Genomic DNA, 57,671 nt, shown 5'->3' on the forward strand with positions numbered 1-57,671 from the left:
GCCTGGCTGCTCATTGCCAACATGACCATGTGCCTCAACCGCTTAGCGCCTGCTTAATTCCCTAACACCCTCTTAGGGTCGTTTCTGTAAGGTGAGTCGGTTGTCGATAGAAAATTCAATAGCTAAACTTCGGCGTCATTATCTGTATTTGTAGTGCAAGTACTTGATTTATAGAGTCGTCGCACATCAGGGGTTTTCCTCCTATCGCCGACCGACGACTTGAGGTGTTTTTTAATATGCGTTTCTACTGCGCTAGGGCATATTTTTGGGCATAAATCGGCGGGCTTCAATTGGACCAGAAGGAATTGAAATAGGTCCTGAACGTGGTTTACGAACGGGGTGCCGGTGGCTTCAATTGGACCAGAAGGAATTGAAATTGGCTCAGGTTGGCCAGCCGGTCAAGGTAGGCCCAGTGCTTCAATTGGACCAGAAGGAATTGAAATAGCCCAAGCCCGTGACCATGCAGCAGCCGGAGTGGCGCTTCAATTGGACCAGAAGGAATTGAAATAGGATTTGCCAGTTCTTCCCCAATCGGTGGGGCGAGGCTTCAATTGGACCAGAAGGAATTGAAATGCCCTTCCCGACCTTTTTACGTGCAAGATTCTAACCGCTTCAATTGGACCAGAAGGAATTGAAATGCCCTTCCCGACCCTTTTACGTGCAAGATTCTAACCGCTTCAATTGGACCAGAAGGAATTGAAATACCGTACAGGATTGGACTATACTAAACCCGGTCCCGGCTTCAATTGGACCAGAAGGAATTGAAATGCTTCGACATGGCAGACGGCCGGAAGGACGTGCTACGCTTCAATTGGACCAGAAGGAATTGAAATGGACCCTTGGCCTACTGCCGGAGCTACTGAAAAACGGCTTCAATTGGACCAGAAGGAATTGAAATGGGTGAGCCTGTTCGACCTCGGCCGGCAGTGCACGGTGCTTCAATTGGACCAGAAGGAATTGAAATTAGTCGAGGCCTCCGATAACTTTCGCCGGGGTGGCTGCTTCAATTGGACCAGAAGGAATTGAAATGGCGGCAGCAACGGCAGCGCAGGCGACCCGGTTTACGCTTCAATTGGACCAGAAGGAATTGAAATAAATCAGACAGGACAGGTACGATACCGCCCTGCAGTGCTTCAATTGGACCAGAAGGAATTGAAATGGCAGGGGCAAATCTACGGTAGGGGAGGGGCTTTGAGCTTCAATTGGACCAGAAGGAATTGAAATGATTTTTCGCCGTGGCTGATTGAGGTCGGGGAGGCCAGCTTCAATTGGACCAGAAGGAATTGAAATAGCTGAGCATCGTAGCCGCGGCCACCACCGCGGGGGGCTTCAATTGGACCAGAAGGAATTGAAATGATTATTCCGCGGAGCAGCTGCTGCAGGAACTGGCAGCTTCAATTGGACCAGAAGGAATTGAAATAAGAAAGTAAGTATTGCTACGCTACTCACAGCGGATGCTTCAATTGGACCAGAAGGAATTGAAATTGAGCTGTTCGACCTCATGGCATCTAAGTTTTTGGGGCTTCAATTGGACCAGAAGGAATTGAAATGTTCACGCCTGGCCCGCGCCCGCACCACCACCGGCAGCTTCAATTGGACCAGAAGGAATTGAAATAAAATATAAGTGAATTAACAGGACAATTAAGCGCACAGCTTCAATTGGACCAGAAGGAATTGAAATAGCTGCTTTTCGGCCTGGCCCAGCTCCGCGGAAGAGGGCTTCAATTGGACCAGAAGGAATTGAAATTTAGAAAAAGCTCATCTTGCGAGCCACTGGCAGCGAGCTTCAATTGGACCAGAAGGAATTGAAATATCGATGGTGGCAGAGCCAGCGGCCAGCCCGTTGAGGCTTCAATTGGACCAGAAGGAATTGAAATACTGACGTGGCGAGGGTAGCAGGTTGGACTTCAACGGCTTCAATTGGACCAGAAGGAATTGAAATTGCAAATGGGGGCCTGCGTGAGCCCGCCGCCCCTACCGCTTCAATTGGACCAGAAGGAATTGAAATTAAATAAATGATTGGTGGTGAAGCGGGGAGGAGGGAGCTTCAATTGGACCAGAAGGAATTGAAATTGCTGAGTGATGAGGATATGCCAGCCGATAAAGTCCGGCTTCAATTGGACCAGAAGGAATTGAAATAAGGTGCCGCGCTGCTGGTACAGGGGCAGGCCGTAGGGCTTCAATTGGACCAGAAGGAATTGAAATTCGACGGGCAGGCGCACACGCTCGAAGTGGTGCTGCGCTTCAATTGGACCAGAAGGAATTGAAATAGCGGCGGGGCGCGGGGTGGCGCTATTCCAGCGAAGCTTCAATTGGACCAGAAGGAATTGAAATGGTATAGCCAGCATGATGACCATTATTTTGCGTGGGCTTCAATTGGACCAGAAGGAATTGAAATTGCAAATGGGGGCCTGCGTGAGCCCGCCGCCCCTAGCTTCAATTGGACCAGAAGGAATTGAAATGTCTTGGTAATCTGCTCAAGGCCAATTCTTACTGCGGCTTCAATTGGACCAGAAGGAATTGAAATCGCACAGTACAAACGAGGGCACGCAGTAAGCCGCCAGGCTTCAATTGGACCAGAAGGAATTGAAATTTTGCAGCTGGCTTACTGAGCAACTATGCTTCGCTCGCTTCAATTGGACCAGAAGGAATTGAAATAGCGAGTTAGCGGCATTGGCCGAGCGGTCGATGGCGGCTTCAATTGGACCAGAAGGAATTGAAATGGCAGTAGGCTGCTAGTCAGCAGCTTACTGCCGGGCAGCTTCAATTGGACCAGAAGGAATTGAAATGCCGATAAGCAAGATACCCTGGGCGTGGCCGGTGCCGCTTCAATTGGACCAGAAGGAATTGAAATTGCCAAAGAGGTTGCTATCAAAAAGCTGCAAGACGCGCTTCAATTGGACCAGAAGGAATTGAAATTGCACTACCTGAGCCCGGCCGATAAGGACCGCGGCCGGCTTCAATTGGACCAGAAGGAATTGAAATTGAAACAGCACGGCCATGGCGCCAAACTTGCCGTCGGCTTCAATTGGACCAGAAGGAATTGAAATGTGTACGAAGCGACCGACTGGGAACCTACCGAAATAGCTTCAATTGGACCAGAAGGAATTGAAATCGGTTCGTGGCTTGCGGGTGTAGCTGGTAGACAGCCGCTTCAATTGGACCAGAAGGAATTGAAATGTCAAAGTCGCACCGGGGGCTTTCAGCCCACAAACGGCTTCAATTGGACCAGAAGGAATTGAAATAGCACCAGGGCAGTAGCGCCGGCAGTCAACACCACGGGCTTCAATTGGACCAGAAGGAATTGAAATAGCACGGCGTTAGCATCGTCGCCAGTGATAGTTTCCGCTTCAATTGGACCAGAAGGAATTGAAATAGCGTACGCTAATGGCTGCCTATGACTTGGCACCGCGCTTCAATTGGACCAGAAGGAATTGAAATAATTCACAGGGCAGTTAGGAGCATCAAGCAGAGCGACGCTTCAATTGGACCAGAAGGAATTGAAATAGGCTGCGGCCCAGGGACTCGGCCTCGTCGTCGTCGCTTCAATTGGACCAGAAGGAATTGAAATTGCCAAAGAGGTTGCTATCAAAAAGCTGCAAGACGCGCTTCAATTGGACCAGAAGGAATTGAAATCGGAAAATTCCATATCTATACCAATGAAGTACGGTAGCTTCAATTGGACCAGAAGGAATTGAAATTATGCTTCGGAACATGAATTGCTTGGCGTACTGAGGCTTCAATTGGACCAGAAGGAATTGAAATGGCACAATAGGAGCACCAACGCCGGTGCCTAATGGGGCTTCAATTGGACCAGAAGGAATTGAAATGAAGGTACGTAACGGCGTTTTAGCGGGGTGGTAACGGCTTCAATTGGACCAGAAGGAATTGAAATTACGTCGAAACGGTCACCTACTGGGATACGGTAGCCGCTTCAATTGGACCAGAAGGAATTGAAATAGTATTTCGGCGTGTAGCTCCGTGCGCTGCTGCGCCAGCTTCAATTGGACCAGAAGGAATTGAAATTGCGTGCCCACGGCACTGTTCGACGGGATAGCTTGCGCTTCAATTGGACCAGAAGGAATTGAAATAGAGGGCGATAGGGGCGATATCAACAGCATTGGAGGGCTTCAATTGGACCAGAAGGAATTGAAATAGGTAGGCTACAAGCTCAGCAGCCAGGCGCACTCCCGCTTCAATTGGACCAGAAGGAATTGAAATAGTCGGGTAACCAGTTTGGCCTGGGCGACCCCAACGGCTTCAATTGGACCAGAAGGAATTGAAATCGTGCACCGAGCAGCGGGGTTCGTTTGGGGTCCAAAGCTTCAATTGGACCAGAAGGAATTGAAATAGAACACAACAAGCACCACCGCGAGAATGCAAAGCGGCTTCAATTGGACGAGGAGGAATTGAAATGTCGATGACCCATATTCCTACTGCACAATTCAATCAGCTTTAATCGAATCAGGGAAATCGAAATATCAGGTTCGGCTAGTAGGGCCGCGTGTTGACGTGGTTTCAATCTGACTGTAACGGCGTTGCCCATGATAAGAGTAGGTGGCACGCCGCGTATTGACGTGGTTTTAATTGGATCAGGAGGAATCGAAATTTCGTCCCAGGCTAAAGTCCCAGATGCTGGGCGGCGTTGAAGGTTTCAACATCATTGGCCTTGGTTAAAAGTTTGGTCCAAAAATCGCATTCGGATTTGTGGTTAATTGCTGCTAGTAAAGACTTCTAGCGGGGCCTCCGCCAGGCTTGCAACGGCCCCGCGTACGGTAGCAACTTCGGGTTTGAACTTCAACCCGCCTGGGCCTGAGCGTTGTCATAGAGACTGCCTGGCTTATCTAGGCGGTCAGGTGCCAGCCCACTAGGAGTAACACTTGGTCAGGTTGCTTTAGGCAATAGGCGCTGGACCCCCATTGGGTAAAAAGCCTTCCCATACCTGGTCCGGTAGCCCGGCTGATTGAGCTGGTCGGCAATCGCCCGCAACGTGGCCCTTGTGGCCCCCCACAGGGTGGCCAGCTGCGCCGCCTGCCGGTTATTAACATTCTCTTGGGCATTCTGGGTCATCGCGGCCCAAGATTTCTCGCGGGCGGCCTGGGTCAAATTAGCTGGGGTACCTAATTGCGCCCCACGTGCCTTCTTGGCGGCGAGGGCATCGCGAGTGCGGGTGGAAATGGCCGCGGCTTCCTTCAGCGCACCGCTAACGCGGCCGGTTACTACACCCACACCCTCGACGCCGTGGAAATGGCCGAGGCTTCCTTCTGCGCGCCGGCTGCCAGGAGGTGGAGGGTAAACTCACCGGCCGCCGGCAGGTCAACCGCCTGGAAGCGCACCCGACTTTCCAGGAGGGTCGCTAAGAAGGCGACATTGCGCGCTAGTCGGTCCAACTTGGCCACGGGCAGCACGGCTTCTTCCTTTCTGGCCTTGGCAATGGCCGCCTGCAATTGCGGCCGCTCGTTTTTCTTGCCACTCTCGATTTCGAGGAAGGTGGCCACGAACTGCGCCTCACCGCGCAGAAAATTCTGTACGGCCGCTTGCTGGGCTTCGAGGCCGAGTCCGGGCTGGCCCTGGCGGATGGTATTCACCCGAAAACAGGCGATATATTTCGTTATCGGGGTAAAAATACCCTTGAAAAGGATATTGTCATAAAAGTTAAACGGGCGTTCAGCACAGGTCAAATTGTTGGTTGTCAATATTTTGAGCTCCGTCGCATAAAGTAATTTTAGCGCAATTAGCGCTGCCGGTTAGCGGCCTACAGCCAATATCTGCACCCAGTACCGTAAATCAGTAGTTAACCCTATCTTATAAGTATTTAAGGGTGAGCTAGTTGCTCATTACACTTCCTGCTACTTGTGGATGGTAGGCTTGTCGACTAGCTCTTTGATGCCTGATTTTAAGGATGGCTGTATTACCTCACCTGCTGCTGCAACCCCGTTCGCGGCGTTTCCAGCGTCGTCGGCGTCGGCGTTTCCTGCTGGCGGTGCTATTCGGGGCAGCCCTGGCTGGCGGCGCCTATCTGGTCCATTAGGAAATATTAGCTGAGTCGAAGAAGTAAATACCAAACGCTTCTTCCAACTCGGTACCGATAAGTAAGACCCTTCTTATCGGTACCAAGTTTTCAGGTGAAATAGGTGACCGGAGAGCGTGAACGGCCAAAGCCAACTGCTACTCCTAATTAGATAGGTGTCTGGCGGGCCTTGGCTGTTGTCACAACATAGCATAGGCTACTGCACTCCTGATTAGATAGGTGTCTGGCGGGCCTCAAGGCTGATTTCTTAGCGAGAGCTAAAAAATAGTATTTTACAGAGTAGTTGTAGTACTCTGCCGATATTATTGTACGAAAGCAATTTCAATTGTTTTTTCTACTGATTACCCTCGATAAGCCTTACTTATCGAGGGTAATTTGAACGTACTTTTGCGCGTTATCACTGGCGACCAGTTGGGGGTGACTTGCCCAGTAATGTCAGCCACTCTATGGAAACACTTCCCATTCTTGCCGCAACTCAGGCCATCGGCCCGGCTCGTCACATTGATGAGTATGCCGAAGCAGGCGCGCGCTACGTCAACACCGGGCAGCAAGGAGCCGCCAATACCCAGCGCGCGTACGCTGGCGACTGGCGCCGCTTCACCACCTGGTGCCGCGAGCACGGACGTGATGCGTTGCCCGCCGATGTGCTGACGATGGCGGCCTTTGTCACGGCGCTCGCCGAGGCCGGCAAAAAGGTAGCCACCATTCAGCGCCACTGCGCCTCCGTGAGCAAGGCCCACCAACTTGCCAAATTCCCGACGCCCACGGATGACCGGCAGTTTAAGACCCTACTTGAAGGTATCAGCCGCGAGAAAGGCGTGAAGCAAAAGCAGGCGCCTGCTTTCACGCTCGCCTATTTCAAACGCGTGGTGCAGGGCATCGATACCGAGCGGCCAGATGGCGTACGCGACCGGGCCTTACTACTGCTCGGGCTGGCGGGCGCGTTTCGGCGCGACGAGCTGGCTAGCCTGGACTTGGCCCATTTGCGTTTTGACGCCGACGGGCTGGTGGTCGAGTTGCCCAGGAGCAAAACCAATCAGAAAGGGGAAGCCGAAGAGAAGGCCATCTTCTTTGCGCCCGACCGGCGCAGCTGCCCGGTGCGCGCCGTTAAAGATTGGTTGAACCTGCTGCACCAGCACGGGCGCAGCAGCGGCCCACTGTTTCTTTCCTTTCACAAGGGTCAGCGCCTAAGCCGCCGCCGGCTGAGCACGTTTAGCCTGAACGAGATTGTGCAGTTGCGCCTCGGGGCGACTTATACGGCGCACTCGTTGCGGGCCTCCTTTGTCACGATTGCCAAACTCAACGGCGCCGACGATGCCGAGGTCATGAACCAGACCAAGCACAAGACCACCGACATGATTCGCCGCTACACTCGTCTCGACAACATCCGACAGCACAATGCAGCCCAAAAACTCGGTCTATAAAGTCCGGAAATTTGGCACCATATAATTAAGGAGTATCGCGACTGCTAAGAACTAAGCGCCGGGACGTAAACCTGAGCAGTCTTTATTCTGCGGAGTGGCTGGCGGAGTACCCGCGCGCGTCGTCCCGCGGGCGTCGGCTACCTCCCCCGCTGGCCCGGCCCCAGCGTTACCGGTGGCCGGGCCACAGCTGCTAGTTTTTTCCCTTAGGAAATGCCGGGGGTGCGGACCAACCAGGCGCGGAATACCGTGCTCGACACGTCGCTGCTAACCACGCCGGACTTGCAGTTTTCTCATAATATACTACTAGAGCGGTTTCGTGGTCAGTGTGTACAGCGAGTATTTTCTTTGCCGCATGAAACCATACTCGGAAGATTTGCGCGAACGGGTAGCCGCTGCCTATGCGGCGGGAGACAGTTCGCTTGGCCAGGTAGCGGTCCGCTTCAGCGTGTCGCTTTCCTTTGGCAACAAGCTGCTCAAGCGCCAGCGCACCAGTGGCACGGTGGCGGCGTTGCCCCACCGCGGCGGCCCGGCTCCCTTACTTGATGCGGCCACCCGCGCCCAGCTGGCCGCCTGCGTGGCCCGGCAACCCGACGCCACCCTTGACGAACTGCGCGTCCACTTAGCGGCCAGCGGCGGCCCGGCCGTGGGGCGCACCACCGTCTGGCAGGCCTTGCAGGCGCTGGATTTGCGGCGCAAAAAAAGCGTATCTACGCCGCTGAACGCGGCACCGAACGGGTAAAGCAGCTGCGCCGGGCCTGCCTCGAAGCGTTGCCGGGCCCCGAAGCGGCCCGCTTCAAGTTCGTGGCCGAAACAGGCGTCAACCTGACTTACAGGCGGCGCTACGGCCGGGCCGTGGGCGGCCAGCGGGTAAACCAAGCCATGCCCTTGCACAACGGCCCGAACGTGACCGTGCTTGCCGCCCTGATGACGCAGGGCCTGGAGGCGGTCATGGAACTGGACGGGGCGGTCAACGCGGCCAGCTTTGCCGGCTAGCTCGACCAGGTGCTCGGCCCCACGCTGGTGCCCGGCGATGTCGTCGTGCTCGACAACCTGCGCGTCCATAAGGCCGCCGGCCTGGCCGAGTTGGTGGAAAAACGCGGGGCCCGATTCTTGTTTTTGCCGCCGTACTCGCCGGACTTCACCCCGGTGGAACTGGCCTTCAGCAAGCTCAAAACCAGTCTGCGCACCGCCTAGGCCCGCACCCGCGAGGCCCTGACGGGCGCCTTGCGGGCCGCTCTAGATTGGATTAGCAAGGAAGACGCCATAAACTGGTTTCACCACTGCGGCTATCAGGTACATTGACTACGAATCTGCTCTAGCTTGCAACTTAAGCAAACTGGCCCTGACCGGCGTGACCGTTAGTCACACCCGACTCTACCAGGTTACGCTGGCCAACTATGCCCCCACCAGCTTTACTGGGGTAACGGCCCACTACGGACTGAACACGGCGTACCAAACCCTTAGTAACCAGTGCTTCGTGCACGGCGACTGGCTCAAGGACACCGCCAGCGACCTCCAGACGGCCCTGACGGCCTTCAAAGGGAAGTACCTGGACCAGACAGCCACGATATACAAATCGGGTGAAACGCCCGTAGCAGCGTCGCTATATATTGCCACTCCCTGGCCGCAGGACTTCACGGCCCATGCTGCTATTGAACTGCGGGGCGTGGATTTAGCCGCCAACTTCGCCTTTACCAGTCAGAACCTCAACATGGTGGGAACGCCACGCTGGGCTTCACGCGCATCGCCTACGTAAATAAGTATAACGCGCCGGGCTACACCATGACCTTCAAGGGGTTGAACTTCGCGGGGGGGTGGGGGGGCTCCATTGCGGCGGCGGCTCCGTACGTGACCTGTAGCTGGCGCAGGTTTCCAGCTGCTGGCTACCATTCCGTATCCCTTCTTCGACGATGCGAGCAGCAGTGCCCGTGCGGCGGGCGTTTCCATCCAGTACTACCTCCAGGCCGCTCACGCCACGGGGCCGGCCAGTACTACTATCACGGTTAACGCCGGAGGCTGGGTGTAGCGCCTGGCCAACGGGCCTGGGACGAGCGTACGTACCGGCACAGCTGGTAACCAGGTTTTACAAAAGCGCCGGCCGGTTGGCCGGCGCTTTTTTTAGGGGACATTCGGGCAGGAGTAGTTGGCAACTTGGCCTCCTGCGGGGTGCTGGGGCCGGCGTGAAAATCTCCGGCCCCAGCACCCCGCGGCTGCCGGCTGGGGCCGCCCGCGCAAGCCCCGCGTCATCGGTTACCCTGTGCCACTGCTCGCAGTCCGAATTAGCGCGGCCCTGCGGAGCTTAGTACTCACTAGCAGCTGGTACTTGGCCCCCCGCTTTATAAAGCCTGGGGGCGCAGACCGGGAAGCGTACAAGCCTAAGCCGGCGCGAATCCGAATTTTAATTGACGCAGTTAACAGCGTAGCAGCCATCCAATCAACTGGTTAAAATTCCTAGCTCGCGCATTAAATCGGTACGAATCGGTGCCCACTGCGCGTCGGTCATGTTGCCGATATATAACCCCCAGGCGAAATGCCAACCGCGCAAAACGTGGCCGGCCGACTGGTTAAATGCCGTGCCCCCCAGTGCTTTTGCCGCGCGATATGGTACCCCACTTACTACTAGTTGGCCATTTACTTCTATGCTCGCGCCATCTTGCTCGTTTAGTCGGTGCCGCACTACAACCGTTTGGCCCACATTGCGGAAAACCGGCCCCTTGGGCGAGGTCTGGTACAACGCCTGGATTTCCTCGCAGTTCAGGCCGAGATAGGTATAGCCATAGGTGAAGTCCTGGCTGGTATCGGCCAGCAGCGTCAGGTAGGTTTCGCTAGCAGACTCTACCCGGAATGCCGAAATGATATCATAATTACCAGGCGTGGGCGAGAGGTCGGGCAACGACCAATTGCAGTCCTCGTTTAAAGAGGTAGCGTAGTAGGCTTGCCGGCCCGTAATGCTATCAGTCACGTACGGAAACCGTGCGCCCGTGCGGCCGCCCAGGTTTTGGTTGTGGCCCGAAACGTCCATAAATACCTCCCTATCCGCACCTGGCGCGTAACTTTTACAAAAGCAGGCAAAGCCAGAATAATCGGCCGGTAGCGGGGGCTGGGCGGGCGCGGCCGCATCGCCGAGCCGCTGCCAAAGGGCAGCCAGGCTGCTCGCCACGGCGGCATCCACGTAGGCCTTGGTGGCCGCGTCGGCGGGGGCTGTTGGTTCCGGCACGGTAACGTGCGCCCCGCTTAGCTGCAGGGTAACTTCCACCGTGGCAGGGTTTTCTCCATCGTGGTAAACTGTCTTGGTCAACGCATTAAGGCTGGCCGAACCTAGCGAGTGCGTGAGGTCATCAACGGCGACCGCCTGAAAAAGCAGCCCGTTGGCGAAGTAGCTGGCCAGGGGCTGGGATGTTCCATAATCACCGTAGCGGTCGCAGATGAGCTGCGGTTGGGCCAGCAGATTGGCCTCGTTCAGCTTGGCGTAGTTGCTGTCGTCTAATGATGCCCCAGCCGCCGCGGGCAAGGCCGGCAAAATGGGGTAAGCCGAGTGGTTATCCAGTTCCGCGCCATCCTCGTTCTGCACGCTCACTACTACTAGTTGGTGGGTGGTGCTGTTGTACCCAATCTGGGCCTGGTGCCGGTGCCCCGCCGCCTCATCCGTCCAGATGGAAACGGTGTTGAAGTTCGGGTTGTCGTTGTCGGGCGCACTATTGAGTAGCCCCCGCAACTGGCCCACCGTCAGCTTGGCCAGGTGCAGGTGCGTAGGGGCCACGCTGCCGCCGACCTGAAAGCAGCACACGGCATCGTCCGCCTCGGAGTAGCTACCGCCCGTAATGGGGTAAGCGGAGTGGTTTTCCTGCTCCTCCCCGTCTTCGTTTTGCACCCCCAGTACTACTACTTGGTGCAACAGCACATCGTAGCCAATTTGTACCTGGTGCCGGTGCCCGGCCGCTTCGTCGGTCCAGATAGAGACCGCATACTCCGCCGGGTACCCATCGGTCGGCGCGTTATACAGTAAGTCCCGTAGCTGACTTACCGTGAGCTCGGCCAGGTGCAAATGGGCGGGGTTGTAGCTGGAGCCCACCTGAAAACAAAACACCGCATCGGCACTAAACTCAGCCGTCAGGTTTTTCAGGAGGACATTGAACGCAGGGGCCGTAATTAATGGCCCCTGCCCCTGGGGGTATACCGTAGCGTCAATGAGTTGGTTAAGGTCTTGAAGAGTCATGATTTTGAACTAGTATGGAAATGAAAGTAATGAAAGCTGAAGTTTTGACCGCGTGCAGCCTCAAAGGCCCGGTCGAGCCGCCTTAGGCGAAGCAAGTGGGGTATCACGAAAAAGAATCCGCCCCTGAGGCGGAAGCCGGCCAATTTCAAAAATTGAGTTAATATTTTGATAATCAGTTTATTACTTGGCTCGCAATGTTCTGGGGCACGGCACCGGCTAGCCCGCGGCAGGGAAATGCGCGCGCAGGGCTAGCCGCTGCGCCAACTCAAGGCAATGACCTGGCGCAGCGAACGCGCGGGTAGCTGCAAAGGCACCCACCCTATCAGGCAGGCGAAGACAAGCAGGGTTAGCAAATGGTGAGTCAGCGCATTGGCCCCGTAGGGCAACGGGCAAGGCTGCTTGGGGGTGACCGGGAGCCAGCCCGTACCAGGGCCCCGGCAACTGACCTGGCGGCAGTTACGCGGCCTTCGCGGCGGCCCCCAAAGTGGCTGGGTTCGTAAGGTGGCCACCGAGGCCAGGAGCCGCTGGCTACCGTCCGGCAGCCTAGTCATGAAGGCTGCGGCCGGTACGCAGCTTATTGTAGAGCAGGGTGCCGCTGCCAATTGCGGCGAAAATACTGGTTGGCCAGGCCATGCCCGAGCCGGCCCCGTCGATAAGCCAAAGAATGGCGCATAGGATGGTAGCGGCGGCAAAAAAGAGGGTAAAAAATCTCATGGCGTATCCTGAATTAAATTAAAAACAGAAGCATAGAAAGTGACTGCCACTTCGCCACGTAGCCGCCCGATGCCCCAAGCAGGAGACGAGGGGCCAGTGTAGCCCGTCACTCCCACGCGCGTTTTGCGCGGACTCCGCACCGGGCTGCTGCGCGGGAGGGGAGGTAACCGCGGCCCGGCCGCAGTACAAGCAGCAGGTAGCCTGCCGCGGAGCAGTGTGCCATAGCCGGCAAAAACGCGCGCGGCGCTGAACAAATATTACCCGTGCCCGCCGTCTTTTAGTGCCTCCTTAGCCTGCTAAGGGGTGGTAGCTTACTGGTTTAGCGGTGAGTAGCGGCAAAAAATGGCGTTAGTATTAGCCCGGCGCCCACCCGGAGCGTGGGCTGGTATGGGCGCCCTACGCACCGTTTTTTAGCTGAGGCCCGGCAGCCAGCGGAGTGCTGGGGGAACCACGCGCGCGTACTGCACGGAGATGGGCGCAAAAAGGCATTTAGCCGGGTGGGGTTGGGGCGGTGCAAGTGCCTGGTTGGGACGGGGGATACTCGTCGACGCGCCAGGTAACGCCCTGCTCCTGGGGCTTACCGCCGGTCAACGGGCGAATTGCGGTTGGGTAAGTGAGCCATTGCCGGTAGGGGCCGCAACAGGCCGGGTAGGGGCTCTGGTAAAAGCGCTGCTACAGAGGCGGTAGCCACGGCCATCACCGCCTGGGAGGGCCAGGAGCTTATCCTGCCCAAATGGAGCCGCCAGACTATGCGCCTAATTGGCCGCAAGCTGCTCGGCGTCCGCAATAAAGGGTAGCAGCTTTTCAGCTCGTGGTACGGCACCAGTTGCCGCTGAGTGGCGGATGGAGGAATTACCAAAAAAGCCGTAAGTAGCGGCATGATTCAACGGGGCTTGCCAGGCGTTAGTAGCTGGCTACTACTGCTCAGTCTAGCCGTAAGCTGTCAGTGGGCTGACAGGTCTGTGCAAACTGACCTACCCGGGCCAACCCTGGCTGGGGTCCGCTGGGCCTATGCCGCCGCCCACCCTCCGCTACCTAGCCCTTGTGGTGACGAAGGAAGCCAGTTATACTCCCTTGATAGCCCCCAAAACGTGCTCGCCTGCGTAGTGGGCGATGACGAGCTGACCTTGCGCGGCGGCCGCACTACGACTACCCTGCGCCTGGAGCAGTATTCCATCGACTACTATCACTTCAAAGTCTATGCTGGCGCGCGGCAGGTCGGAATCGTGCTGCGGGGTCCCGAAGAAAATGATTGGGTGACGCCGTTTGACCTGCCACTCACCGATAGTCACTTAGCCGCTAGGCTAGGCGGACTCACCGAAGGGCATTTTACTGCCTTGAACGCTAGCACTTTCCGACCCGCCGTGCGCCAGGTGCTGGCCCATGGCCCGCTGCGGCAAGGCCCGGCCTACTTTGCGCCGGCGGCGCTGAACGACAAGGGCCACTTTCTCCAGCAACAGGGGTACTTAGTTGAGGCGCAGCTGTTTCTTAGTACGGTAGTGCGACGCTATCCCACTCGGGCTGTTGCCTACCTCAACCGGGGTGATACCTACTGGCAACTCGGTCAGCTGGTTGCTGCTCAAGCCGACTATCGCCGCTACCATGCCTTACGCCGCACGCAGCCCCAGGATACGACCCGTGTGCCACCCTGCGTGCCCCTGGCCCTGCGCTGGGCGCCGAGCTAAGTCGGGCCCGCGCCGCCCCCCAGCCTACCCGGCCACCTCGGCGGTACGTGGCCGCATCACCTCCGCCATCCAGCGCTGGGTGCCATCCTCGTTGTAATTGCAGTAGGTCGTTCCGGTGATATCCGACCGGCCCAGTCGCTGGCGGGCCAGGGCGGGGTACAGCGCGAGAGTGGGCACGTTTTCCATATCCCGCAGCAGCCACACGTCCAGCGGGTCGGCCGGCCAGCGCTGCAAGCCGTCTAGTATCGCCCAAAGGGCCCGGGCGGCGCCCACGCGCGTGTAAACGCAGGCGTGGGTATCCAGCGCGCGCGTTGCGCAGAATACGCCGGGGGAAAGCGCCAGCGGGGGCTCCACGTGCAGGGCCCCCAGGCGTAGCTGCTGCCACCAGGTGCCCAGGTCCAGCCCGTCAAACCGGTGCCGGAAATCAGCCGCGAATACGCAGTCGTCTTCCAGCAGCAGCAGGTACTCGGCCGGCGCGGCCAGGAAGTTGGTGAGGGCCGCGGCGTGCGACTGTGCGCACGCCCGCCGGGGATTGTCCGGGCCGGGCAGCGCGTCGTGAAAGCGAAAAGGTAGCCCCTGGGCGAGCAGCTCGGCGCGCATTTGCGCGCGGCGGTCGGCCCGGCTAGCCAGGGAGATAACCACGACGTTGGCCAGGTAGCGGTCAGCATTAGGTTGCAGAGAGTAGTAAGTAGGACTCATATAATTGATTAATAAGTCATTAACCCTGCTTAGCAGTAAGCCGAGGCCCCGGTGCGGCCGCTGGCCGGCGCGCGGTTACAGTACCAGGCATTGGGCCCGCGCGTAGCTCTCGGGATGCAGCTCGCGCACCCGCTTGCGCAGGTTCGCGTCAGTTTCGGGGTGGCGCTTGCTTTCCGCCAGCAGGTGGGTAAAGTAGGGCCGCGCCCCATCGAGCACGTACGCTATCGGGATGCCGTGCTGATGGCAGTAGACGCTGGCCAGGTACTGTTCCAGCAGAATGTTGCAATTGGCCAGGGTCAGCTGGTCGTAAACAGCCAGCCAGTCGAAGATGGCTTGGTTGGCTGGGTGGGTGATAATGGCCAGGGCCGACCGGGCAAAAGCGCGGATGGCGGCCGTGTTGCACCCCCCGAAGGCCCCGGCGTTTACCGCAAGCACCTTGTAGCCCCGCGTGGCCACAAAGTCCCGCAGGTAGGCGGGCAGGTACCCCCCGTGACTGAGCAGCTGGTGGAGGGGCTCGACGTAGCACCGGTAATCTTCTTCGCTGCTCTGCGCCAGCACCTGGGCCTGGCGGGCGTAGGCCGGCAGCGGTGCCCAGAGGTAGGAGTCCAGGTCCAGGTGCACAAAAGGCGTCACCTGCGCGCCGTAAACGGCCAGCTTGGAGGCCATCCAGAGTTCCGGCCGGTAAGAAAAGTCGGCAAAAAAATCGTGGACGACATCGAAATGGAGACCGAGCGCGGCCATAATAGCCTGCCCCCGCTCGTCGGCGTACAGCTCCACTTGGTCGAAGTAGCGGTGCGCATTGTGCACCGCCAGCGCCGCCGAGCACCCAAACGCTTCCGCGTCCAAAAAGCCGAAGTAGCCATTGCTGCCGGGGCGGGTTCTGAGCGAAAACACGGCCCGCATCAGGTATTATCATTCGGGTTAGGCTGATTACCCGGGTCGGCTACGTGCTGGTGCAGCTGCACCCAGCCGCCCGTGGCACTGGGGGCCGCCGAGCGGCAGATGGTGTACCGCTCCGTGAAGCCCGTTACGTTGGTGTAGTTGGCCGAGCCTACCTGGTGGTTGGTACTCCACTCGTAGGCAGTGCCAATCGCCAGCCGATACACGCCGTCCAGGCTGGCCGGAATGGCGTAGTAGAAATAAGCCCCGGCCCGCACCGGGAGGTTGAAGCTGGGGCCATACGTGACCTCATTGGGCTGCACCGGGGTGGCGGACAGCGCCTGCTGGTGCGCCAGCCAGTACGCGGCGTCATTCGCTACCGAGGCGGTACTGGTGAACTGGGCAAGCGATACCGGACTCGGGGCTGCACTACTGCAAAAAAGCAGGTAGTTGCCGAAAAAGCCCTGCACCACGGCCGTTGCGCAGTTGTTGTCCGCATCGTAGGCCGTGAGGCGGTAGCTAAAGTCCGTGGTGATAGTCCGGCCGTGGGGGCCAACCAGGTCGCCGGCGGGCGTATACGTGCGAGCGTCAGCCGGCAGCGGGTAAGCCAGGCCGTCATAAGGCGCGCCCAGCTGGGGGTTTTCGTAGCTTAGCACCTGTCGCTGAACGGCCCGGTTATAAAGCCAGCTTAGGGTAGGCGGGTCAAGGGCCGTGCCGCGCAGCGCCTTGATGGGCACGTCGCGCGTGGTGGGCCCGTAGCGGCTAATGACAAGGGCCGGCAGGGCCAACGCCCCGGCATTGACGCCCGTGAAGCCGCCGTACCCATAGCCGTAGCCGGGGCCGGAGTCAGCCGGGCCGGAATCAGCCGGGCCGGAGTCAGCTGGTCCGGAGTCAGCCGGGCCGGAGTCAGCTGGGCCGGACGTAGCCCCGGCGGGTGAGCGCAGGAGGCCATTGCTGGCCAGCAGCGCGCCTTGCGGCGCGTAGAGGAGATTTGTCATGCTATGAACGAGTTAGTGCTTAGTATGTTGGGCGCAGGCTCAAGTCGTCTAAGGTATACTTACATGTCAATCTCCCCAATTGGTAGAATACCGCCGGATTTTGCCCAGCGCACCCAGCCCAGCGCGCCACTGGCCAGCCGGCAGTATTCATGCACGTAAGCAGGGCTCACAATGCGGTCGCCGGCCGCAGCCAGCGGCCCGGCGGCCAGGGCATAGTCGGCGCTACCGGCCTGCAGCTCACCGTTGGCGTAGGTACCCGCCGTAACCGCCGCTACCACCCCGGCATTATCCTGGATGGCATAGGGGTCGCGCGTGGGCAGCTGCGAAATCAGAATCTTACCGTCCACCAAATCAGCTTTGGTAGCATCGGGCAGCAGGTCGGCCGGCGGCGCGCCGCTGGCAGCGGCGTACAGGTCGGTGGTGAGGCGGTGCAACAGGGCATTGAGCCCGGGGGCAGTAGTCTTACCCAGCGGCCCGTTCACGTGCACGGCCTGGTCAATCAAATAGTGTAAAAGTTCGAGGTCGGGGGCAGCCATAGAAAATGCGGGTAGAATAGGAAGAAGGAGGGAGTTGGGCCGCTTGGCTGGCATTAGCCGGGCAGCTACTCCTGCGAAAAGCCGCGCCTAGGTCGGCGACCAGCCAAGGCGTCAACGGGCCCGCAACGAGGCGCGACTAGCCATTGCTTTTATAAATGTCTCCCTTCTTTGTGCACAATTTCCGTAAAGGGTGGGTAATAAATAGCACTTACCCAAGTAATAACCAGGTATTAACGGGAAATTTTGCCGCTATGCAGGTCACGATTTTAGGACCGCTGGCGGCGCGGTAACCCAGGAGCGAACCAATAGCGCGCGCTGCTTATCTTGATAACCAGCGCTTTGGGCAGTGCCCGCCGGAACCGGGCTCGGCGGGCAGCACGGGGGCGGCTGGCACCGCCGCTATTCGCCCAGAATGCGGTGCAGCTCCAGGTTGAGGTAGTAGTGGTGGCCGGCGAAAGTGCGCTTGTCGAGCACGCCCATTGCGGTGAGCTGGTTGAGGTACTTGCGGGCCGTGATTTCGACGTAGAGCCGGGCGCTGGTCCGGTGCTTAACCGTGGTGAAGGGCTGGGGGAAGAGCAGGCTCACGAGCTGGTCGGGGCGCTCGAGGCGCGTGTCGGCGGCCACGGCGCGCAGCACCGCGTCTTTGGCGGCCACGATATCGTTGATTTTGTGGTAGGTAGCGGGGGCGGTTTCTTCCACGGCGCGCAGCACGTAGCGCAGCCAGCCCAGCCAGCCCAGCCAGCCCAGCCAGCCCGGCCAGTCGCCGCGCTGCGACACGCCGCCCAGGGAGGCGTAGTAATCAGCCTTACGGGCCACGATGTACTTGCTCAGAAACAGGATGAGGTAGCCCAGCAACCCCTTGTGGGTGAGGTAGTGAATGTTGAGCACCCGCCCCGTGCGGCCGTTGCCGTCGCGAACCGGGTGGATGGCCTCGAACTGCAATTAGCCGGTGTATTGCGGCCGGTGTGGATGCTTTCCCAGTTAGGTGGATGGCCTCGAACTGCAAGTGGCCGACGGTCATCTTCAGCAGCGGGTCGAGGGGGTAGCGGGCATCGTCGTTCGTAAAATCGAGCAGGTTGGCCAGCTTGGCTTCCAGAATGCCTGGCCCGCGCGGCGGGGTGTAGGCCGCGGTGCCGGCGTTGGGGGCGGTGCCGCCCTGCTTGACGTAGGTGAGGGCCCGGGCCGGGTGCAGGCCATCGTGGGTTTGCTGCAACCGGCGGCACACCCGCACGAAGTACTCCTGGTCGAAGCCCGGCCGGGCGCGCAGGTAGTCGTGGCCGGGCCAGAGCGCCTCGTGGCGGCGCAGCGCCTCCTTCACGGCCCGGCCGCCGGCCGCCGGCGCAAAGGCCTGCTCGCTGAAGGCCCGGTATAGGTCGTCGGTGATAAAGATGTTCTCGATGGCGCTCGACGCCTTGACCTCCTACAAGCTGATGGTGTTGATGAGCCGCCCTTGGTTGGGAATAACGGCGCTACGCCCCAGCGCCAGCTAACTATACACGGGAATGGGTTTGAACACCGCCGGGTCGAGCGGCAGCATACATACGACGTTAGTTCGGATAACTACCCTTACAGTTTGAACACCGCCGGGTCGAGCGGCAGCTCGGGCAGCGCGTTCCAGGGCTAGGTGCGTTCGGGGCTAATGGGATAGCTCATCAAACAGCAAAACCAGCCTGGCTTTAAGGTTTAGACGAATTATGACCGCAAAGCCACCCCAAAAAGCGGAGTAGACCGTACCCAGGCTTTATCTATAAGGTTTAGTTGCCCGGGGTACCGCCCGGCCGTCCGCTAACAGGCTGCGACCAGTGCTTAGCCGTGGTGCGGGCGGGGTCGCCCCGCTAAGCGGATTAGCGCCCCGCCCCGGCCTTCCCGCACCTGAAAAAGTGGGGAGCGGGGCAAGCTGGGCGGGGCAATTACGAAGGAGCAGGTACCAAAAACGGCCCTCCTACTTGCTGCCCGCACTCACGGGTGCCATTTTGCGCAACTAGGGCGACTTATTACCGTGACTATTGCGCCGCAGCTCCCGGCGGGGTGGTAATGCCGGGCGGCACCCTGAAATTTGAGTATCGAGGTGGCTGAGCGCTAACTTTTTTAGTCGGCACCTAGTCGCTCGTCTTCAGCCACTTCCGCGTGGATTCCCTGCTTTTGAAGCGATGTCCTGTCCCCGCCCGGTTGCTGGCGCTTTTGCCGGCCAGCTGCGGCCAGCCGGCGCGCATCGTGCCGTGCTCCTTGCTGCCCGTCTTATGTCTTACGCTCACCGGCCCCAGCCCACGGCCCCCCAGCCGGCTGCCCCCGAGGGCTCCCCGTGCGGTGGGGGGCGTTACCTGACTGCGGCTCGCCGCCAGGCCCTGTACGCCGCCGCCCCGCCCACGGAGCCGCTGCCCCGTTGCCCGCCCTCCGCTTCCCTGGCCGGGCAGCTGCGCGTGCTCGAGTTGCAGCGCGACAACCTGAACCGCGCAATTGCGCGGCTGCGCGCGCAACCGCCCCTTACCAGTTTTTAAGCCGCTTCTCCTGCCCTTTCCGCGCTCCGCCGCCACTCCCCGTGCCCGACCTCATTGCCCTGCGTAGCCTACTCGACAGCTCCCAGAAAAAACTGGGCGAAGTGGTGATTCTCGCCATTTGGGGAGGGTGCGGCTACGCCCTGAAGCTGGCCTGGGAGGGGTTTCAGGGCTGGCGCGCCGTGCGCAAGGCCGTGAAGCAAAGCAACCCGGTGTACCTGGCCGGGAAACAGATTCAGCTCAACATTGCCGCCGACCGCGCCTGCCGCTGGGCGGGCGCGGCGCACACGTCCATCTACCAGTTTTCAAACGGCCAGTTCTTCACCAACGGCGACAGCATTCAGAAAGTAAGCATGGTAGCCGAAGCGGTGGAAAACAACGCGCTGGCCCGCTGGCTCACCCAGAGTCAGAACCTGACTACCGCCGGCTTTCCCAACCTGCTGCGCGCCCTGGACAAGGGCCACGTCTGGCTCTACCGCGATGAGTGCGAGGACTTTGAGCTGGAGCGCTACATGCGCGAGCGCGGCTACACCAGCCGCCTGGTGGGCCTGCTCACGGGCAAGCAGGGCGTCTGGCTCGGGCTGCTGGTCATCAGCTTTTCCGAAGGCTACTTCACCGACGAGCACATCAACCTGGCCATGTTCGAGGAGCACCGCCGGGCCTGCGCTTCCATTTTAGCCAACCCCTGATTATGGCCGCTCCCCCTCCCTCCGCCACGGGCTGGCGCTTGTTTGGCGTGCTGTGCTTCGTGCTGCTGCTGAGCATGGCGTACAACAGCTACCAGCACTACCTCAACAGCGACCTGCACCGCAAAAACGAGTACATCACCAACAACTACCGGGTGGTGCGCGACAGCCTGCGCCGCCCCCCGCCGCCCCCGCCCGTGGTCGTGCGGCGCGCCCCCACGGTCATCTGCAAAGCCGTGCCCGTGAGCGAGGCCCAGCTAACCAGCCTGCGGGCGGGCCTGCTGGCCGACTTCAGCCAGCAGCTGCGCCGCGAGCTGGCCCGCCAATCGCTGCGGCCCGTGGTGGCCAGCCGGCAACAGCTGCCCGTGGTGGCCCTGCGCGATACGGTGCTGCGCAAGCGCGTGGGCACCACTGGCCAGGTAGTGAGCACGGCGGCGAAGACCGGCACTTTTCAGGATAAGTGGCTCAGTCTGACCGGCGTGGTGAAGCCGGGGCGGCCCGGCCGCCCCGATTCGCTGGAAGTCAAATATCAGCTGCGCAGCGAGTTTGACGTGCAGGCCTACAGCCGGCGCGACCAGAAGCACTGGTGGTTGTGGCCGTTCCGACCCCGGCGCGTGTACGTGCGCCTGCAAAGCCGCAACCCGAACGTTACCACCACTCACCTCGACAGTGTGCGGGTGCAAAAACATTAGTAATTAGCAAGTTGACTTTATTTATTCAGCACCCTTTCTTCTTTTTTATGCACCCTACACCCTGCACTCCCCTGGGCCGCGCCCGCCAGTTGCTTCGCCGCTGGAGCTGGCTGCTGCTCTTCGCGACCGGCCTGAGCCTCTACCCGCTGCAAATTTACTGGCAGGTGCGCTACGCCGCCCGCCAGGCCGCCGGGGCCGACCGCGCGGCCGCCGCCGCCGCCGAAGCCGCCAAGGTGGTGGACCCCGCCCTGGTGTTCTCGAAGATGAGCATTGCCGTGGGCGTATTCTGCCTGATTAATTTGCTGGCGTGGGCCGCGCTCAACATGGTGCTGCCGGTGCTGGCCGATTGGGCCAAGGGGCACTATGGCACGGCCGAGGGGGCCGCCGCCGTGGGGCTGGCCCGCCCTGTCGTCGGCTTTAAGCGCACGTTTTTGCGGCAGCCGGGCCGCTGGCGCATCCTGCTCTACTTCCTGGGTTTCGGCTTGCAGCTCTGCGCGGCCGGCCTGGGCGTGTACGCGGCCTTTACTATCCAGTAGCGCCATGTTCGTTTTCACGCCGCTGCCCAGCCCGCGCGGGCTGCGCCGCTGGCTGGCCGTCGGGCTGCTCAGCGGCCCCGCCTGCTGCGCCAGCGCCCAGCCGGCCCGCAACCCCGCGGTGCAGGCCGCTACCATCGACTGGCTCACGGCCCGCCTGGCGGTGCGCGAGGCTACCGGCCGCAACGACGGCCCGGCCGTGGCGGCCCTCGTGCGGGCCGGCGGCGGGCAGCCCAACGTGGGCCTGGAGTGGTGCGGCTTTACGCAGGCGGCCGACCAGCGCGCCCACGGCCTGCCAATTCCGGCCGCCGGGATGCAGGGCGCGGCCCGCGCCTGGTTTACGGACCCCCGGCGCACCGGCTACCTGGCCGGCCGGCGCGGGGAGCTGGCCAGCATTCAGCCGGGCGACCTGGCGGGGTTCGACTACGGCCACGGGATTCACCACATTACCCGCTTCGCTCAAGTGATGCCGCCCCTGCGCAAAGGCCGGCCCCCCCGCGGCTTTTACACCCTCGGCGGCAACGAGGGCCGGGGGCCCAATGCCGGCGTGCACCGCACCTATTACCCCGCCGCCAACGTCGCCGCCGCCGCCCGCTGGGACTACCGCTAATCTGGGGGGGCTGCCGTGCGCCCCCCAGCTACCACCGAGTAACTGCAATATCGGGCCCTGAAAGCCGGCCTGGCCCCACCCCTACCCTGCCGGCACCGCGCTACGCTTTCCCCCGAGCGCCGCGTCGCCGGGGCCGAAAACGAACTATCCTCACTTAACCAGAAAGCTCTTGATGGACCTACTACGAAAGCTGCTTGACCGCTACCCCGTGCAAACCGTGGGGGCTGCCCTCGCCTTGGGGCTGGCCCTGGCCGGGCTCTGGAGCTTTTTGCACTACACGCCCGCCAGCCCCGAAGCGATGAGCCGGGCCCGCGTGCGGCGGACCACCGCGGAGATTACCACCCACCGCACGGCCGTTGCCGCCGATACGCCGATTGCCAACGCGGCCCACGCCGCCGCGCACCAACTACTCGATACGGCTCGCCAGCACGCCCGGCGGGCCATCCGCTACCACCAACTGGCCACCACGCCGCCGACCACGCGCCATGCTCAAAAACCTCCGCTGCCCCCTCTTGGCCCTGCTGCTGCTGAACAGCTTCAGCGGCAGCTCACAGACCAGCTCCGCTAAGCCGGTCTGCCTCAGCATCCCCGACGCCCAGCGCCTGCTCGATAGCCTGCGCCACCTGCCGGCCGTGCGCCGCGAAGCGCTCGAATGGCACTTGGCGTATGACAAGGCGCACCAGGCCGCCCTGCAGGATTCGTTGGCGGCGCAGCACTACCACGCCGACCTGCTGCACAGCCAGGCCGCCTTTTCCGGCCAGCAGCTGCTGCTGAACGAGCGGCAGGCCGAAGTGCAAAAGTTCAGGGCCCGCGCGCACCGCAAGGGCTGGGTGCTGGCCGCCCTGCTGGCCGGCATTGGCCTGCTCGGGTACCTGCACTGAGGTGCTCGTAGCAGGAGCACCGACTGCCCGCCCGCCGGCTGGGGACACGCCCGTTTTTATTTAGTTAACTGATAATAAGTAAGATATTAATAAAATAAACCGGCCCCACTCCCTGCCCAGCCGGAAGGGCCAGGCAGGGAGTGGGGCCGGTGCTGCCCGGCCCTTAGCCCGAACCAGGTGGCCTGGCCGCCGGCCGCGCGGGGGCCTTGGCGTAGATGATGTCCTCAATGGTGGCCACGGCCAGGCAGTAGCTATCCGCTAACTGGGCCAGCACGTACTCGCGGCTGAACTTGCGCGGGCGCGGGGCCTCACTGTAGCGCTGCCGAAAGGCTTGGCGAATCCGCTCGTTGCGGCGCAGGCGATTCTGCTGGCGAATGGTGATGGCGGGAACTGACATGTTGCTTGATTTTTTGTGCTAAGCCAATAAAAAGGCTCGCTGATACGCGTTGAAGCGGCGCGACCCGGTGGCTTCTTCCAGGGGCCAGTTGACGCGCCCCACGGGGCCCGGCAGGCAAGAATAGCCCCGACTCGCCGGGGCACCCGGTCTTGCGGAGGTAGTGAATACCCGGGAGACAAAAATTATGCATCCTAAAATATTTTATATTTTTATAAAAAAAGTTCTAGGCCTGTTGGCGGGCCGGGGCGGCGGCGCACCTTGGTGGACTGGGGCAGGGCCTCGGTCCGGAAGGCCAGCTGCAGCGTAAGCTCCGCCACTTGGCCGGGGGCCAGGGTGAGGGTTTGGGTGAGGAGCTGGTAGCGCGGGCTGGTGCCAGTGAGAGTCAGCAGCACATCGGGGGGCACGCTCAGGGCGTAGGGGCCAGGGGCCACGTAGGCGGGCAGCCCGCGGCGCACGGGGCTAGCCCCGGCCTCGGTGGGCTGGTAGGTGAGCACCAGGTCGAGGGGCACCAGGGTATCGGCCGGGGCCTGGGTGGGGGGCAGCAGCACCGTGAGGCGCAGGTTGAGGCGGTAGCCGGCGGCCCAACCCCGCAGGCCGGGCGCGCTGGCCGTGGTGGGCCGGGCCTGGGCGGCCCAGCCCCGCAGGCCGGGCGCGCTGGCCGTGGTGGGCTGGGCCTGGGTGGCCCAGCCCGCCAGGCCCGGCGCGGTGGTAGAGAAGGAAGTGGCCATGAGCTAGTGGTAATACACGTTGGATAAACCCAGCTCGAGCTGATACCAGAGGCAGACCACGGCCCGCGCCTGGGCGGGGTCGAAGCCGGGGGCACCGTTGCCCACGCAGTCGGTGGCGGGGGCCACGGGGGAGTTGTAGAGGGGCTGGGTGTTCCACTCGCACGTCACAAACTGGCCGTGGTTGGGCTGCCAGTCGGCGGGGTTGGTGGGGTCGGGCTGGGGCTTGCTGCTCCAGCGCAGGCCGTAGGTGAGGCGGGCGGGGTTGCGGCCGGCCTCGCCGGGGCCGTACGGGCCCAGGGTCGGCACGTTGTTGTTGAATACGCTGGGGGCATCGAGCTGGCGCTGGGCCTCGGAATCGGGGTAGCTGGTGTTGAAGTTGTAGCCGCCCAGGGCCTGCAGGTAGGTCAGTTCCAGGGCCACGTCGGTGCCGTGGGGCACGGCCCCGGTGCGCAGCACGGCCGTGCCGTCGGTAGTGGTATCGGGGCTGATGGTGAGCGCCCCCTGGCCGGTGGCCAGCACCGCGTGCGTGGTGCCGAGTAGCGCCACCGGGGCCGGGGCTGGCCCGGTAGCCCCATCGGCCCTAAAGGTGGTATTGGCCGGGCTCACCGCCTGGCCGGGGGCGGCGGGCTGGTACGCCGCCAAAAAGGCCTGGCCCTGGCGGTACTGCCCCGGCCCAATGCCGGCTGCGAGGTGCGGCGAGCCGGCGGCCACGCTAAAATCGCCCAGTGCCAGCGCCTGGGGGTGAAACTGTGGGTCGGCGCACTGGTTATCGGGCACCTGGCGGGCCCAGCCGGCGCTGCCCACCCGCAGGCCGTGGCCGGCGGCGGGGTCGCAGCCGGGGTCCACGTTGTTGGCGGTGGCCGTGGCGGCCCACACCGCGCTGGTGGCATCGAGGTAGCAGTGGGCTACGCTGGCGGCGGGGCTGGTGAAGGTGCAGTTGAAAAACAGGCACCGCGTGAACTGGGTTTCGGTCATGTTGCCGCCCTGGTTGTAGCCCACGCCCGGCGTCTGGTCGTTGCTGAAATGCACATTTATAAACACGCAGTCCGCAAACGCGCAGCTGCCGGTGGCCCCCGAGTTGGGGCTGCCGGCGAAGGCCGGCAGCACCCGAAACTCGCACTGGGTGTAGGCGCAGGGGTTGCCGTAGTAGTAGCCCTTGAACTCGAGCCCCGCAAACTGCTCGAAGCGGAAGCCCGTGGCGCGGGTGCCGGCGTGGCCCAGGCGCTGGAAGCGGCTTTGCCCATCGCCGAGCACTACCACCGTGCCATCGGCCAGCAGGTCCACGTCGGGGTAGCCGGGGTTGCCGCCGCCAAAGTGCGTGGGCAGGTAGTACGCGCCCGTGCCCACCACGCACTGCATGGAACTAAAGCCGCCGGGCAGCTCACTAAAGGGGTGCTCGGGGCTGCCATCGGGGCTGGTCGAGCCGGCCTTGCTCACGTACACGCGCCGGTTGGGGTCGGGGTAGTTGAGGTGAAAGTTGTTGGCCATAACTTATTGAATTTGAATTAGTTGTTTGATGGCCCCGTAGGTTACGCCCGGGGCGAAACTCACGCGGTAGGTGAGCGGCCCCACCGGCAGCGGCAGCGACGGCCGCAGCGGCGCGCCCGTGGCCACGGGCACAAACGCGGCCGTGAGCGGGTCGCCCACGGCTACTTCCAGCAGGGTAATGCCGGCCGAGGCCTGGGCCGACAGCAGGTAGCTGGTCTCAAAAATGGTGTCCTGAAACAGGGCCTGGCCCGGAAAGTGGATGACCTCCTCGTAGGTGGTGGGCGGGGTGGTGGCCAGGTCAAACAGGTCGTGGAGCACGCCATTCAGGGCCGGGCCCTCCACTTTGGGCGGCCCGCCCTGGGGCGGTACCACCGCATCGATGTTGGCCAGAATCTGGTCGGGGTTGAGACTTGACATAAAGCAGACTATGAAAAGAGCAGCCGGTAGCCCCGACCGCCAAAAAATAAAAGTATATTTTACTTCAATTAATTTATTGTTTATCTCCCCGGCCTAGCTCACGCCTACCCCCGGGCCGGGGGGCGTGGCCGCCACCCACACGGCATAGCTATAGGGCAGCAGGGTGGGGGCATCGGGGGCGGCGGGGGCCAGCTCCCAGGCCTGGCCGCTGCCGGCCACCACGGTGTAGGGGCCGCTGGGCAGGCGGCCGGGGTCGACGCTGGTTAGGTCCAGGGTGTCGCCCACGGCCCACACATCCACGGGGGCCGGGCCGTAGTAGGTGGCGTGCAGGTGGCCTGCCTCGTCTATGGTGGCGCGCAGGGGCACGGCCTCATTGTAGCGCACCAGCCAGCCGGCCGCGCGCAGCTGGCCAATGGCGGCGCGGGTGGCGGCGCTCACCACGGGCGCGTTGTAGGTGTAGCCGAAGTAGGGGTCGTTGTTGTAGGGGCCGGGGTAGCCGGGCAGGAGGTAGTAAGAGGGGCTGCCGTCGGCGTTGTCGGCCAGGATGAGCTGGCGGCCCTCGGCGGTGGTGGCGGCCGTGCGGGCGGCCTCCACCACCTGGGCCAGTTCGGCCTCGGTGAGGCCGTTGTAGCCCAGGTGGAGGTAGGCTAGGTGCGGGGCGCGGGCCAGCACCTGGCACACCACGCCCAGGCTACCCTGGCCAAAGGGCTCGGGCCGGCCGGTGAGGCGGCCCATGGACAGGTCGAGGGAGGTGAGCGCGGCCAGGGCATTATCACCGATAACGAGCGTGCGCAGCGATGCCTGGCTGGTGCTGAGCGTGGCCAGGGCCGGCAGCTTCGAGATATCGACCACGTCGAGGCGGCCCACGCCGTGCTGGCCGGTGGTCAGGTCGAGGGTAGCCAGGCGGGGCAAGCTCGGAAAACACAGCTCCTGGCCAAAGAGGCGGTGCTCGGCCAGATTGAGGGCGGTGAGCACGTCATTGGGCGGGGGCAGCACCAAGCTGGTGCAGTACGAGCTGCTCGCGTTTAGGCTGTTCACCACGCAGGCGCCCAGGTCGAGGAGCGTGCCTTCATAACGGTAGGCCACCAGCAGGTCGAGGCCGGGCTTGTGGGCGACAATGCGGGTGTAGCCCCTGGAAAACTGCAAGTTGCAGAACCCGGTGAGCGCGGGTAGGGTATCCAGGTTCAGCTCGCCATACACCGGCCCAATGCCCGCCACGCTGCCGCAGGCCAGGGCCGGCAGCGTGGGGCTGCCCGCGTAGGCCAGCACATCGAAGTAGCGCGGGCCCTCGGCACTGGCAAAATGCACCGCGGGCCCCCCGCCGTTGAAAGCCCCGCTGCGCACCTGCCCGCCCTCACTGGTGCGGGCCAGCACCCGGGTATCGCGGCCCATGTAGAGGCCCAGGCCCAGGTCGGTTACGCCGGGCGAGGCCCAGAAGCGGCCCAGGTAGGTGCCGGCCTCGCCGGGGCCCACCGTTACATCGACCACCCCGGGGCGCACGTAGCGCAGGTAGATAACGTAGCGGGCATTGTCGGTGGGCAGCGGGCCGCTGAGCAAGTTAAAGCCCGGCGGCAGGCTAAACGCCTCACTGGCAAAGTACTGCACGCGCACGGTGGTGCCCCGCACGGCCTGGTCGTAGCTGAAGGCGCCGAGCGAGTGCTGGTTGTCGAAGCCCTCGGTGAGGGGCAGGCCCTCGGCATCCTCGTAGTCGGTGGCCTGCGCGAAGGTGATGGGCTGGCCCGGCCCAAAGGCCGTCAGCACCTGCACCGGCCGGGGCCGGGCCGGGGGCGACGGGGATACTTCGGCGGGGGCCAGAGCGGTAGTCAGCGTGCGCAGCAAGCCATTGAGCTGCCCGGCCGTGAGCTGGGGCGCGCCGCCCTTGGGCCGCACGGTGGCATCGATGGTGGCAAGCAGGGCGGCCAGGGTGGTAGCATTGGTGGGGTCGGCGGGCATCATGGGCGAGCGCGGATACGGTAGTGTGGTAAAGTGATTTTTGGTCCCCCGCTGTTTAGTCGGCCGCCCGGCCCAGCGCCTGCTGAAAGGCCCGCACGGCGGCCGAGTAGGTAGCCACCTCGGCGGCCGTGAAGCCGGCCCCGACGGAGGCAAAGCCGCAGGTTTTGCGGGAGTAGTAGCCCTGCGAGCGGCAGCCCAGCGTCACGGCCGGGCCGGGGAAGCCCGCGTTGGGGGTGGTGGCGGTGGCCAGCTGGCGGCCGTCGCGGTACACGGCCAGTAGGTCGGCCCGCTCGCGGGTGCCCAGCGCGAAGCCCAGGCCCGTGGCTACGGGTGCCGTGACCTGGCCGCCCACGCTGTTTTCAAAATACGTGCGGTTCTGGTAGTGGGCCAACAGGCTGAAATAGTGATTATTGGCCTCGCAGCCCAGCTCCACCTGCGTGCTGGAGGTATCGTCCGCGGTTACGTAATAGGCCAGGTGGGTAGAGGCCAGGGGGAGGTGGTCCTGGGGCAGGTAGTGGGTATCGGCCCACTGGTTCTGGCCGTTCCAGGCCACGCCCAGGTTGGTGTGCAGCGGGGTGCCGTAGAAGGTGAGGCGAAAGGCGTCATCGGTATCGGCGGGGTTTTTCAGGTTCAGGGCGTGGGCCTGGGCCGTGCCGCCCAGCATAGGGTACAGGGCGTGCAGGCGGTCCCAGAGGCCCGCCGTTTTCAGAGTTTGGGCCAGGGTGCTGAGGGCCAGCTGCTGGGTTTCGTCGCGCAGGCCGGCCGCCCCACAAAAGGCGGCGGCATCGGCATCGAGGCGGTCATCAACCGGGCCGGCCAGCAGCTGGCCCGTGCTGGTGATGCGCAGGCGAAAGGCCGTGCCATCGGGGGCAATGAGCACGGGGCTACCCGCCCCCCCGGCCGGGGCGCGGGCCAGCAGCTCGTCGGCCAGCAGGCGCAGCACGGCGTTGAGGGCGGGGGCCGTCACCTTGCCCGGCTGGGCGGCCGTGGGCGCGTGCACCGCCTGGTCGATGGCGGCATAAAGGGCCTCAAGGTTAGATAACATATTTATAATCAGTTTATTAGCTGATAAAATGAAAGAGCCTAGTACGCAAAGAAGCAGCCCGCCGGCTAGGCCAGCAGCAGCTCGGGCCGCAGGGTTACGTCGCGGCCCAGCGCCTGCTGGAAGGCCCGCACGGCGGCCGCGTAGGCCCCGGCCTGCGCGGGCGTGAGGCCGTAGCCGATGGAAGCAAAGCCGCAGGTTTTTTGGGAAAATTGGCCATTCTGGCGGCCGCCCAGCCAGATGGGTGCGGTGGGCTGGTTGGCGTTGACGTTGGTATCGCCGCGCAGGGGCAGCACCTGGCCGTCGCGGTAGAGGGCTACCGTGTCCGGGCGCTCGCGCACGTTGAGCGTGAAGCCCAAGCCGTGGGCCAGCGGCGGGCTCCACTGCGCGGTGCCGCAGCTTTCAAACTGGTTGACATTCTGGCGGTCGTGGTAGCGCACGAGCATACTCAGCGAGCCATTCTCGATGCAGCCCAGCTCAATCTGCACGCCCTCGTTGCTGTCGGTAACGGCGTAGTAGGCCAGGTGGTGGTCGGTGGCGCTAAGGTGGTCGTGGGGCACCAGGTGGGTATCGGCGTAGGTGCTGGCGCTAGCGCGCCACTCCAGGCCCTGGGCCGTGTGCACGGGGCTGTTGACAAACGTGAGGCGAAAGGCCGAGTCGGCATCGCGCGGGTCGATGAGGTTGAGGCGGTGGGCCTGCTCGGTGCCGCCCACCATCGGGTACGCGGCCCGCAGGCGGGGCCACACGCCGCTGGCCTTGAGGCTGCGCACGAGCTCGCCCACGGCCGCCACGTGGCGCGGGTCGGTGAGGCCGGCGGCCTGCACAAAGGCCAGGGCCTCAGGGTCAAGGGCCACGTCGCGGCCCAGCGCCTGCTGAAAGGCCCGCACGGCCTCGGCATAGGCCTGGACTTCGGCCGGGCTCAGGCCCTCCCCCACGGAGGCCAGGCCGCAGGTGCGGTCGGAGAAGTAGCCATCCTGGCGGTGGGCTAATAAGATGGGCGTAGCGGGGTAAGGAGCGTTGCCCGAGTCGTTTTGCGGGACCCCGGGCAGGGCCACCCCGTCGCGATAGGCACGCAGCGTGTGCCCATCGGGGCGGCTGCCCAGCGACAGGCCCAGGGCGGTGGGCACGCTGGCGCGCGTGCTACCGCCCGGCAATTCGAGCTGCACCACGCCGGTGTCATAACGGCAGAGCAGGCTCAGCGATTGGCCGTTTCCGAGGCAGCCGATTTCAATTTGCGTGGTGCTGGTCGGCGAGGTAGTGGTGGCGTAGTAGGCCAGGTGGCACGAGTTGAGGAACAGCTGCGCGGCGGGCACCAAGTGCGTATCGGCATACTGGGTGGCCCCGTCCCAGCCCGCGCCCAGGGCCGAGTGCGTGGCCCCGTTCGGAAAGGTGAGGCGGAAAGCCGCATCGTCGTCGCGCGGGTCTTTCAGGTTGAGGGCGTGGGCCCGGGCGGTGCCGCCCACCATGGGGTAGAGGGCACGCAGCTTGGGCCACACATTGCTGATTTTCAGGGCCCGCACGAGCTGGTTCACGGCCTCCTGGTGCCCCGTATTAGCCAGGCCGGCGGCGGTGCCGAAGGCCGCCGCATCGGGGTCCACGAGGCCGCTGGTGAGCACTGCGCGCAGGTGGCCGTCGTCGGCCACGGTGAGGCGGTAGCTGAGGCCATTGGGTGAGGTAAGCACGTCGAGCGGGTCCTGCAAGGGCAGGTCGTTGGCGGGCACCGTGCCCAGTTCGCCGGCATCGGTTACGGTGAGGCGGTAGCTGAGCAGGTGCGGCGAGGCCAGCACGGCGGGGCCGCCAGGGAGGGTGCCCGTGCCGGTACCGGGGGTAGTGCCAGTACCAGTAGTACCGGTAGTGCGGGCCATCAGCTCGTCGATGAGGGTGCTTAGAAAGTCGCGCAGGCCGAAGGCCGTAGTTTTGCCGTGGCCGTTTTCCCCGTTGGGGTGCACGGCCTCGAAGAGGGCGGCGACCAGTTGTTCCTTATTCATGAGTAAAGTCAGGTAGCAGCGGGCCCGCCAGCGTGGCAATAACCCCAGGCTGGCAGGCTGTTATAAAAAACTAAAAAACGGCGCGGCCTATTGGCCGCCTGGCAGGAGCAGGTCGAAGGCCAGGCCCGAGCTGCCGCCCGGCTGGGCGGGCCCGCGCTGGCGGCCAAACCAGTGCAGCACGCGGCCATCGAGCCAGCGGGCGCGGTAGCTGCGGCCCTCCACGCGCACGCCGGCGGCGGGCACCTCGTGCTCGTGCAGGCGGTAGGGGGCGGTGGGGCCGTGCAGCTGGAGCAGGGGCGTGCGGGGCTGCACGTAGTAGGCGGCGTCGGTGGGCAGGAAGGTGCGGCCGGGCACCTGGCGGGGCAGCAGGCCCTGCTCGAGGGCGGGGCTGCCGTTGGCGGCCTGCACGGGCACGAAGGGCAGCCAGTTTTCGGGCACGGTACCGGCCAGTTGGTAGCGGTAGGCGGGGGCATCGGCATCGGTGGCGGTGGCGGGGGGGGGGGTAGCCGGGGCGCGCAGCATTTCGGCGGCTTGGGCGGCGGCGGCGCTGCCATCGAGGCCGCCGGCAAAGCCGTCGGGCACGATGGTTTCGACGGCCCACACCAGGTTGGTAGCTTCTTCGCGGCGGAAGCTTACCTGCTCGCTGGGGCGGCCGGCCTGGGGGCTGAGCACGGCGGCCGGCACGTAGAGCACCGGGGCCAGGGCCGGGGTGCCGGGGGTGGTGGCGGGGTCGGTTTGGGCAAAGAGGCGCCAGCGGTTGGCATCGTTGTCGATGCGCACGGGCGCGGGGCTGGCGGGGTCTTCCGGCTGCTGACCGGCGCCGGCGGGCTGCAAGCGGTAGGTTTGGCCAAATACGTCGGTTACCTCCAGGCTCTCGACCTGGCACACGGTGCCCGGGGCTACGGCATAAGGCACGGTGTGCCAGTCGTTTTGGTAGAGAAACATAAACTCTTGCAAGAGCATGCGGCCCCAGTCGGCGGCGTGGCCCGTCACCTGGCCAAAGTCCACGCGGCGGTCCTCAAACTCCCACCAGCGGGCGGCCGGCGCGCCCGGAAACAGCACCTCGGTGGGCAGCAGCGTGCGCGTTTCGAGGGTGACGGCGGCGGCCACCGTGGCGCTGGGTGCGGCGGCGGCACGGTCCACAGCATACCAGGGCAGGGCGGCCCCGCCGGGGTAGTGGGCGGCGGTCAGGCCGTCGGCGCCCGCGCCCAGGCGGAAGCCGTAGGCCATGCCTTCGGTGCTCCAGGTGGCGTTGTCATCGCCCAAAAAGTAGAGGCGGTGAAAGGCGGCGATAAACTGCCGGGCCAGCACATCGAGGCCGTCGGCCAGGGCCACCAGCCCGGCCCGGCCGCCGGCCGTGGCCAGGCTGGCTTCCAGGTCCAGGGGGCGGGCGTGGGTGGCAAAGGGCGAGTTAGGAAAGTCGGCGGCCAGCAGGGTCTGGGCCGGGTGGCGGGTTTTGAGCTTCTCGGCCAGCAGCTCGCTGTCGGCCAGCTCGGCGGCCAGCTCGGTGCGGTAGGGCGCCAGCAAGTCTTGGTAGAGGGCGTAGCCATCCAGGGCCTGGCTACCAGCCAGCTGCACCAGGGCCAGCGCTTCAGGGGCGGTGGCCTGCTGGGCGGCGGTTACCTCGTCGGTAGCCTGGGCCAGCGGGTACACGGCGGCCCACACGGCCAGGGCGGCGGCCTGCTCCTGGGCCGTGCCGGGGGCCGGCTGGGCGGCCAGGGCAGTGCGCAGCAGGCGGCGCCAGTACTGGCCCATCTGGAGGCGCAGGCCCAGGCCCACGGCGCGGGGCTGGGCCTCCACGGCGGCTTCGAGGGGCTGGTGCTGGGGGTGGTAGGGGCGGCCGGCGGGCAGGCTGGGGGTGGCCAGGCAGCTTAGGGGCTGCTGGCGCAGGCGCACGGCGGCGGCGGCGGGGGTGCCGCGGTCTTCGGCCCGAAACTCGCGCATTTGCCACTGCCGGGCCAGCAGCCAGGTAGGGTCGCGCACTTCGGCCCGCAGCGCGCGGTTGAACTCGGGGCTGCGCGGGCGGGCTTCGAGGCGGTTGGCGGCGAGCAGGGCCTGCACCTGGCTGGGCGTTTGCATAAGCGTAAGCAAAAAACTGGGGCGTGGAGGAAGGGCTGCCAGGTAGGTAATCCCTTGGCAATAAGGGTAGTATGTTCCTAAAAAAAAGAAGCCGTGCCGGGCGGGCGGCCACCGGTGGCCGGGCGGGTGCAGCTGCTTTCCTTTTCCCAATGGCGCGGCGGCCCGGTGCGGAGCCGCCCGCGGGGCACGGCATTCTTTTTAGGTGATTATCAACGTCTGATTAGCAACTACTTGAACTATTTACTCCGGCTGCAAGGCCACCTCGTCGAAGCGGGCCGAGTTGTTGAGGCGGCCCAGGTCGAGGGTGAGCGTGACAGCCTGCTGGGCCACGGGGGCCACCACGGCGGGCAGCACGGTGGCCAGCGGCGTAAAGGCGAGCGCATCGGGCTCCACGGTGCGCTTCTTGGCCAGGTCCAGGGTTTCGTTGAGGGCCCCGGCCAGGGTGGCGAGGGTCCAAGTGGCGCCGGGGGCGAGCTGGGCCGGCGGGGTGGGCGGCACCACGAGCAGCATGGTTTGCGGGGCCTCCGAGTTGGGCTGGTCGAAGTGAAAGGTGAGGGCCGTGGGCTGCTGGGGCTGGGGCAGGGTTTCGGCCCACTCGTCGAGCCAGAGCGCGCACTGCATATCGGTGGCCTGGTACTGCGCCGGCAGCCACTGCACCAGCGAGAGGGCATCGGCGGGCGGGGCGTAGGGCGGCTTGGGGTTGCCCTTATCATCGGTCGTTGCCGTGTCCCAGGGCAGGCCCAGCCAGTAGTCGCCCTTGGTATCGGGCGCAATGCCGGGCACGCTCACGAGCTGGGCGGGCAGCAGGGGCAGCGGGGCCAGCTCGGTGGCGGGGTCAAGCAGGCTGTTGATTAACAATATTTTATCGAGGTGGTTGAGGGGCTCGCGCACCGTGGCCAGGCCGTGCACCCACTCCTGCATGGCCAGCGAAGGCGTAAGCGCCTGGGCCGGCTTGTCGTAGTAGCGCAGCAGCCGCAGCGCGGCGGCGGGGTCCACGGCGGCGGCGTAGGCGGCCTGGGCCAGGTTGGCCGGGTCGGTAGCGCTGGCCGCCGGGTTGCCGAGGGCAAACTCCACATCGGGCCGGAAGGCGGGGCCGAACAGCGCCTGGGCGCGGTCCAGTTCGGCGGCCACGGTGGGGGCGGCGGTGGCGGGCAGGTCGGCCAGGCGGGTTTGCAGGGCCTGGCGCACGCGGCGGCTGGCGGCATCCAGGGTGGCGGCATCGGCACCGGGGGCCAGGCCGGGCAGGGCCTCGGCCACGTCGAAGAGGGCCGCCTGGTAGCAGTCGGCGGCCGTGGCCGCCGTGGCCGCCAGGCCGGCGAGGGTAGTCTGGCGGGGCAACAGGCGGCTGCTGAGCGCGGCAAGCTGGGCCCCGGCATCCTCGTTGGCATCAGCCACGCGGCCGGGGGCTTGCAGGTCGGGGGCCAGGGCGGGGCGGGCGCCGCTCAGCAGCTGGCGCAGGCGGGCCAGCAGGGGCAGTACGCGGGCCAGGGCGGCCGGGGCCGGGCCAGTGGTGTAGTCGAGGGCCAGCCGGGCATCGGCCGGCACCGGGCCGCCGCTGGGCAGCACGCGCGGCAGCAGGCCGTAGGTATAGCTTAGCAGGCGGTCGAGGGTCGAGTCGGCTTGCAGGGCTTTCTTATCCAGCAAGTACAGTAAATCAATGGGTTGCAGGCCCGCCTGAAAGAGCGTAGCCGAGTCCCGGGGGAGCCAGTCGCCGTTAGCAGTGCGGTAGCCCAGGGCAAAGCTTACGGCCTGCGGGTCTGGCAAAAACTGACCCAGCCAGGCGTTGAGGCGCGGGGCGGCCAGCGCGCGCGGCGTGGGGCCGGCGGGCCAGCCCGTGAGCGCGGCGGCGGGCAGCTGCACCAGCACGCGCTGGGTGAGCGTGAAGCCGCGCGCATTGGGGTGCACGATATCGGGGTGCACCGGAAACTGGCCCTGGGCCACGCTTTCGAGCACGGCCCCGGCGCGGTCGGCGTTGCCCCGCGCCGCCTGGTAAATACTCTCCGTCACGGCCAGGTCGCCGAGGGCGTCGAGCTCGTCGGTGAGCTGGGCCAGCTGGGCGGTGATAAACAGGCCGAAGTCGGAGGTGGCGGCCGGCGTGAGGGCCACGCCGTAGGGGTAGGCTTTGCGCTGGGCGGCGGTGCGCAGCAGGGCCGCGCCATCGGTAACCTGGCGCTGGGCCTGCTCCACGGCGGTGCCCACGGGCGGCGGGGTGCTGCTGGCGGCTTGGTCGGCGGGCAGGGCCAGTTCGTCGGCAAGCGGAAACGACCGGCGGAACTGGCTGATATAGTAGGCGTATGGCTGGCCGTCGGCCGTGCCCGGCTGCTGCGTGAGCGCCCGCTCGAAGCGTTGGCCCAGCAGGGCCCCCAGCGAGTGGCCGCCGCGCAGGCCCTCAAGCAGCTCGAGGGCGGCGCGCACCCGGCGCGACGAAATATCGACGGCCATGCGGTCGCTGGCGGGGTCAAGCGGGTCGGCCGTGTGCTGGCGCGACTTGTAGCCCTGGCGCAGGATGGCGGCGGCCGTGCCGTGCGTCAGGCTCGGGGCGTGCAGGTAGCCCAGGTTGTCGGGGTCGGCGTGCACGCCGTCGGCCCCCACGGTAGAGTGGTCGGTGGGGCGGCCGTCTTCGAGCCAGCCAAAGGCCCCCAGGTGGCTGCCCTGGGCCCCGGCACTGGTTTCGCGCAGCAGGTGCAGGCGCTCGGTCACGGGGGCCAGGCGCCAGGCATCGAGGCGGTAGGAGCCCAGGTCGAGGTGCTCGGCCAGCAGGCGCTCCAGCCGGGCGGTGGGCAGCGCGGCCAGGCGGCCCAGGCTGGTGAGGTAGCCGGCGAGGTCGGCGTCGTGGGCCCGCAGGTACTCGTGGAGCGGCTGCGTGCCCCCGCCGCCCGCCGTGGTCACCTGGTCGTAGAGCCAGTTCCAGCGGGGCTTGTCGCCGAGGGTCAGGATGTTAAACGTCTCGCTTTCGAGCTGCTGGGCGGCGCTGGGCCGCTGGCCGGCGGCCGTGGTGTGGGTGGTGAAGTAGGCTTTGGCGGCGGCCCAGTAGCGCAGCAGCACGGCCTGGCGCAACAGGTTGTATAAGAGCGACTTCGGGGCGTGAAAATTACCGCTGTTGGCCGGGTCGATGATGGATGTGAAGCGTTCGAGCCGCACCTCGTCAAACGAGGCCCAGGCCAGCCAATCGACGTAGTTGGCGGCCCGGCCCGCGGCGGGCGTAAAGCCCGGCACGCTGCCCAGCAGGCCCCCAAATGAGGCCAGCGGCGCGGTTTCCGACAGCGGCTGGTCGTCGAGCAGCACGCCCTCCTGGCGGCGGGCGGCGGGCTCGTCGGCAAAGGCATCGGCGAGCTTGGTAAAGGCGCTCTGAAACACCTGCCCGAAAATGGGCGGCGCGGCCAGCGGGCGCGGCAGCAGCGTGCCGGCGGGGTCGAGCAAATCAGCAAAATCCTTATAAACAGGGCTTTGGGCGGGGTCATACACGCCAATACCGCTGGCCGCATCGGCCCAGATGCTACTGAGCTGGTTGTCGTCGTCGGGCGTTTGGTGGGCGTAGTTGTTGAGCGCTTCGGCCAGCAGCGGCCCGATGAGGTAGCGCTGGTAGTACTCGGTGGAGGTGGCATCGAGGGCCAGCGTGGTGAGCAGGTTGTCGCGTACGGTGGGCGGCTTCACGAAGCCCGCCTGGGCCGCGCCCGCCGCCACGCTGGCGGGGTACAAGTCATCCTGGGGGTTGAGGCGCTCGGTCCAGGCCGCGTCGAGCCGGCGCAGCACGGCCTGCAAGGTGGTGGCGTAGGCGTGGCCCGGCTGCTGGTCATCGGCCTGCCAGGCCGAAAACTGGGTGGTGGCCAGCAGGCCGTAGGGCTGGGCCCCCACGCGCAGGGCGGGGGCAGTGCCGCGGGCCAGCACGTAGCTTTCCACCAGCTGGCGCGTCCAGTCCAGGGCGGCGGGCGGCAGCAGCGGGGCCAGCATCTCCTCCAGGAAATAGCCGTAGGTGGCCGGCCACAGGGCCTGGTTAATGAGCTGAGCCTCCGTAGTATCCTGGCCCTCGGCGCCGGCCAGGGCGGGCACGGTGGGCAGGGCGGCGGGCGCGCCGCCGGCCGGGGCCAGGGCGCTGCTAAGGCCCAGGGCGGCGGCCAGGTGCTGGCCGTCGGGGCGGGCGGCCCAGGGCGTGGCCGCGTCGAAGGTGGCCGACTGCGTGAGCAGGCCAAAGGCGGCGTCGGCATCGGCCCGCTCGCGCGAGCTGTAGCCGGCGGCCACGGTATCGGTGTTGTTGGTGGGCGTGCCCTGGGCCACCAGCTGCAAGCCATCGGTGTAGTAGTGGTCGCTGAGCAGGCGCTCAAACGCCTGCTGGCTGTCGGTGGGGCTGGCCTGGCGCACGCCCACCACCACGAGGCGGGCAAAGCCGGCCCGGTACTCCTCCTCCGAGGCGAAGGCAATGCGCACGGCCATGCCCACGCGCTCGGCCTCGGCAAAGTCCACGGTCCACTTGTTCTGGTCGTCCACGCCCAGTACGCCGCTGGGCGTGCTGGGCGTGGGGTCAGGGTGCAGGCTCACGCTCAGCGCCTGAGGCCCGATGGCGTTGCCCGTGGCCGCGTGGCGCAGCACCAGAAACTCGGTGGTGGGCTGCGGCACGCGGCTGGCCGCGTAGGCCGGCGAGGTGGGCGAGCCAAAGAGCAGCTGGCCGGCAGCGGTGGCCTTCACCTCCGTTACCTCATCGGCCTGGGCGGCATCGGCGGCGGTGTAGAGCAGCACCGAAAAGCGGTCGGGCAGGCCTAGGGCCACGGCCGGCTCAGTCCAGTTGCTGTCCACCACGGGCAGGGCCGTGGCCTGGCCTAGGGCCGACGTCTGGCGCAAAATCCAGCTGGCGCGCGGCACCCCAAAGCGGGCTACCAGGGCGCGCCAGTGGCCCAGGTCGTGGGGTTGCGGCTGGCCGTGGTCGTCGGTAAAGGGCGACTGGCCCCAGTAGTCGCGGCCAGCGGCCTGCTCGGGGGCCGTGAGGGCCACCTGGTGGGTGCTGATGCCGAGCTGGTCGGGGTAGCAGCGCACGAGCAGCTCAAACTTCTCCGCCGTGCCGGCGGCGGGGCGGGCGGGGGTGTGCACAAACTTCACCTGCACGCTCACCGGCAGCAGCAGCACGGGCAGGTGGGCATCGAGGTTGGCGTTGAGCGAGGGCAGCGGGGTGGCCATAAGGGAGTACTGAATAACTGCTTTAGACTAAAAGCAATCGAGAAATAAGGGACTAAAATGCTAAAGCAAAAAATAGCTACTATTTACCTGGGGCCGGCGCACGCGCCGCCCGGGTGGGGGCGGCGCGGCACCAGCGGCCGGCAGACTAGCCGAAGATGTCGGCCAGCGGTAGGCTGGCCAGCACGGGCTCCTGAAACAGGGCGTAGGCCACGCGGGCCCCGTCGGTGAGGTAGGCCACGCCGGCCGGCTCGGCCGTGGCGCGCGGCTGGAGGCTGGTGGCCCCGGCGGGCGGCGCGATGGGGTAAAACGCCAGGTTGTCATCGGTCTTAATGCCCAGGGCGTCCCGCAGGTAAGGTACCGACAAGTCGTTCCAGCTCAGCGGGTTGACAGTGGTGAGCGGCACTGGGTCCGGCACTGGGTCGGGTAGGGTAACCAGCTCATCGAAGCCAAACTTGGGCTGGCCGGGGCGCTCCATGAGCAGCAGCGAGTAGGTGGCCTTGGCGGCGGCCACATCGGCCACCTGGGGCACCGCGAAGGTCACGATGGCCATATCCTGGCCTACGGCCAGGCGCTGGCGCGGGTGCAGCAGCGTGGCGGGCGCGGTGGGGTCGGGCAGCACGGCCGGGGCCGGCGCGGCGGGCTGGGCGGGGGCCACCACGCTGGTGAGCTGCAAGGCCAGCACCAGGTTGGGGTAGCGGCGCAACAGCTCCGAGCGCACGGCCAGGCGCAGCAGCACCGGGGCATTGGCGGCCGGCGCGGGGGCATTGGCCCCCAGCGGCTGGCGGCCCCACTGGTCGAGGGGCTTGATATCGACCAGCGCGGCTTCCTGGTTGGCGGTGGCCGTAGCGTCGGCCGGTAAAGTGGTGTTGAGGTGCTCGCTCACGTCCCAGAACTGCTGGAAGAACGTGCCGCGCAAATCCACCGGGAAGCCCCGCCAGCTCAGTTCCGAGCCCAGGGCGTGGTTGAGGCCCACCATATAGGCCTCGATGAATGCTTGGTTGACGTCGAGCACGGCCACGCCGCTGGCTGGGAAATCGCCCAGGCCGGGCACAAACAGGTCGGGGTGCAGCAGGCGTAGCGGCTCGCCCATCGGGTCCTTAAACACGGGGAACACCTTGGCCTGCTTAAGGGCCGGCAACGTGCCATCGGTGGCGGGCGCCGCCGTGCTAGTGGCCGTGCTGCGTTGGCTAGTGGTGCTGCTGCTGGCCGGACTCTCGCCCATGATGCTGGCCGGGCTGCCGGCCGTGATACCGTCCAGGTTGGTGGGGGGCGGGCTGGCCCTCACCTCGCTGGCCAGCAAGGCATTCACCACGGGGGCGGGGGCGTCGGACATGGGGGCATCGAGCACCGGTGCGGGTGGGCTGTCGTACACTACCCCGGCCACGGTGCGGAAGTCGGCGGGGCTGAAATCGGTCCCCAGCCAGTCGGCCGGGATGGTGTAGGCGGGCTCCTCCACGTCGTCGCCTACGTAGAAGTCGTTGGCGTTGAAGTCGACGGCCTCAAAGTCGCCGGGCACCACTGGCTTGGTGGGGGGCAGCGAAACGGTGGGGGCCGCCTGGCCGATTTTCTTCGTAAAAATCGGGCCCGGGGCGGTGCCCGTTACCAGGCCGGTGAGCAGGGTGGGCAGCGCCAGCGCGGGGCGCTTGTACTGGGGCTTACGGAAGCCCACGCGCCGCTCGGCGGTGCCGGTGGTGGCCGTAGGCTGCACCACGAAGCCCCCGAAGGCGGCCTGCAGGCGGGCCAGCGCGTCGGCATTACCCGTCAGCTGACTGATACTTATCTTACTGGTATCAACCTCTTTATTGAAAGCAAGCAACAGCTTATCCACCCGGTCATCGGCAAACTGCAAGGTGCGGGCCTGCTCGGCCAGGGGCGGCGTGGCGGCCAGGCGGCCCTGGGCCAGGCTGGTGAGCAGCACGTCGCGCTGGCGCAGGCTGGTGCCGGCTTCGCGCAGGGTGGGGCTAGCTGGGGCCGGGCCCTCGGGCTGGGTGGGGCGCAGCGGCCGGCCGGCCTGGCCCACCACGTAGTTGCCAAAGGGCTTGGTGAGGCGCCGAAACGTGGGGCTGAACGCCGCCAGCGGCGTGCTGCTGCGCCGGATGGCCTCGCGCGCCGTGAGGGGGGCCTGGGTGGTGGGGTCCGTGACGCGCACCCGGCTCAGGGCCAGGCCGGTGAGGTGCAGGCCGTAGTCGGCCATGCCCACGCTGGTGGCGGTGCTGGTGCTGGTAGTCACGCGCGGCGACCCCACGCTTTCGGGCACGAAGCCGGCGCTGGTGGGGCCGTCGCTGGTACTGGCCTGGGCGCTGGCAAACGAGGCGTCGGGGCTGGTGAAACTGGTGGCCAGGTTGCCGCCGCCCATGGCGCTCGTGGTGGTCGTGGTGGTAATAATGGTGGCCAGCGGCAGGTGCTGGTCGCGCAGGCCGGTGGTGGTGCGCAGGCCGTACTGGGCCCCGCGCAGCTTCTCATTGGCCAGCAAAATGTCCTGCACCTGGTCCCAGGCGCGGCGCACGTACTCCTCCTGGTTGGTACGCACCACCTGGGCCCCCAGCGCGGCCAGGGTGCGGTAGCGGGCATCGAGGTTCACGCGGTGCTGCCAGCTGCCGGCAATGGGCGCGGCCGAGGTGGGGGCCGTGAGCGTCAACTGGTCGAGGTAGGCACGGCCGTAGAGCGGGGGCGTCACCACGGGCCGGCTGCCAGCCGCGGAGGCCAGGCTGAGGCCAGGTGTGAGCTGGGTGTAGAGGTAGCCGGCCGGGGGCAGCAGCGCGGCGTTGGTAGCGGCGTCGGTGGGCACGGGGGCCGCCGCATCGACCAGCAGCGCCGGCATGGGCAGCGGGTAGGTGCCCGCCGGGGTGGGCACGGCCAGGCGGGGCGCGGTGGCCGCCGTGGTGCTGGCCTGGGCCGAGCCAAGCTGGGCCACCAGGCTCTCAAAGTCTTCCTCCGAGCCCGTGCTGAACTGCCACTGAAAATACACCGGGAATTCGAGCGCCGCACTGCGCGGGCCGTCCGGGATGGCCGGGGTAGTTTCGTCGATGTTGGCGGTGCTCAGGCCCAGGCCGGCCAGGCGGCCCACTTCCAGGGCCGGCAGCACAAAGGCGGTGTAGGCGGTGTCGGCCGCCAGGCGGCGCGGGCTCAGCAGGCGCGAGTAGGCCAGGTCGGGGCTGGCGGGCAGCGTTTTATTGAGAAAATTGTCCAGCTCCGTAGCGGAGGGCGGTGTGGGCTGCGTCGTCGCATCGCCGGGGGTACCCAGCGGGGCCATTACCTGCACGTGGGCCCACAGCTCGGGCTGGGCCACCCAGCCGGCGGGGGCCGCCCCCGAGGGCAGCGGCGCGCCGGGACTCACCGCGATGCGGGGCAGCGGTCCGGTCAAGGGCAGGGTCGTAAACTCGGTGCCCTTGAGCACCAGCAAGAACAGCCAGGGCAGCGGGGCCTCGGGCTTGTTTTTGAGCGCTCCCGGACCGTTAAAATCGGAGCTAAAAGCGGCCCGCTTGCGGGTGCTGTAGCGCCAGGGCAGGTCCTCATCCTGAAACTCGATGGCCGCCAACTGAAGCGGCGAAAAGCCCGTGGCATCGGGGGCCGGCGTGGTGCCCAGAATGGCCCGCTGGTGCAGGCCCATCACCTCGCCCGGCCCGTAGATGCGGGCCGTGGTAGTGGCCACGGTTTCGGGTTTAGTATTGCGGGTGGCCGGGATGGCCGGCGTGCTGCTGGTGGCCGCCACGGCGGGGTCTATCGAGAGGGTAGCCGCCAGTTGCACGCGGGTGCCGCTGGCCACGCTGGTGAGCTGGGGCTGCACCCAGGGCAGAAACACGAGCTGGTCGCCGATTTCGAGGTCGGGGGGTAGTACTTCCAGCCGAATAACTTTAGGAGTTTCGCCCGCTTTGGGGGCCGCCGGCACTTTGCAGTCAGGGTGGTCTACTAGTGATACCGTCAGGTCATAGAGGCCGGCCGGCAAGTCCGAAAGCGTTACTTCGGCTATCGTTTGGCCACTAGCTGGGGTTGTATCCAGGGTTTGGCGCAGTACTTCAGCCCCATCCTGGGTTAAAATGAACAACCCATCACCGGTTCCTCCGCTCAGCTTCACAAGGAGCTTGCCAGTAGCCTTGCCCCGGTCGGTGGCTACTTGCGACATGCCTTCGTATGTCAGTTGGCAGTCGTACGCGGTATTTTGTTCTTTGGCAATGGTAAAGTTGCCCCTCTGAATGGACTGACCATCTTCTACCTCGATGAGATAATTATAGACCCCAACCGGTACGTTTAAAATCTCGTGCACCCAGGCATTAGCCTTAGTGACCCCACTGTTCAGGTTGCGGTTGGTGAAGAGCGTGCGGCCTTCCAGGTTAGTTACGGTGCCATACACGGGGGCCGTTAGCTCCGTTGTAGGGCTCTTGGGCGTTACTTCAAAATAGACCGTGCCGGGCGTGCCGGTTAGCGACTCGCGCGTGGGCGACACCTTCACGTCTACCGGGTTGGTGACGAAGAACGTGCCCGTCAGCGAAGGCTGGTCATCATCTACCCGTATTTCGTACGGGTAAGTGCCCGGTGCGAGGCCCGTAAAAGTGTGAAACCGCTTGTTTTCGGTGGGCGCATGGTCCGTAAATGGCACTCGCGGGCCGCCATTCAGGCTTCCCGATACCGCAGTAGTAATATCAAGACCAGCAACAACGGGGCTTACGCCAATAATAGCAATGCCCAGCGTGCCATTAGGTGCCACGTTCTGCACCTGAGGCATTTCTGCGCGCAGTCGGTTGCCTATGCGGTATTCTACCTCCCCGTTGCCTTTATGGTACACAAAAGCGTAGCTGCCCACGGGCACGCCATACTGGGCAGCATCAGCCCCGTACCCATTCTGAGGCACTATAAAGAAGTCGACCAGTTCAGTAGTTGGTTTGCTATAATAACTGTCGGGGGAGGGCTCCGCTATTGCACCTTGATACCCCCCCACATAAGGTTCAGGATAAGGCTCATTCAGACCTAGCTCAGTTGCCTTGGTTTCCGTATTCCAAAACGTGGTTGACCTATAATAATTTACACTATATACGCCCGGATTTTGCGGGTCGTCCGCAAAATCACGCGGGCCATCATAGGTGGTAGCTAAATGAATAAGTGACATTCTTATTTGAATTTAAATTATTTATCTCACTTTACTATATCCTGCGCGCCCTACGCTCCGGCCAGCTCGTAGCTGGGCACCACCAGCACCTCGGGGGCCAGGCTGGGCTGGGCGGCCACCACGGCCTGGCGGTACTGCTCGGCCTCCACCTGGGTGGAGAAGGCGGCGTGGCCGGCGTAGGCGGTGAGGTCGGCCGCGTTGGCCACGGCGTAGGTGTCTTCGGCCCAGCCCACGGGCTGGGGGGCGCGGGCCGAGGGCCGGGCGGCCGCCACGGCTTGGCCCAGGGCCCCGCCCTTGGCCAGCTGCCGGAACTGGTCGGCCTCCACCTTGATGCGGTGGCCGCCGCTGGTGCCGTCGAGTAGCTTTTGCTCGTAGGCCACCACGCGGCGCGTTACCTGGGTGGTGCTGGTGAGGCCGGCCAGGCTTTTGAGGCGCAGGCCGCTGGGCAGCAGCTGGAACGAGGGCAGCGAGAGCCGCTGCGCCTCGCTGAGGGTCGTAAACTGGTCGGGGGCGAAGAACTCGCGCACCGCCTCCAGCGGCGCGGGGCTGTCGCTGAGCTTATAGGTGTGGGCGGCGGCATCCTTGCCTAGCGTGAGCTCGGTGAGGGCGAAGTAGTGGCCATTGATGGGGGCCGACGTGCCGCTGCCGTACTTGCTGAGCAGCAGCCCGAAGGGGGCCACGTGCTGGCGCAGCACCAGCGCGCCACGCGGGTCGAGGAAGGGCTGGCCGGCGGTGGCGGCCACGGGGCGCAGCACCACGCCGCCGGGCTGGGCGGCCGTTTGGGGGGCCTCCACCTCCCAGCTCGTGGGGGCGGCCAGGGCCTTCACGAGCATCGCGTGCACGTCGGGGGCCACCAGGGCGGGCTCCGGGTCGCCCCCACTTTGGATGGTGGCGTTGATACCCACGCTGATTTTGACAAACCAGATGCGGAAGCTGACCTCGCCCCAGAAGTGCCAGGGGCGCGGGCCGGTTACGTCGAGGCGCAGGTGCAGGCTCAGCAGCTCCGAGTCGCCGTTTTTAATGGCCACCTCGGCCGTCATGTTGGACGTGAGGGCGAAGGGGTTGAACTGGAACAGCGTGTCGAAGCCGAAGTGGCCCTCCACGTGCAGCCCCCGGCACAGGCGGTAGTAGAGGTCGAGGTGCGCGCCAAACTGCACCGTGTTGGCCGTTACGGCGTAGTAGCTGGCCAGCGTCAGGCGCAGGTCGTTGCTGGGGGCCAGGGCCAGGGTAATGCGCTGGAGGCCCGTGAGGTTGGCGCCAGCCGGCGGCTGGAAGTTGGGGTGAAAGCCGCCCGCCGTGATAACGAACACCGGGTTGGTGCCCTGAAACAGGCGAAACGCCATGCCGCCCGACAGGCTGTAAATCAGTAACTTAGAGGAGGAGAGCGTGGCGTCGAACGAGGCTTTCTTGGCCCCGAAATCAACGTAGCCCAGGAAATCGGCCCGCAGCTTGAGCAGCTCGTTGGCCTTGCTCGGCAGTGAGGCTTGCAGCACGCCCAGCATGATGATGGTAAGCGGCTCCGGAAACTCGACCAGCAGGGCCACGTCGAGGCTGATGAGGCTACCCGACACGCCCCAGCCGAGCTGGGCCATCAGGCCGATGGTGTGGCGGCCCACCTTGGCCGGAAACGCACTGTCGGCGAGGGCCACGGCGGCGGCCGGGTCGCTCATTACGTTGTCGGGGAAGAGCAGCGTATCCAGCTTTTGGGTGCGCGCCAGCGTGCCCAGGTAGTCGATGTTAGCGGCGCGGTTCACGCCCACCAGCCCGCCCAGCCCGCTCAGCTTAAAGCCCAGCCCCAGCTCGATGGGCCCGAAGGTGGCCGTCAGCAGCAGCAGCAGCGAATAGGCATCGGGGTGGCCTGGCACCTGCGTTTGCAGCAAGCCAATGGCATTGACGTTGATTTCCTTTGGCCCCGCCTTAATCTTCAGGTTGGCCACCCCGGCATATTTGTGGTTGGGCGCGTCGAAGTAGAGGTAGCCCCCGCCATTGACGAGGTCGGACTTTACTTCAATACCCACGCCGGTGGGGTACTTGAACTGCACGTCGGCCTGGGCCACGCCCAGGTTGCCGCCCGCGCCGGGAAAGGTGAGGTCCACCGTGGCCCCAATGTCGGTGAGCTCGGCCGACACCGGCCCCAGCTTCACGCGGCCCGAAGCCGTGGCGCTCAGCTGGAGCTTGGAGGCGGCGGCCGTGAGGCCCACATCCACGCCTCGGATAACCAGCAGGCGGTCGGCCACGCTGTTGGTGATGGTGTAGTGCGCTTTGAGCGTAGTGCTGCCCAGCAGGTAAAACCCCTTGGCCTTCGACCAGCCCAGACCCAAATCAAAAGCCCCCGACACCCCGGCCGCCGGAATGATAGAACCCAGGAAGCCCCCGGCCTCCTCGGGCCGCAGCACAAACTTGGCCTTGCTGGCCTGCGCCAGCACGCCGTAGTCGGCCCCGCTGGCACTGGCTTGCAGGGTGGCCTTGAAGGCTACCTCGCCAATGGCTAGGTGCGTGCCCTGCGGCGCGCCAAACAGGAAGGCGTTGCCTGAACTATCGGGCTGGCTCTTTACGCTGGCTGTTGCACCAAAGCTTCCAATGCTACCATCTAGCAGCACGCCCTGCGGCCCAATGGCCAGGCCATTGATGCTGGCCGTGAGCAGCACTTCTACCAGCCAATTAGTAAAGTCGCCGTGGTACGTAGCGGTGCCAAACGGGGCAATAATCAACCCCAGGTTCCCATCTTGCTGTGAGGAAAGCGCCAGGGTAAACCCGAAGGACGCTATGGGCCCCTGCATGAGCATGACGGTGAGCATATGGCGCTGCAACTCGTCGGATACCGCGCCGTAGGTTATGCCATCAGTGCCTTGCCCATCGGTGGCGCTCATACCGTAGCTGGCAAACAGCCCAACCGAGTTAAATAAGCGGGCCAACCGGGGAAACAGCTTATCGGCCACGGCATGGGCTTCGGCGCGCGTGGGCAGCCCACTGGGGTAGTAGTGGGTTTTCACGTAGCCGGCCGGGTCGCTGAAGAGCGCCCCCAGCTGGTTGAAGTGCAGCTGATAAGCCCGGTAGGTAGCGCGCACCAGCTGGTCGTTGCCGTCGAGCACGGGCGGCTCTGCCTGGTGCTCATACGGGTCGCCCACTATCTCCAGCAGCACCAGCACGGCATAGAGCGTGGGGTGCACTGCTTGCAGGTAGTTACCCAGCAGGGCCACCGTAAGGTCCTGTATCAGGTTTAAATTAGCATTGAAAGCATTGGCTACTTCCAGCAAATGCTTCAATTTGGCTAGCACGCCCAGCAAGCTTTTTACGTGGTCGAGCTGGGTTCTGAGCTCCGCCAAGCTGGTGGCAGGGTGTTGGAAGAGCGTCTGCAACAAGATATAATCCGCTTGCAGCTCGGTTACCAGGTTGGCGAAAGCCTGGATATCCAGCGCATCAGAGTCGTAGCCAATCAGGGCCAGCAGCTGGGCGCGGCGCGGCTCGCTATCCACGGCCGCGAAGAGCGGGCTCAGGGCGATTTTTAGCTCGTCGAAGGCCGCGTTTATTACAGGAACAGACATATAGACTAGGCGCTAGTGGGTGTAGGGGTCAACTGGCTTAGCATCTTTGGCCCCCATCAATACAGCAAACTTGGAATTAGGCTGGCGTGGAAGGTCGATGCCGTCGTGCGCTTTATCAGGTCGGCTCCACCACAGGTTATGGCGCAAAAACTTGGTTGTCTCGGTAGCTCCCCAGTCGAAAAACACCTCTCCAAAGTTGTTGCGGCCTACTGCTTCCCTCCCCGACGCGTCTTCCAGATAAGCCTCGTTATTGCGGGCAGCGGCCAGAATTTTTTGTAGCGCCTCCGCCCGCTGCTGGGCCGTAGGGTTGCTAGTTCCAGTGGCGGGGTCGTCTACCCGCTCGCGTGGAGGAAGGGGGGTAGGCGGAAACGCTTTCAGGTACGTGATGCGGTACACCCAATCGGGGGCAATAGTGTATTCTCCATTTAACTGAATGTCCGCGTAGGTAGTGATATTGCTTGTTTCTACAACTGGCTTGAGATAACTGACTGTTATATCGCCAAAAGGAACATACCTGTTTATAGATGGTAAAATCCGCTTTTTATCTCCTACCTTTTTTAGCGCGTCATGATTGCTGGATGGAAGCCAGCCCGCCCACACTGCTGGATTTAGTAGGTACTTGTTATCATACCCTAACTCATCCACGCTTTTTTCACCATATGACCCTACTCCTCTATATACAACAAATTTTTCTTTTGAATTTTTTAAAGCACTCGCGCATAACTGTGCTAATATGAAGTGGGTAGGATAGGTAGTAAATTGCGGACTAGCCAGTGTTCCCTCCGTATCGAAAAGACGCGTGGCCCAAAACTCGACTCGGTTGGTAAAGCCGTAATGCACATCTCCGGAAAGTACTATTATTCGTCCGGGTGGAGCGGTTGCTACATCCTGCTGACGAGCTGCTACACAGTGGCAAATACCTGCGTATAAATCCTGTAATCCTCGTTGCTGATATCCATATGCCTCAGAATCAGTATAATAATTTACATTATTATCCGTATTGTTTTCGCCAGCTGCTAATATTGCGCTACCAGCCGCTGTACGAGCCTGAAACCCTCCTAAGTCTTCTTCCACATTTGGAATACCCGAGATTGGCGTGGCAATGACGATGAACGTGACTTCCGGTACAGTGGTGGAGGCCCCGGTGGAGGCCGTCAGCTCAGCCATTTGTAAGCCCAGGCCTTCGCGGCTAATGAGCGCGGCAAAATCGCTGTCGGAGCCGGGGTACGCCCGCATGGTGCGCGTGTCCAGCACCAGTACTTCGTGCTTTTCCCAGGCAATGTAAAAGTGGTGCTGGATACGGTCGGCATTTTGGGGTATCAGCCGCCGGTGCAGCTGTAGCTGCTGCCAGTCGGGCAGGCCCGTGAGAATACCTAGTGAATCCCAAATATTATGCGCGATGGCCGGGCTGAGCAGCGAGCCTTTGGGGTCAAGCACGTCGTAGCCAAACGGTTTGCTATTCCACAGCGGCACCGTATTGAGAAAGCGCCAGCCCAGGGTGCTGTAAGGCAGGGTAGCGTGTTCTTCAAACTGCTGCGGGGTATTGCCCCAACTCTGAAACAGGGTATAAGCCGTCAAGCCATTCTGGAGCATGCGGCGGCCCAAGCTCTGATTGAGCGCCGTCTCGCACCAATGAAAGTCCAGAAACCAATCGTCCGTGATTTCGTGGTCGTCACAAATCATGTAGGTTGGGATATTAGCCAGGGCCCGCCGCACATTCACCAACTCGTCCTGGTAGAGTTTTGCCCGGGTAATAGACCGCTGTAATAGTTGGTAGGGCTTTTTTTCCTCCGATTTGGGTGGTAGCTCGGCTATATACTCCGGGCTGCCGTATAGCGGCAGCTTCGTATCTGGAATTTCCGGGAAATACTTGGTGGAGTAGACGTTGCGAAACCCTGGGTATTCGTCAATCTTTAGGGCTTCGTCGTATTTTGGCCAGAGTATGGGCGACCACATCAGCAGGTACATCGTGTAGTACTCGCCTAGTTTAATCAAGTGATTATCTACTACTTCCCACTCGCCGGGAAAATGCAGGCCCGACTCTTCCTTGAGGAGCTCACCCCGCCGGCCTACCTCCAGCCGGCCGGCGTAGCGGGGGTCCGCCTCGAGCGGCGTGCTGGCTAGCACTGGGCCAATCGGTAAGCTTTCCTGCCAGTTCAGCAGGCTACTGCGCTGACTCAGGAGGCGGGGGGAGGCGGCATCGACATCCAGCGCGGCATCGGCTCCCTCACTCAGGTCGCGCACCAAAAACAGCAGGAGCGCATCGACATCATCGGCATAGATTTGGTCGCCGGTCAGAAACAGCTGGTGGGGCCGGTTCTCGGCAAAGGTGGCGGGGTTGGCCGCGGCCGTTTCCAGGATGCCGTCCATATCGGCCATCGCGTCCGTGCCATCAGAGTGCAGCTTGCGGCACGAGGCGTGCAGAATGCGGAGCTTATTGAGGTCGGCGGGGGGCAGCGAAAAGGTGGGTAGCGAATAGCTGAGGTAACATAGCCCGGTATTACCGGTAAAGTCAACGCCTTGACCTTTAATATTATAGCTGTAGGTGTGGCCCTGCTGCAACACGCCGTGGCCATTTTGCTTGGCCGTCAGCACGACGATGTGTAGGTGTTCGCCCAACGCGACGGTGTCGCGGCCGCCCTGCAAAATCACCGTGGTACCGGCCCTGTTGGTGGTGCCGTTATCATACACTTCCAGCCTAAGCTGGTTGCTCCCTACCCGCGGCTCTTTCAGCGCTAGCCACACCGATACATTATCCTTTTCTACCCGGCGCAGGATGGGACCCGCAATAACTACCGGTAAATCGCTGAGGCGTTCTGAGATTGGTTTCCAAGCCATAGTAGTACAGTAGTAGTTTTTTAAACAATGCTACCTTAGGTAGCTTTCCTCTGAGGCGTTTTTGCAGTAATCCTTTTCCTTTTGGCTGCCTACTCTCCTATTTAGCAGGCTTGGCAAGGCGGCTGGCATTGGCGGTTTACGACGGTAGTAGCGGGCTGCAGGAAATGTGGCTTCGTAAATCCCACAGCGGCTTGGTATCGGCAGCAACGCAGTGGCAATGACAGGGAACCCCACGCAGCATTGGCGCACTACTACGCACACTGCGCAGGGCCACTGGGGTAGGGTAAATGGGCTTTGCCGCCACCACTGCCTAGCCCCGCGAAGCGTGGACAAAAGGTGGTGGCGAGCTCAAGCACGCAGGAGGTAAATAGCATGTGAGGGGCCGCAAGGAAGAGCTTCAATCAGGTTGTTACCATCTTCATGTCCACGAATGTACGTGGAATACCTAGCCTTAAATGCTAAAAATATTTGACAAATATTTTTAACTATTGTATTTAGTTTACTTTAGTATAAGCTAAGCTTACTATGGTGCTTATTCATCCGGTATTTTTTCGTGGACGGCTCTACAGGCCGTGGTAGCCTCTGTACCTCTCGGCTTGCATGCGCCACCGCGAGCCAGTAGGTCTGCGAAGCATTAGTAGCCCAGGCAGCCGGGGGCGAACCGGTGAAAACGTGAGACAGGGCTGCCGGCAGTTTACCTACTAGCTTCTCCTTTCCCAAACCCAACCTGCTACCCAGGCACCAGCAGGTGACCCTTAGCGGGTGTTAGAAAATGAAGCGGGTTCTAAGCGATTGAGACACCTGGTCATGCGTAGCGATGAGCAGCCGGGCTTTCTGCGAACGCGGGGCAAATTCGTAGTCAATGGCTAGTCGCCGTAAGCCGATGAGCCCAGCGAAGGTGCGTTCCACTACCCACCGCTTGGCCACCGGCACGCAGCCGCGGATGCTGAGCGGCCGACTGCCCACCTGGGGTGTGAGGCCTAGCTTGGCAACGCGCCTCCGCTAGCCCTTGTCAGTGCTGACGGTAGCGGGGGCGTAGCGGGCCAGCCAGTGGCCACGCGGTCAGCTTGATTAACGGCATCACTCTTTATATTGCTAAAGTATTTTTAGAGAAATTACTTGGTCGCTATTGGGCAACTACGTAACGCCTCTGTTTTTCTTACTATCCGAAATGAACGAGTTACAAACAGCCCCGGCCGTGCGTACGCTGATATGGTTTAACGCACTGCTAGCTACGCTCTTATACGGAACCACGGCGCTAGCCAGGGTTGCCAGTGTTGAATGGGGACATTTTTTTGTATATATAATAGCATTTACTCCCTGCATAGCCTTTTTGGGTGATTGGGTCCTGTTTTTTAAGGCGCTTGAGCGGCGGCAGTTTCTAGTAGCGGGTCTTTGTTTAGTAATGGTGGGCTTAGTGGCTCTACAGCTGCGGCAAATCGCAATCGGGCTAAGTTCACTCGGGAATCACCCGTAGGAAAGAGTCCCCTACTGGCTGGGCCTGAGTAGGACGCGCAGTTGCTAGTTGGCACTCCCTGCCGCGGCCTATTATCCTACTGCCCGCAGCTGGTCGCACACGGGCCAGGGGGTAGCCCAGCCCCACTGCTTATGGTTATGGCAAGCCTACACCCCAGGGCCGGCCATGTGGGAGTGGGCTTGTTGTAGTGACTGCTAAAATAGTGGGGCATTTTTCACTCCTTTACGAAAAAAAACACTTGCAACCTAACAAGCATAATCCCGTTTTTTGGCTGAATGGCTGAATGGCTGAATGGCTGCCTGGCCGCCCTGCTCATCGGCCTGGTTATCGTATTCAAAATCAGCACTATTGCTTCCGCTAAGACGGCCTTGTCCACCGTGCTGCTTGTGGTCTGCGTAGGCGTTGGGGCCAACGCCTACCTTTTCGTTAGGGCGCTTTGGCAGCGGAAGTGGCTACTAGCTGGGCTGTGCGTACTAGTAGCAGGCCTGCTTTCGGTTGTGGTGGCGGGGGTAATGGGCGGACTCGGCCCCAACTCACTAGGTAAGTGACAGTAGGGATAAAGTTAACTTACTTATTGACAGTATATTAGTGGTAGTTGAGCATGCCGGAGTGATAGCAACCGCCGTAGCCCGGGATGCCGCCGCAGGCAGAAAGGGGGGCGTCGAGGGGCTGGCAGCCGAACAGGCCGGGGCAGAAGGCAGCAAACACGCGGGGCATCTCAGCCCGGATTTCGGCCGGGGTGCGCACGTAGTTCCAGAGGCGAAACTCGCCGAGGCGGCCCCGGTGGTCGAAGCCGATGAGGAAATCGGTAGCGCGGGGCTTGTAGGTGTGAGGGTGGTCGGAGGCGACTAGCAGCTGGCCGTCGAGGAAGATGTGCATGGCCTGGGCTTGACTATCGACTTGCAGGGCCACGTGGTGCCAAGTGGCAAGGAAGTGGGTAGGCGTGGGCACCGAAACCCGGCCCGTAAAGCTGCCGCTGTCGAAGTAGCGCTGGTCGCCGCCGGGCATATGGGCGAGCAGGCAGTTGCTGCCATCGCCGCCGGGCATGGTGAAGGCCACCGTGCAGGTGCTGGAGTGCGAGCGGCACCAAAACGCTATGAGATAGTCGGTGGGGGTATCCAGAAGCCCAGGCCCGGGATGTGCACGAAGCCTTGCGGGCAGCCGAGGTCGTTAGCCAGGGCCCAGGGGTGGTCACCGGGGCCGGCCGTGACGGGGGCAACCGGTACCGTGCAGGTATCAGGCAGGTAGCGATAATTTTAACATACTATAATAAGCTGCTTGCAACGAAGCCAGCGTGACATGCACGTACCCCTGCAACTGGTAGTCACTCCTACTAGCGTAGGTCTGCCCCTGGCTCAGTTGTGGTCTCCTCGCCCCTGGCTCCCGTGCCCCACCCGCTGCCAGCTGCCCCGCCCTATGACTGCGGCGCATGCTACCAGCGCCCCGCCCCGACAGGCGTTTGCCCCCCTATGGCGGGTTGCCAAAATGCGTCGAAATACGCCGGCCTGAAAGCTGCCGCCCACGCCCAAAAAAAGCGCTGGCCGAATGGCCAGCGCTTTTCAAATTTTGAGTAAGGATAAGACCTTACGAGTTAGGCTTTGAGAAAAGTAGCAGGATGTATCGGTTATTCCACTACCAGGCGTTGGGTGCGAACGGGCTGGCCGGCGGCGGCGGCTTGCAGCAGGTAGAGCCCCGGGGCCAGGCCCTGGGTCGAAACGGTGGCTTCGCTGGCCGTGCGTACGAGGCGGCCCTGGGCATCGAGCACGCGCACGCGGAGCGGCCCGGTGGGCAGGCCCCGGAGCTGCACCTGGTCATGGGCGGGGTTGGGAAAGAGGCTCCAGGCCGGGGCCACGCTAGCCGTAGCAGTAGTGGCCAGAATAGCCCCCCCGCTGGCAATGAGGGTGGGCAGGGCCGCGTAGTTGAGCCGGCCCAGCTGGCCGGACCCGTTATTACCCCAGCTCCAGAGGGTGCCGTCCTGACGTACGGCCACGGTGTGGTTTTCATCAACGGCTACCTGCTGCCAGCTGGTGCCGGTGCCGACCTGGGTGGGGAGCTGCGCGTACGCCACCGTGCCCAGGCCCAACTGGCCGGAGTTGTTCTGCCCCCAGGCCCAGAGGGTGCCGTCGGTGCGGATGGCCAGGCTGTGGCTGTAGCCAGCGGCCACGCTTTGCCAGGTGGTGGCGGTGCCCACCTGACTGGGCACGCGCGGGTTGGAGGTACCGCTGGTGCCCAGCTGGCCGTAGCCATTATACCCCCAGGCCCAGAGCGTGCCGTCGGCCCGCAGGCCCAGGGCATAGTTTTGCCCGGCACTCATCGCCACCCAGTTGGTAGCGGTGCCCACCTGCGCGGGCACCTTACCGTCGGTCGTGGTGCCATCACCGAGCTGGCCGAACGTGTTGTCGCCCCAGCTCCAGAGGGTGCCATCCGTTTTGAGCGCCAGCGAAAAGCTGCCCGAAACGGCCACGCTTTTCCAGTTACTGGCCGTGCCTACCTGCCCCAGCACGGTGCGCTGGTAGGCCAGGCCCCCATCGCCGAGCTGCCCGTCGCGATTGAAGCCGCAGCTCCAGAGGGTACCGTCGGGGCGCAGGGCCAGGGTGTGGAAGTCGCCGGTGGCGAAGCTGCCCGCCGTGAGGGCCCACCCGCCGCTTACGTAGGTGGGAGAATAGGTGTCGACCAGCGAGTAACCGAGGCCAAGCTGGCCTTCGTTGTTACGGCCCCAGCCGTAGAGGGTGCCATCGGCGCGCAGGGCCAAGGCGTGAAACTCGCCGGCGGCGGCCTGCTGCCAGGTGGTGGCGGTGCCCACCTGGGTGGGTACGGCGCGGCTGCCCAGGGTCTTGTCGGATTGGTTGGTGCCGAGCCGGCCGGTGGTATTGTTTCCCCAGGTCCAGAGGGTGCCGTCCTGGCGCACGGCCGCCGTGAAGGAGGTGTAGAGGCTGGCGCTTTTCCAGTTGGTGGCCGTGCCTACCTGCGTGGGCACCAGGCCCAGGCCCGAGCCGTCGCCGAACTGGCCAAAGGCATTATAGCCCCAGGCCCAGAGCGAGCCATCGGCCCGCAGCGCCAGGGTGGTGTAGGGGCCGGTGCTGACTTCCTGCCACTTGGCCCCGGCCCCCACCGCCACCGGCGCGAGCTGGGTGGTCATATTGCCCACGCCCAGCATGGACCAGTAGTTGTAGCCCCAGGCCCAGAGCGAGCCATCGGTACGGATGGCCAGGCTGTGGCTGTAGCCGGCGCTCACGCGCTGCCAGGTAGTGGCGGTGCCCACCTGCACGGGCGCATTGGCGGAGTTCGTGGTGCCCGTGCCCAGCTGGCCGTAGGTATTGGAGCCCCAGGTCCAGAGGGTGCCGTCGGTGCGAATAGCCAGCGCGTGATTGGTGCCCACGCTCATACTTTTCCAGGTGGTGGCCGTGCCCACCTGCGTGGGCTGGTACTGGTCGGTGGTGGTGCCCAGCCCCAGCTGCCCGTTGAGGTTGTAGCCCCAGCTCCAGAGGGTGCCGTCGGTGCGCAGGGCCAGGCTAGACTCGCTGCTGGCCTGCACGCTGGCCCAGGTAGTGGCGGTGCCCACCTGCACGGGCGTGGCCTGCACATCGCCGGCCGGCAGGGTGGTGCCGGTACCCAGCTGGCCGTAGCGGTTATTACCCCAGCTCCAGAGCGTGCCGTCGGTGCGCACGGCCAGCGTGTGGTTGGTGCCCACGCTCACGCTTTTCCAGGTGGTGGCCGTGCCTACCTGCGTGGGAGAAGTCTGCCCGTAGGTAGAGGCAGTAACGTAGCCCAGCTGACCATAGGTATTGGAGCCCCAGGCCCAGAGCGTACCATTGGTGCGCACCCCGAGCGAGCAGTAGCCGCCGGCGGCTACCTGCCGCCAGGTGGTGGCCGCGCCCACTTGCGCCGGGGTGGGCTGGTAGCTGGTGGCCAGCCCGGCCTGGCCGTAGGTGTTAGAGCCCCAGGCCCAGAGCGTGCCGTCGTCATGCACGGCTAAGGTGTAGCCGCCACCCACCGCCAGGTGTTGCGCTACGGCCAGGCGGCCAATCAGTAATAGCCCGAGCAGCAGCGCCCAGGTCCTCGAAGTAGAAAGCAGCATAAGCAAGATTTTGAGTAAGGAAGGAAGATAAAAAATCAGTAGGTATAGCAGGGGCCCCAGTGTAAACATGAGCTGGTAAACTAAAGCGTGAGGACAGCTAATCACTCATCTACCCCAATCCATCGTCGCGCCAATGTGCCAGTATGCTAGAAAAGAACGATTGTTTTTCATGGCATATGGCTAGCCGGCGGTAGTGCTTAGGGTGGCCAAAAAGCGTTCGATAACTCCCGTTATTGCGCTCACGTGCTAGCCCAACCTAGGGCCCCGCGCCTTAAAATGAGCAAGCTATCTCTGGCGATAGCCCAGTACTGGGCTATCCGCACGTTAAAATAGTCCATGAAAAAACCGTCCTGCCGAGGGTTATGAACGGAAGTATGGGAAAAGCGGCGATTCACTAATAGTACCCTTTTACTATAACGGCGCAAGATAATGAATTACTTTGATAAACAATTGGTAACTCGCAACAACTGCGTGGGTTGATGTTCGCCTGAATGGACTACTTCGGATATTTCAAGAGGGAATGCCAAAAGAACACGGCAGAAGGCAAGAGGTAGTATACAATAGAATAATTATTTTATTGTATCTAATCATTAGCGGAAGCTTTGTGTTGTTTTTATACTAATAGGCATGTGCTGACCTGCTAGTTAAGCTACTTGCCAGCAAGCAGGGCATTCGGATAGACCAGTCTAGCCAAGGCGGTAATTTTGCGAACCAGTTGCCCGTGTGACAGCATACTGGGCGGCCGGACCGCCCGGCGAGCAGACCAATACCATTCTCACCGAAACCCTGCCCATTCATGGCTGATTTTGCCCGCTTCTACTCCCCTTGCTGGCCAAAGCGGGCGGCTCCCGCCTCTAGCTAGGCTGGCCGGCCAGCGACGTGGCCAAGGCTGCCCTGGGCCTGCGTAGGCCCGTGCCGGCCGCCCAGTGGCCGCGCCTGGGCCACCAACCGGCCGCTAACACGGCGCTAGCCGCCCAGATACGGGCCTGCTACGAGGCTAAATTCTGGAACATAATGAATATCAACGAGTTGCGCAACAAAGGCGTGGCCGGGTAATTCGCCGACCATGGCGTGAATGCCGGTCCCGCCCGCCCCGTGCGCCAGCTGCAGTACGCGCGGCGGTAGCTGAGCCCCGCCGAAGGGTCCGAGGACGGGCCAACTGGGCCCCGCCACGCTGCGGGCGGCAAGCGCTACCCCACACGCGGCCCTGCTTGCGGCGGTGGTGGCCCTGCACCAAGTCTTTATTGCTACCGGGCGGGGCAACTGGTGGCCGCCACCCTGGTACAACTGGGCCTGCTCACGCACCTGTGCGTGCGCCCCGCCGCCGGGCCGCGCCAGTTTTGGGCCGCCTGGCGGAGCCGTGTGGCGGCCATTCCCCCCCGCCAGGTAACCGTAGTAAACTAAAGTCAACCTAAGTCAAGGGTAAGTAAACGGCACAGCGTACGTGCCACACGGCGCACAGGTCTTCAGCCCGCACAGGAAAGCTGCCGCCAGTGGGGCCGTCGGCGTACAGCAGCAGCAGGCCGCTTTGCAGCAGGCCATTGTCGCGCAGGCGCTTGATAGCCAGCCCGCCCCGGTAGGCCAGGCAGTAAATGCCGGGCGGCATAAAGGGCCACTCGGAGGGAGGAACGGCCACGGCCAGCACCCGCGCGCCTGGCCGTAGGGTGGGTTCCAGGGAGGTATCGTCTACTTCCACTACCAGGGCGGCGGCTGGGTCTACGGGGGGGCAGCCGGCGGGCAACGCCACCAGGGCCAGCGGTTCGTGGGCCCGTTGGTGGCTGGTGGCCAGTGCCACGCCAAAGGCCGCCCGGGCCGTGCTGGGTAGGTAGGGCACCTCGGCCAGTGCCAGCGGTGGGGGCGCAGTACTCGGCGGCCGGGACCGGACCGGGGCATCGCCAAAGCGCAGTTCGTCAATTGACAAGCTGAATTCATGCGCCAGCTTAGTAAGGATGGGCGTTGATGGGTAGGCCTTGCCCTTCTCGTAGGCCGAAACAGAAGCCTTTGTTACCCCGATACGCTCCCCAAGCTGCATTTGGGTAAGATTAGATTGTACCCGTAACCGTTTCAGGAGCGTGGCGATGGTATTTAACTGAGGCATGGTTGACTTTATAAAAGAAACTAATTGATTAAGTCAATAAACTTTAGTTTTTATTTGATTTTATGAAATATGATTGACTATCTTTGATAAGTCAATCAAATGTTGCCAAAGGTAGCAGAAAGTAAACCACCCTCGTTTGGCGAGGTCAATCAATTCCTTGTATTCCACAACTTCCTATAATGCCTACCACT

41 protein-coding genes and 1 CRISPR repeat array (1 of these 42 running past the window's edge) are annotated in these 57,671 nt (G+C 63.4%); of the genes, 18 read left to right on the plus strand and 23 right to left on the minus strand.

Features of this window, described 5'->3' with window-relative positions; all coding sequences use genetic code 11:
* Nucleotides 1–283 precede the first annotated feature (283 nt).
* Nucleotides 284–4,416: a CRISPR direct-repeat array (repeat unit 29 nt; unit sequence GCTTCAATTGGACCAGAAGGAATTGAAAT).
* An 803-nt stretch (nt 4,417–5,219) separates the two neighbouring features.
* The gene (locus ACYVGC_RS21700) at nt 5,220–5,696 is read right to left on the minus strand and encodes a recombinase family protein (RefSeq protein WP_460585962.1); all 477 of its coding nucleotides are present in this window, start codon (nt 5,694–5,696) and stop codon (nt 5,220–5,222) included.
* A gap of 781 nt (nt 5,697–6,477) precedes the next feature.
* Here ACYVGC_RS21700 and ACYVGC_RS21705 point away from each other — a divergent pair.
* The 5 genes from ACYVGC_RS21705 (at nt 6,478) to ACYVGC_RS21725 (ending at nt 9,211) form a co-directional block, all read left to right on the plus strand.
* The gene (locus ACYVGC_RS21705) at nt 6,478–7,455 is read left to right on the plus strand and encodes a site-specific integrase (RefSeq protein WP_460585963.1); all 978 of its coding nucleotides are present in this window, start codon (nt 6,478–6,480) and stop codon (nt 7,453–7,455) included.
* Between the two features lie 352 nt (nt 7,456–7,807).
* The gene (locus ACYVGC_RS21710) at nt 7,808–8,194 is read left to right on the plus strand and encodes a transposase (protein WP_460585964.1); all 387 of its coding nucleotides are present in this window, start codon (nt 7,808–7,810) and stop codon (nt 8,192–8,194) included.
* Between the two features lie 29 nt (nt 8,195–8,223).
* Nucleotides 8,224–8,448, plus strand: a complete 225-nt coding sequence (locus tag ACYVGC_RS21715; RefSeq protein ID WP_460585965.1) for a hypothetical protein — start codon at nt 8,224–8,226, stop codon at nt 8,446–8,448.
* Nucleotides 8,449–8,457: 9 nt separating this feature from the next.
* Nucleotides 8,458–8,649: a transposase gene (locus ACYVGC_RS21720; protein ID WP_460585966.1), complete on the plus strand. Its 192-nt coding sequence runs from the start codon at nt 8,458–8,460 to the stop codon at nt 8,647–8,649.
* Nucleotides 8,650–8,806: 157 nt separating this feature from the next.
* Nucleotides 8,807–9,211, plus strand: a complete 405-nt coding sequence (locus ACYVGC_RS21725) for a hypothetical protein (protein WP_460585967.1) — start codon at nt 8,807–8,809, stop codon at nt 9,209–9,211.
* Between the two features lie 678 nt (nt 9,212–9,889).
* On the opposite strand, the gene ACYVGC_RS21730 is transcribed toward ACYVGC_RS21725, so the two are convergent.
* Both ACYVGC_RS21730 and ACYVGC_RS21735 read right to left on the minus strand, forming a co-directional pair.
* Nucleotides 9,890–11,671: a hypothetical protein gene (locus ACYVGC_RS21730; RefSeq protein WP_460585968.1), complete on the minus strand. Its 1,782-nt coding sequence runs from the start codon at nt 11,669–11,671 to the stop codon at nt 9,890–9,892.
* 543 nt (nt 11,672–12,214) lie between these two features.
* On the minus strand, nt 12,215–12,385 hold the full coding sequence (locus ACYVGC_RS21735) for a hypothetical protein (RefSeq protein WP_460585969.1): 171 nt from the start codon (nt 12,383–12,385) through the stop codon (nt 12,215–12,217).
* A gap of 1,091 nt (nt 12,386–13,476) precedes the next feature.
* Between ACYVGC_RS21735 and ACYVGC_RS21740 the strand changes: the two genes are divergently transcribed.
* Nucleotides 13,477–14,070 (plus strand): hypothetical protein, encoded by a 594-nt coding sequence (locus tag ACYVGC_RS21740; RefSeq protein WP_460585970.1) that lies wholly within the window; start codon nt 13,477–13,479, stop codon nt 14,068–14,070.
* Nucleotides 14,071–14,094: 24 nt separating this feature from the next.
* Here the strand turns inward: ACYVGC_RS21740 and ACYVGC_RS21745 are convergent, their stop codons facing one another.
* From ACYVGC_RS21745 to ACYVGC_RS21765, 5 genes are all read right to left on the minus strand, one after another.
* Complete coding sequence (locus ACYVGC_RS21745; protein ID WP_460585971.1) at nt 14,095–14,769, minus strand: glycosyltransferase family 25 protein; 675 nt, start codon at nt 14,767–14,769, stop codon at nt 14,095–14,097.
* A gap of 75 nt (nt 14,770–14,844) precedes the next feature.
* The gene (locus tag ACYVGC_RS21750) at nt 14,845–15,663 is read right to left on the minus strand and encodes a DUF6734 family protein (protein WP_460585972.1); all 819 of its coding nucleotides are present in this window, start codon (nt 15,661–15,663) and stop codon (nt 14,845–14,847) included.
* 8 nt (nt 15,664–15,671) lie between these two features.
* Entirely contained in the window at nt 15,672–16,646 is a 975-nt protein-coding gene (locus ACYVGC_RS21755) for a hypothetical protein (RefSeq protein WP_460585973.1), read from the minus strand.
* Between the two features lie 59 nt (nt 16,647–16,705).
* Complete coding sequence (locus ACYVGC_RS21760) at nt 16,706–17,182, minus strand: hypothetical protein (protein WP_460585974.1); 477 nt, start codon at nt 17,180–17,182, stop codon at nt 16,706–16,708.
* A 399-nt stretch (nt 17,183–17,581) separates the two neighbouring features.
* Nucleotides 17,582–18,124: a Fic family protein gene (locus ACYVGC_RS21765; RefSeq protein ID WP_460585975.1), complete on the minus strand. Its 543-nt coding sequence runs from the start codon at nt 18,122–18,124 to the stop codon at nt 17,582–17,584.
* Between the two features lie 43 nt (nt 18,125–18,167).
* On the opposite strand from ACYVGC_RS21765, the gene ACYVGC_RS21770 reads away from it, so the two are divergent.
* From ACYVGC_RS21770 to ACYVGC_RS21805, 8 genes are all read left to right on the plus strand, one after another.
* Nucleotides 18,168–18,554: a hypothetical protein gene (locus ACYVGC_RS21770; RefSeq protein WP_460585976.1), complete on the plus strand. Its 387-nt coding sequence runs from the start codon at nt 18,168–18,170 to the stop codon at nt 18,552–18,554.
* Between the two features lie 868 nt (nt 18,555–19,422).
* Entirely contained in the window at nt 19,423–19,680 is a 258-nt protein-coding gene (locus ACYVGC_RS21775; protein WP_460585977.1) for a hypothetical protein, read from the plus strand.
* Between the two features lie 41 nt (nt 19,681–19,721).
* Nucleotides 19,722–20,366 carry a hypothetical protein gene (locus ACYVGC_RS21780; RefSeq protein ID WP_460585978.1) on the plus strand — a complete coding sequence of 215 codons (645 nt, stop codon included), beginning with the start codon at nt 19,722–19,724 and terminating at the stop codon, nt 20,364–20,366.
* A 2-nt stretch (nt 20,367–20,368) separates the two neighbouring features.
* Nucleotides 20,369–21,055 carry a hypothetical protein gene (locus ACYVGC_RS21785; RefSeq protein ID WP_460585979.1) on the plus strand — a complete coding sequence of 229 codons (687 nt, stop codon included), beginning with the start codon at nt 20,369–20,371 and terminating at the stop codon, nt 21,053–21,055.
* Nucleotides 21,056–21,102: 47 nt separating this feature from the next.
* The gene (locus ACYVGC_RS21790; protein WP_460585980.1) at nt 21,103–21,591 is read left to right on the plus strand and encodes a hypothetical protein; all 489 of its coding nucleotides are present in this window, start codon (nt 21,103–21,105) and stop codon (nt 21,589–21,591) included.
* Between the two features lie 4 nt (nt 21,592–21,595).
* Complete coding sequence (locus ACYVGC_RS21795) at nt 21,596–22,198, plus strand: hypothetical protein (protein ID WP_460585981.1); 603 nt, start codon at nt 21,596–21,598, stop codon at nt 22,196–22,198.
* Nucleotides 22,199–22,370: 172 nt separating this feature from the next.
* Nucleotides 22,371–22,766, plus strand: a complete 396-nt coding sequence (locus ACYVGC_RS21800; protein ID WP_460585982.1) for a hypothetical protein — start codon at nt 22,371–22,373, stop codon at nt 22,764–22,766.
* Nucleotides 22,711–23,079 carry a hypothetical protein gene (locus ACYVGC_RS21805; RefSeq protein ID WP_460585983.1) on the plus strand — a complete coding sequence of 123 codons (369 nt, stop codon included), beginning with the start codon at nt 22,711–22,713 and terminating at the stop codon, nt 23,077–23,079. Before ACYVGC_RS21800 ends, ACYVGC_RS21805 begins: the two co-directional genes overlap by 56 nt.
* A gap of 163 nt (nt 23,080–23,242) precedes the next feature.
* Here ACYVGC_RS21805 and ACYVGC_RS21810 read toward each other — a convergent pair whose 3' ends face one another.
* From ACYVGC_RS21810 to ACYVGC_RS21865, 12 genes are all read right to left on the minus strand, one after another.
* The gene (locus tag ACYVGC_RS21810) at nt 23,243–23,476 is read right to left on the minus strand and encodes a hypothetical protein (RefSeq protein ID WP_460585984.1); all 234 of its coding nucleotides are present in this window, start codon (nt 23,474–23,476) and stop codon (nt 23,243–23,245) included.
* Nucleotides 23,477–23,685: 209 nt separating this feature from the next.
* Nucleotides 23,686–24,204 carry a hypothetical protein gene (locus ACYVGC_RS21815; RefSeq protein ID WP_460585985.1) on the minus strand — a complete coding sequence of 173 codons (519 nt, stop codon included), beginning with the start codon at nt 24,202–24,204 and terminating at the stop codon, nt 23,686–23,688.
* A 3-nt stretch (nt 24,205–24,207) separates the two neighbouring features.
* Nucleotides 24,208–25,692, minus strand: a complete 1,485-nt coding sequence (locus ACYVGC_RS21820) for a hypothetical protein (RefSeq protein WP_460585986.1) — start codon at nt 25,690–25,692, stop codon at nt 24,208–24,210.
* 3 nt (nt 25,693–25,695) lie between these two features.
* Entirely contained in the window at nt 25,696–26,109 is a 414-nt protein-coding gene (locus tag ACYVGC_RS21825; RefSeq protein WP_460585987.1) for a hypothetical protein, read from the minus strand.
* A 93-nt stretch (nt 26,110–26,202) separates the two neighbouring features.
* Entirely contained in the window at nt 26,203–28,065 is a 1,863-nt protein-coding gene (locus ACYVGC_RS21830) for a leucine-rich repeat domain-containing protein (protein ID WP_460585988.1), read from the minus strand.
* 52 nt (nt 28,066–28,117) lie between these two features.
* Nucleotides 28,118–29,107 (minus strand): hypothetical protein, encoded by a 990-nt coding sequence (locus tag ACYVGC_RS21835; protein WP_460585989.1) that lies wholly within the window; start codon nt 29,105–29,107, stop codon nt 28,118–28,120.
* Between the two features lie 65 nt (nt 29,108–29,172).
* Complete coding sequence (locus ACYVGC_RS21840) at nt 29,173–31,092, minus strand: hypothetical protein (RefSeq protein WP_460585990.1); 1,920 nt, start codon at nt 31,090–31,092, stop codon at nt 29,173–29,175.
* 87 nt (nt 31,093–31,179) lie between these two features.
* Nucleotides 31,180–33,171, minus strand: a complete 1,992-nt coding sequence (locus ACYVGC_RS21845) for a hypothetical protein (protein ID WP_460585991.1) — start codon at nt 33,169–33,171, stop codon at nt 31,180–31,182.
* Between the two features lie 240 nt (nt 33,172–33,411).
* Nucleotides 33,412–38,340 (minus strand): hypothetical protein, encoded by a 4,929-nt coding sequence (locus ACYVGC_RS21850; RefSeq protein WP_460585992.1) that lies wholly within the window; start codon nt 38,338–38,340, stop codon nt 33,412–33,414.
* A 145-nt stretch (nt 38,341–38,485) separates the two neighbouring features.
* Nucleotides 38,486–43,189: a hypothetical protein gene (locus ACYVGC_RS21855; protein WP_460585993.1), complete on the minus strand. Its 4,704-nt coding sequence runs from the start codon at nt 43,187–43,189 to the stop codon at nt 38,486–38,488.
* A 305-nt stretch (nt 43,190–43,494) separates the two neighbouring features.
* A complete protein-coding gene (locus ACYVGC_RS21860; RefSeq protein ID WP_460585994.1) occupies nt 43,495–46,989 on the minus strand; it encodes a DUF6603 domain-containing protein in 3,495 nt (1,164 codons plus the stop codon).
* Between the two features lie 12 nt (nt 46,990–47,001).
* On the minus strand, nt 47,002–49,827 hold the full coding sequence (locus ACYVGC_RS21865; RefSeq protein ID WP_460585995.1) for a metallophosphoesterase family protein: 2,826 nt from the start codon (nt 49,825–49,827) through the stop codon (nt 47,002–47,004).
* Nucleotides 49,828–51,579: 1,752 nt separating this feature from the next.
* On the opposite strand from ACYVGC_RS21865, the gene ACYVGC_RS21870 reads away from it, so the two are divergent.
* A complete protein-coding gene (locus ACYVGC_RS21870) occupies nt 51,580–51,852 on the plus strand; it encodes a hypothetical protein (RefSeq protein ID WP_460585996.1) in 273 nt (90 codons plus the stop codon).
* Nucleotides 51,853–51,889: 37 nt separating this feature from the next.
* Here ACYVGC_RS21870 and ACYVGC_RS21875 read toward each other — a convergent pair whose 3' ends face one another.
* Together ACYVGC_RS21875 and ACYVGC_RS21880 are read right to left on the minus strand one after the other, a co-directional pair.
* Nucleotides 51,890–52,465 carry a LamG domain-containing protein gene (locus ACYVGC_RS21875; protein WP_460586024.1) on the minus strand — a complete coding sequence of 192 codons (576 nt, stop codon included), beginning with the start codon at nt 52,463–52,465 and terminating at the stop codon, nt 51,890–51,892.
* Between the two features lie 463 nt (nt 52,466–52,928).
* A complete protein-coding gene (locus ACYVGC_RS21880; RefSeq protein WP_460585997.1) occupies nt 52,929–55,382 on the minus strand; it encodes an RCC1 domain-containing protein in 2,454 nt (817 codons plus the stop codon).
* Between the two features lie 879 nt (nt 55,383–56,261).
* Here ACYVGC_RS21880 and ACYVGC_RS21885 point away from each other — a divergent pair.
* Together ACYVGC_RS21885 and ACYVGC_RS21890 are read left to right on the plus strand one after the other, a co-directional pair.
* Nucleotides 56,262–56,438 carry a hypothetical protein gene (locus tag ACYVGC_RS21885; RefSeq protein ID WP_460585998.1) on the plus strand — a complete coding sequence of 59 codons (177 nt, stop codon included), beginning with the start codon at nt 56,262–56,264 and terminating at the stop codon, nt 56,436–56,438.
* Between the two features lie 210 nt (nt 56,439–56,648).
* The gene (locus ACYVGC_RS21890) at nt 56,649–56,786 is read left to right on the plus strand and encodes a hypothetical protein (protein ID WP_460585999.1); all 138 of its coding nucleotides are present in this window, start codon (nt 56,649–56,651) and stop codon (nt 56,784–56,786) included.
* A 7-nt stretch (nt 56,787–56,793) separates the two neighbouring features.
* On the opposite strand, the gene ACYVGC_RS21895 is transcribed toward ACYVGC_RS21890, so the two are convergent.
* The gene (locus ACYVGC_RS21895; protein WP_460586000.1) at nt 56,794–57,480 is read right to left on the minus strand and encodes an XRE family transcriptional regulator; all 687 of its coding nucleotides are present in this window, start codon (nt 57,478–57,480) and stop codon (nt 56,794–56,796) included.
* A gap of 179 nt (nt 57,481–57,659) precedes the next feature.
* Here ACYVGC_RS21895 and ACYVGC_RS21900 point away from each other — a divergent pair, with 179 nt between their 5' ends.
* Nucleotides 57,660–57,671, plus strand: the beginning of a protein-coding gene (locus ACYVGC_RS21900) for a hypothetical protein (protein WP_460586001.1). Its footprint extends 204 nt past the window's final position; 12 of the gene's 216 nt are visible here — the first part of the coding sequence; it begins with the start codon at nt 57,660–57,662; its stop codon lies beyond the right edge, outside the window.

Source organism: Hymenobacter arcticus (assembly GCF_054779975.1).

Excerpts from the sequence above, each read along its gene's own strand:
- ACYVGC_RS21705 (WP_460585963.1), top strand. The coding sequence starts at position 6,478 with ATGGAAACACTTCCCATTCTTGCCGCAACTCAGGCCATCGGCCCGGCT.
- ACYVGC_RS21710 (WP_460585964.1), top strand. The coding sequence starts at position 7,808 with ATGAAACCATACTCGGAAGATTTGCGCGAACGGGTAGCCGCTGCCTAT.
- ACYVGC_RS21730 (WP_460585968.1), bottom strand. The coding sequence starts at position 11,671 with ATGACTCTTCAAGACCTTAACCAACTCATTGACGCTACGGTATACCCC.
- ACYVGC_RS21735 (WP_460585969.1), bottom strand. The coding sequence starts at position 12,385 with ATGAGATTTTTTACCCTCTTTTTTGCCGCCGCTACCATCCTATGCGCC.
- ACYVGC_RS21745 (WP_460585971.1), bottom strand. The coding sequence starts at position 14,769 with ATGAGTCCTACTTACTACTCTCTGCAACCTAATGCTGACCGCTACCTG.
- ACYVGC_RS21755 (WP_460585973.1), bottom strand. The coding sequence starts at position 16,646 with ATGACAAATCTCCTCTACGCGCCGCAAGGCGCGCTGCTGGCCAGCAAT.
- ACYVGC_RS21760 (WP_460585974.1), bottom strand. The coding sequence starts at position 17,182 with ATGGCTGCCCCCGACCTCGAACTTTTACACTATTTGATTGACCAGGCC.
- ACYVGC_RS21775 (WP_460585977.1), top strand. The coding sequence starts at position 19,423 with ATGTCTTACGCTCACCGGCCCCAGCCCACGGCCCCCCAGCCGGCTGCC.
- ACYVGC_RS21785 (WP_460585979.1), top strand. The coding sequence starts at position 20,369 with ATGGCCGCTCCCCCTCCCTCCGCCACGGGCTGGCGCTTGTTTGGCGTG.
- ACYVGC_RS21790 (WP_460585980.1), top strand. The coding sequence starts at position 21,103 with ATGCACCCTACACCCTGCACTCCCCTGGGCCGCGCCCGCCAGTTGCTT.
- ACYVGC_RS21795 (WP_460585981.1), top strand. The coding sequence starts at position 21,596 with ATGTTCGTTTTCACGCCGCTGCCCAGCCCGCGCGGGCTGCGCCGCTGG.
- ACYVGC_RS21800 (WP_460585982.1), top strand. The coding sequence starts at position 22,371 with ATGGACCTACTACGAAAGCTGCTTGACCGCTACCCCGTGCAAACCGTG.
- ACYVGC_RS21810 (WP_460585984.1), bottom strand. The coding sequence starts at position 23,476 with ATGTCAGTTCCCGCCATCACCATTCGCCAGCAGAATCGCCTGCGCCGC.
- ACYVGC_RS21815 (WP_460585985.1), bottom strand. The coding sequence starts at position 24,204 with ATGGCCACTTCCTTCTCTACCACCGCGCCGGGCCTGGCGGGCTGGGCC.
- ACYVGC_RS21820 (WP_460585986.1), bottom strand. The coding sequence starts at position 25,692 with ATGGCCAACAACTTTCACCTCAACTACCCCGACCCCAACCGGCGCGTG.
- ACYVGC_RS21825 (WP_460585987.1), bottom strand. The coding sequence starts at position 26,109 with ATGTCAAGTCTCAACCCCGACCAGATTCTGGCCAACATCGATGCGGTG.
- ACYVGC_RS21830 (WP_460585988.1), bottom strand. The coding sequence starts at position 28,065 with ATGATGCCCGCCGACCCCACCAATGCTACCACCCTGGCCGCCCTGCTT.
- ACYVGC_RS21835 (WP_460585989.1), bottom strand. The coding sequence starts at position 29,107 with ATGTTATCTAACCTTGAGGCCCTTTATGCCGCCATCGACCAGGCGGTG.
- ACYVGC_RS21840 (WP_460585990.1), bottom strand. The coding sequence starts at position 31,092 with ATGAATAAGGAACAACTGGTCGCCGCCCTCTTCGAGGCCGTGCACCCC.
- ACYVGC_RS21845 (WP_460585991.1), bottom strand. The coding sequence starts at position 33,171 with ATGCAAACGCCCAGCCAGGTGCAGGCCCTGCTCGCCGCCAACCGCCTC.
- ACYVGC_RS21850 (WP_460585992.1), bottom strand. The coding sequence starts at position 38,340 with ATGGCCACCCCGCTGCCCTCGCTCAACGCCAACCTCGATGCCCACCTG.
- ACYVGC_RS21860 (WP_460585994.1), bottom strand. The coding sequence starts at position 46,989 with ATGTCTGTTCCTGTAATAAACGCGGCCTTCGACGAGCTAAAAATCGCC.
- ACYVGC_RS21865 (WP_460585995.1), bottom strand. The coding sequence starts at position 49,827 with ATGGCTTGGAAACCAATCTCAGAACGCCTCAGCGATTTACCGGTAGTT.
- ACYVGC_RS21870 (WP_460585996.1), top strand. The coding sequence starts at position 51,580 with ATGGCTGAATGGCTGAATGGCTGCCTGGCCGCCCTGCTCATCGGCCTG.
- ACYVGC_RS21880 (WP_460585997.1), bottom strand. The coding sequence starts at position 55,382 with ATGCTGCTTTCTACTTCGAGGACCTGGGCGCTGCTGCTCGGGCTATTA.
- ACYVGC_RS21895 (WP_460586000.1), bottom strand. The coding sequence starts at position 57,480 with ATGCCTCAGTTAAATACCATCGCCACGCTCCTGAAACGGTTACGGGTA.